At 50.1% G+C, this 49730-nt stretch carries 46 protein-coding genes and 1 tRNA gene (1 of these 47 running past the window's edge); 22 read left to right on the plus strand and 25 right to left on the minus strand.

The annotated features are described in order from the left end of the window. A protein-coding gene (locus AC1W8Y_RS12510; protein WP_482014865.1) for a sulfite exporter TauE/SafE family protein crosses the window boundary here: on the plus strand, window positions 1-748 show its 3' portion. The gene continues 44 nt to the left of window position 1, outside the view; the window shows 748 of its 792 coding nt (coding positions 45-792); the start codon falls outside the window, past its left edge; its stop codon occupies window positions 746-748. A gap of 103 nt (window positions 749-851) precedes the next feature. Here the strand turns inward: AC1W8Y_RS12510 and AC1W8Y_RS12515 are convergent, their stop codons facing one another. Next, entirely contained in the window at window positions 852-1826 is a 975-nt protein-coding gene (locus AC1W8Y_RS12515; RefSeq protein WP_482014819.1) for a glycine/sarcosine/betaine reductase selenoprotein B family protein, read from the minus strand. 136 nt (window positions 1827-1962) lie between these two features. Between AC1W8Y_RS12515 and AC1W8Y_RS12520 the strand changes: the two genes are divergently transcribed. The 6 genes from AC1W8Y_RS12520 (at window position 1963) to AC1W8Y_RS12545 (ending at window position 8856) form a co-directional block, all read left to right on the plus strand. Then, on the plus strand, window positions 1963-2991 hold the full coding sequence (locus AC1W8Y_RS12520; protein WP_482014820.1) for an L-idonate 5-dehydrogenase: 1029 nt from the start codon (window positions 1963-1965) through the stop codon (window positions 2989-2991). A gap of 75 nt (window positions 2992-3066) precedes the next feature. Further along, window positions 3067-4056: a sialic acid TRAP transporter substrate-binding protein SiaP gene (locus tag AC1W8Y_RS12525; protein WP_482014821.1), complete on the plus strand. Its 990-nt coding sequence runs from the start codon at window positions 3067-3069 to the stop codon at window positions 4054-4056. Window positions 4057-4058: 2 nt separating this feature from the next. Next, complete coding sequence (locus tag AC1W8Y_RS12530; protein WP_482014822.1) at window positions 4059-4637, plus strand: TRAP transporter small permease; 579 nt, start codon at window positions 4059-4061, stop codon at window positions 4635-4637. A 17-nt stretch (window positions 4638-4654) separates the two neighbouring features. Continuing rightward, window positions 4655-6061: a TRAP transporter large permease gene (locus tag AC1W8Y_RS12535; RefSeq protein ID WP_482014823.1), complete on the plus strand. Its 1407-nt coding sequence runs from the start codon at window positions 4655-4657 to the stop codon at window positions 6059-6061. 15 nt (window positions 6062-6076) lie between these two features. Beyond that, entirely contained in the window at window positions 6077-7288 is a 1212-nt protein-coding gene (gene manD / locus AC1W8Y_RS12540) for a D-mannonate dehydratase ManD (RefSeq protein ID WP_482014824.1), read from the plus strand. Window positions 7289-7293: 5 nt separating this feature from the next. After that, the gene (locus AC1W8Y_RS12545) at window positions 7294-8856 is read left to right on the plus strand and encodes a mannitol dehydrogenase family protein (protein ID WP_482014825.1); all 1563 of its coding nucleotides are present in this window, start codon (window positions 7294-7296) and stop codon (window positions 8854-8856) included. Window positions 8857-8870: 14 nt separating this feature from the next. Here AC1W8Y_RS12545 and phnE read toward each other — a convergent pair whose 3' ends face one another. From phnE to AC1W8Y_RS12570, 5 genes are read right to left on the minus strand one after another with little or no spacing between them, the layout of a single operon-like run. Continuing rightward, window positions 8871-9665: a phosphonate ABC transporter, permease protein PhnE gene (gene phnE, locus AC1W8Y_RS12550; RefSeq protein ID WP_482014826.1), complete on the minus strand. Its 795-nt coding sequence runs from the start codon at window positions 9663-9665 to the stop codon at window positions 8871-8873. Between the two features lie 37 nt (window positions 9666-9702). Beyond that, a complete protein-coding gene (locus AC1W8Y_RS12555) occupies window positions 9703-10458 on the minus strand; it encodes a PhnE/PtxC family ABC transporter permease (RefSeq protein WP_482014866.1) in 756 nt (251 codons plus the stop codon). Window positions 10459-10518: 60 nt separating this feature from the next. Then, window positions 10519-11352: a phosphonate ABC transporter ATP-binding protein gene (locus AC1W8Y_RS12560; RefSeq protein WP_482014827.1), complete on the minus strand. Its 834-nt coding sequence runs from the start codon at window positions 11350-11352 to the stop codon at window positions 10519-10521. A 49-nt stretch (window positions 11353-11401) separates the two neighbouring features. Then, entirely contained in the window at window positions 11402-12280 is an 879-nt protein-coding gene (locus AC1W8Y_RS12565; protein ID WP_482014828.1) for a putative selenate ABC transporter substrate-binding protein, read from the minus strand. A 56-nt stretch (window positions 12281-12336) separates the two neighbouring features. Continuing rightward, entirely contained in the window at window positions 12337-13467 is a 1131-nt protein-coding gene (locus AC1W8Y_RS12570; RefSeq protein ID WP_482014829.1) for an SUMF1/EgtB/PvdO family nonheme iron enzyme, read from the minus strand. Between the two features lie 21 nt (window positions 13468-13488). On the opposite strand from AC1W8Y_RS12570, the gene senB reads away from it, so the two are divergent. The 3 genes from senB to AC1W8Y_RS12585 all read left to right on the plus strand — a co-directional run bounded on the left by senB (window position 13489) and on the right by AC1W8Y_RS12585 (window position 16232). After that, window positions 13489-14496, plus strand: a complete 1008-nt coding sequence (gene senB, locus AC1W8Y_RS12575; RefSeq protein ID WP_482014830.1) for a selenoneine biosynthesis selenosugar synthase SenB — start codon at window positions 13489-13491, stop codon at window positions 14494-14496. Continuing rightward, on the plus strand, window positions 14493-15542 hold the full coding sequence (selD, locus tag AC1W8Y_RS12580) for a selenide, water dikinase SelD (RefSeq protein ID WP_482014831.1): 1050 nt from the start codon (window positions 14493-14495) through the stop codon (window positions 15540-15542). The genes senB and selD overlap by 4 nt, the downstream gene beginning before the upstream one ends. Window positions 15543-15653: 111 nt before the next feature. After that, a complete protein-coding gene (locus AC1W8Y_RS12585) occupies window positions 15654-16232 on the plus strand; it encodes a TMEM165/GDT1 family protein (RefSeq protein ID WP_482014832.1) in 579 nt (192 codons plus the stop codon). Window positions 16233-16277: 45 nt separating this feature from the next. Here the strand turns inward: AC1W8Y_RS12585 and AC1W8Y_RS12590 are convergent, their stop codons facing one another. The 3 genes from AC1W8Y_RS12590 to AC1W8Y_RS12600 form a co-directional block, all read right to left on the minus strand. After that, entirely contained in the window at window positions 16278-16571 is a 294-nt protein-coding gene (locus tag AC1W8Y_RS12590) for a hypothetical protein (protein WP_482014833.1), read from the minus strand. A 723-nt stretch (window positions 16572-17294) separates the two neighbouring features. Next, entirely contained in the window at window positions 17295-17630 is a 336-nt protein-coding gene (locus tag AC1W8Y_RS12595) for a helix-turn-helix domain-containing protein (RefSeq protein WP_482014834.1), read from the minus strand. Continuing rightward, window positions 17627-17992, minus strand: a complete 366-nt coding sequence (locus tag AC1W8Y_RS12600; RefSeq protein WP_482014835.1) for a type II toxin-antitoxin system RelE/ParE family toxin — start codon at window positions 17990-17992, stop codon at window positions 17627-17629. Before AC1W8Y_RS12600 ends, AC1W8Y_RS12595 begins: the two co-directional genes overlap by 4 nt. Window positions 17993-18175: 183 nt before the next feature. On the opposite strand from AC1W8Y_RS12600, the gene AC1W8Y_RS12605 reads away from it, so the two are divergent. The 5 genes from AC1W8Y_RS12605 to AC1W8Y_RS12625 are packed head-to-tail and all read left to right on the plus strand — an operon-like array spanning window position 18176 to window position 25790. Further along, complete coding sequence (locus tag AC1W8Y_RS12605) at window positions 18176-19714, plus strand: type I restriction-modification system subunit M (RefSeq protein ID WP_482014836.1); 1539 nt, start codon at window positions 18176-18178, stop codon at window positions 19712-19714. Further along, window positions 19711-20874, plus strand: a complete 1164-nt coding sequence (locus AC1W8Y_RS12610; protein WP_482014837.1) for a restriction endonuclease subunit S — start codon at window positions 19711-19713, stop codon at window positions 20872-20874. Before AC1W8Y_RS12605 ends, AC1W8Y_RS12610 begins: the two co-directional genes overlap by 4 nt. Then, window positions 20871-24257, plus strand: a complete 3387-nt coding sequence (locus tag AC1W8Y_RS12615) for a DEAD/DEAH box helicase family protein (RefSeq protein ID WP_482014838.1) — start codon at window positions 20871-20873, stop codon at window positions 24255-24257. Before AC1W8Y_RS12610 ends, AC1W8Y_RS12615 begins: the two co-directional genes overlap by 4 nt. Before the next feature lie 3 nt (window positions 24258-24260). Next, complete coding sequence (locus AC1W8Y_RS12620; RefSeq protein WP_482014839.1) at window positions 24261-24875, plus strand: DUF6988 family protein; 615 nt, start codon at window positions 24261-24263, stop codon at window positions 24873-24875. Window positions 24876-24887: 12 nt separating this feature from the next. Continuing rightward, window positions 24888-25790 carry a DUF5655 domain-containing protein gene (locus AC1W8Y_RS12625; protein ID WP_482014840.1) on the plus strand — a complete coding sequence of 301 codons (903 nt, stop codon included), beginning with the start codon at window positions 24888-24890 and terminating at the stop codon, window positions 25788-25790. A 2-nt stretch (window positions 25791-25792) separates the two neighbouring features. Here AC1W8Y_RS12625 and AC1W8Y_RS12630 read toward each other — a convergent pair whose 3' ends face one another. The 6 genes from AC1W8Y_RS12630 to AC1W8Y_RS12655 form a co-directional block, all read right to left on the minus strand. Next, window positions 25793-27142, minus strand: a complete 1350-nt coding sequence (locus AC1W8Y_RS12630; protein ID WP_482014841.1) for a hypothetical protein — start codon at window positions 27140-27142, stop codon at window positions 25793-25795. Between the two features lie 157 nt (window positions 27143-27299). After that, window positions 27300-27374: transfer RNA gene (locus AC1W8Y_RS12635), tRNA-Val, on the minus strand. A gap of 193 nt (window positions 27375-27567) precedes the next feature. Then, on the minus strand, window positions 27568-28848 hold the full coding sequence (locus AC1W8Y_RS12640; RefSeq protein WP_482014842.1) for an MFS transporter: 1281 nt from the start codon (window positions 28846-28848) through the stop codon (window positions 27568-27570). A gap of 158 nt (window positions 28849-29006) precedes the next feature. Beyond that, a complete protein-coding gene (gene dnaQ / locus AC1W8Y_RS12645; protein WP_482014843.1) occupies window positions 29007-29714 on the minus strand; it encodes a DNA polymerase III subunit epsilon in 708 nt (235 codons plus the stop codon). 9 nt (window positions 29715-29723) lie between these two features. Continuing rightward, window positions 29724-30212 carry a ribonuclease HI gene (gene rnhA / locus AC1W8Y_RS12650; RefSeq protein WP_482014844.1) on the minus strand — a complete coding sequence of 163 codons (489 nt, stop codon included), beginning with the start codon at window positions 30210-30212 and terminating at the stop codon, window positions 29724-29726. A gap of 6 nt (window positions 30213-30218) precedes the next feature. Further along, window positions 30219-30995 (minus strand): class I SAM-dependent methyltransferase, encoded by a 777-nt coding sequence (locus tag AC1W8Y_RS12655; protein ID WP_482014845.1) that lies wholly within the window; start codon window positions 30993-30995, stop codon window positions 30219-30221. A gap of 51 nt (window positions 30996-31046) precedes the next feature. Between AC1W8Y_RS12655 and gloB the strand changes: the two genes are divergently transcribed. The 3 genes from gloB to fabI are packed head-to-tail and all read left to right on the plus strand — an operon-like array spanning window position 31047 to window position 34048. Then, on the plus strand, window positions 31047-31865 hold the full coding sequence (gloB, locus tag AC1W8Y_RS12660; RefSeq protein WP_482014846.1) for a hydroxyacylglutathione hydrolase: 819 nt from the start codon (window positions 31047-31049) through the stop codon (window positions 31863-31865). Window positions 31866-31869: 4 nt separating this feature from the next. Then, on the plus strand, window positions 31870-33228 hold the full coding sequence (locus tag AC1W8Y_RS12665) for a transglycosylase SLT domain-containing protein (RefSeq protein WP_482014847.1): 1359 nt from the start codon (window positions 31870-31872) through the stop codon (window positions 33226-33228). A gap of 34 nt (window positions 33229-33262) precedes the next feature. Then, entirely contained in the window at window positions 33263-34048 is a 786-nt protein-coding gene (gene fabI, locus AC1W8Y_RS12670; RefSeq protein WP_482014848.1) for an enoyl-ACP reductase FabI, read from the plus strand. 20 nt (window positions 34049-34068) lie between these two features. Here fabI and AC1W8Y_RS12675 read toward each other — a convergent pair whose 3' ends face one another. From AC1W8Y_RS12675 to AC1W8Y_RS12705, 7 genes are all read right to left on the minus strand, one after another. After that, the gene (locus AC1W8Y_RS12675) at window positions 34069-34602 is read right to left on the minus strand and encodes a chromate transporter (RefSeq protein WP_482014849.1); all 534 of its coding nucleotides are present in this window, start codon (window positions 34600-34602) and stop codon (window positions 34069-34071) included. Further along, window positions 34602-35195, minus strand: coding sequence for a chromate transporter (locus AC1W8Y_RS12680; RefSeq protein WP_482014850.1), 594 nt, complete (start codon window positions 35193-35195; stop codon window positions 34602-34604). Before AC1W8Y_RS12680 ends, AC1W8Y_RS12675 begins: the two co-directional genes overlap by 1 nt. Next, window positions 35192-36034, minus strand: coding sequence for a hypothetical protein (locus AC1W8Y_RS12685; RefSeq protein WP_482014851.1), 843 nt, complete (start codon window positions 36032-36034; stop codon window positions 35192-35194). The genes AC1W8Y_RS12680 and AC1W8Y_RS12685 overlap by 4 nt, the downstream gene beginning before the upstream one ends. A gap of 72 nt (window positions 36035-36106) precedes the next feature. Further along, window positions 36107-36871 carry an SDR family oxidoreductase gene (locus AC1W8Y_RS12690; protein ID WP_482014852.1) on the minus strand — a complete coding sequence of 255 codons (765 nt, stop codon included), beginning with the start codon at window positions 36869-36871 and terminating at the stop codon, window positions 36107-36109. Between the two features lie 37 nt (window positions 36872-36908). Continuing rightward, window positions 36909-37715, minus strand: a complete 807-nt coding sequence (locus tag AC1W8Y_RS12695; RefSeq protein WP_482014853.1) for an enoyl-CoA hydratase — start codon at window positions 37713-37715, stop codon at window positions 36909-36911. 2 nt (window positions 37716-37717) lie between these two features. Then, window positions 37718-38893, minus strand: coding sequence for an acetyl-CoA C-acyltransferase (locus AC1W8Y_RS12700; protein WP_482014854.1), 1176 nt, complete (start codon window positions 38891-38893; stop codon window positions 37718-37720). Between the two features lie 9 nt (window positions 38894-38902). Beyond that, window positions 38903-41002: a 3-hydroxyacyl-CoA dehydrogenase NAD-binding domain-containing protein gene (locus tag AC1W8Y_RS12705; RefSeq protein WP_482014855.1), complete on the minus strand. Its 2100-nt coding sequence runs from the start codon at window positions 41000-41002 to the stop codon at window positions 38903-38905. 264 nt (window positions 41003-41266) lie between these two features. Between AC1W8Y_RS12705 and AC1W8Y_RS12710 the strand changes: the two genes are divergently transcribed. After that, entirely contained in the window at window positions 41267-41941 is a 675-nt protein-coding gene (locus tag AC1W8Y_RS12710; protein ID WP_482014856.1) for an outer membrane protein, read from the plus strand. Between the two features lie 48 nt (window positions 41942-41989). On the opposite strand, the gene AC1W8Y_RS12715 is transcribed toward AC1W8Y_RS12710, so the two are convergent. Beyond that, window positions 41990-43777 carry an acyl-CoA dehydrogenase C-terminal domain-containing protein gene (locus AC1W8Y_RS12715; protein WP_482014857.1) on the minus strand — a complete coding sequence of 596 codons (1788 nt, stop codon included), beginning with the start codon at window positions 43775-43777 and terminating at the stop codon, window positions 41990-41992. A gap of 16 nt (window positions 43778-43793) precedes the next feature. Further along, window positions 43794-44456 (minus strand): TetR/AcrR family transcriptional regulator, encoded by a 663-nt coding sequence (locus tag AC1W8Y_RS12720; RefSeq protein ID WP_482014858.1) that lies wholly within the window; start codon window positions 44454-44456, stop codon window positions 43794-43796. Between the two features lie 213 nt (window positions 44457-44669). On the opposite strand from AC1W8Y_RS12720, the gene AC1W8Y_RS12725 reads away from it, so the two are divergent. Next, the gene (locus AC1W8Y_RS12725) at window positions 44670-46376 is read left to right on the plus strand and encodes a long-chain-fatty-acid--CoA ligase (RefSeq protein ID WP_482014859.1); all 1707 of its coding nucleotides are present in this window, start codon (window positions 44670-44672) and stop codon (window positions 46374-46376) included. 111 nt (window positions 46377-46487) lie between these two features. After that, the gene (locus AC1W8Y_RS12730; RefSeq protein WP_482014860.1) at window positions 46488-47702 is read left to right on the plus strand and encodes an ABC transporter substrate-binding protein; all 1215 of its coding nucleotides are present in this window, start codon (window positions 46488-46490) and stop codon (window positions 47700-47702) included. A gap of 28 nt (window positions 47703-47730) precedes the next feature. Here the strand turns inward: AC1W8Y_RS12730 and AC1W8Y_RS12735 are convergent, their stop codons facing one another. After that, window positions 47731-48336: a pyridoxamine 5'-phosphate oxidase family protein gene (locus tag AC1W8Y_RS12735; protein ID WP_482014861.1), complete on the minus strand. Its 606-nt coding sequence runs from the start codon at window positions 48334-48336 to the stop codon at window positions 47731-47733. A 375-nt stretch (window positions 48337-48711) separates the two neighbouring features. Between AC1W8Y_RS12735 and AC1W8Y_RS12740 the strand changes: the two genes are divergently transcribed. Continuing rightward, a partial coding sequence (locus AC1W8Y_RS12740) for a tyrosine-type recombinase/integrase (RefSeq protein WP_482014862.1) occupies window positions 48712-49730 on the plus strand: 1019 nt, incomplete at its 3' end.

Raw genomic sequence — 49730 nt, forward strand, 5'->3', positions numbered from 1 at the left:
GACCGTCGGTCTCACCGGGGTGGGTGGCGGTTCGCTGATGACGCCTTTGCTGATTTTTTTCTTTGGCATCAAACCCTATCTGGCCGTTGGCACCGATTTGCTCTTTGCCGCATTCACCAAAGCGGGGGGCACGTTTAGTTTGTCACTGCGTGGCATGGTGCCTTGGCGACCTGTCGCATCACTTTGTGCGGGTAGCATTCCGGCGGCTCTCATCACGGTACTCATCTTGCACAAGGTAGGGCCGTCAACCCCAGAGGTACAACGCGTGATGACGTCGAGCCTGGGGATCGCACTGTTGTTGACAGCCTGTGCGATGTTCTACAAAGCGATTCGCGGCAAACAATTGCAGCCTGCAACCACCGCGGTCGATCTCATCGAGGCAGCAAAACCGCGCCATTGGCTCTTGCCTATTTTATTCGGTGCACTGATCGGCAGTCTCGTGACCCTCACCTCGGTGGGCGCTGGGGCAATCGGGGTGACCGTCTTGATGATTTTGTACCCCCGTTTACCCTTGGCAAGCATCATTGCGGCAGACATTGCCTACGCTGTCCCGCTGACCATGATCGCAGGTATCGGTCATGCGTCGCTAGGCTCAGTCGATGGATATCTGCTGGCGTCCCTGCTGGCAGGTTCTTTGCCCGGTATCTGGTTGGGTTCTCGCCTCGCTCACAAAGCACCAGATCGCCTCATCCGCGGGCTGATTTCGCTGATACTGGCGTGGGTGAGCACCAAGCTCGTATTTGCCTAAAACGTTAGCGGTTAAGTGCCTGCCAGGCAAAGCCCCCGGGGCGGGGCGACGTATCCTCAATTCTGATGCCTTCATTCCATTTCGCCATGCGCTCTGTCTTGCATTAGTCAATGAATGCCGACCCCGTCTGCTGCTGACGCAAACTTGCAGCAACTGCTTTGCCTCGATCGAACTCTTGTTTGAGGGCGATCAGCGCTTGCGGTGTGACACGTTCAATATTTGAGTAGTCCAACTTCCATTCGTGCGAGTCTGACCAACGAAGGGGAGACTGTACCGTCGTGCGGGCGCTGGGCGCTGCCTCAAGAACCCTCAGCGCAAGTGATAAAGTCAATCGTTGAGATGACGCATCATCAGGTCTGCCAGCCGCATTACCCAGGGGGAAATCGCTAAACAGCAATCTTGGCACCCCGCAGTACTCGACGATGTCCTTAGCGCAACCCATGATCACCGTGGGTATGCCGTTAGCTTCCAGATACCGTGCCACCAAGCTCAAGGTCTGATGGCACACAGGGCAATTGGGTATCAGCACAGCGGCCTCTACCCCGTCTTCTCGGCACCGCTTCAACACTTCTGGGGCATCAACGTCGAGGGTGTGACGTTGGCTACGATTGGTTGGCACCCCATAAAAATTTGGCGCCACACGACCAATGACTTTTTCTCGCGCCAACTCTCTGAGCATCGGCAGCGCGAACCAAGTATTGCTGTCTTTCATGCTGGTGTGCTTTCGATCAATCGCCACATGGGACACGCGAAGATCATGATCTTTTGTCGTGTCACCAGCATAGACGGTATAAAACTTGGCAGCCGCGTTGTAGGCCGCACCTGGCCCTTGATCCCCCTTACCGGCCTGATAGGGCGCCGCCGTCGTCACCAGCGCCACACAACTGTCTGTGAGTGCTTTGGCCAACGGAGTAAAAGGCACGTCAGCAAAGTGCGCCCATCGATAAGGATTGTCATAACCCAATCCCAGATACCAGTCACGCGTTCGCTGTAAGTAGCGAATGGGTTGATCATCTTCGCTGGCAAACCCTAGCCATTCGTCGGCCGTTGTCGCTTGGGATTTGGAGGTGTCTGTCATCCTAATGAGATCCAGTTTGCGTACGTGTCAGTCTAGCGCAAAAGATGGGCAGGGTAGTCCCTAATATCGAGGAATCTTTCTACCGGTTTAGTATCGAAATTGGTCAGACCAATTAGAACAATTTCAAGAGACATTCATGAGTATTGCCTGCACGCTCTTCGGTCCTCTGGACTTAAGAATGACGGATTATGAACTCACTCAGCCAAAGGAGGGTGAAGTGCTTGTCCGCCTTGGTGCGGGCGGCATCTGCGGCTCAGATCTTCATTACTACGAACACGGTCGTGCAGGCATATTTGCCATTCGAGCCCCTTTTGTGCCGGGGCATGAAGCATCCGGGACTGTGGCAGCCACGGGTGCCGGGGTAACCCGAGTGAGGGTCGGTGACAAGGTCGCCGTGAACCCGTCGCACCCTTGCGGCAGCTGCGACTATTGCAAAGCGGGCCGCGGCAACCTCTGCAATCACATGGTGTTTCTTGGCAGCGCGGCGATCTTCCCGCATTTGCCCGGATTGTTTCGCGAGCACTTTACCGTGGGTCAACAGCAACTCACACCGATCACCGAGTCAGAGATCTCTCTGGGTGAAATTGCCTGCGCTGAACCACTGTCGATTGGTCTCCATGCCATTCATCGTGCCGGGTCAGTCTTGGGCAAAACCGTTCTGATTACCGGTGGTGGCACGATTGGCTGTATGGCGACCATTGCCGCACGGATCGCAGGTGCTGCGAACATTATTGTCTGCGATGTGCACGACCGAGCGTTATCCATTGCCAAGCAAGTGGGTGCAGACCTGTGCATTCGATCCGACCTTATCCCCACCAGCGACCTCACCGATCTCGCCGATGTCTGTATCGAAGCGGCAGGTCATCCCTCTGCGGTCACGACCTGCTTGACCGCGGCAAAGCGTGGTGGGCGAATCGTGCAGGTTGGTACGCTGCCCCCCGAAATAGCATTCCCAGCCAATCAGATCATGTCACGCGAGCTCGACTATGTTGGTGCGTTTCGTGCGCTAGAAGCCTTTGACTGGGCCGTTGCGGTCATCCGTACCCGACGCGCTGACGTAAGACCAATCATCAGCGCGCAATTGCCATTAGCTCAATCTAAACGAGCCTTCGATTTGGCACTGGATCGACAACAGAGTACCAAAGTTCAGATCACGCTTGACTAGCCTCACCTAAAACCCAGACCCTCATACCTAATCACGAATCAAACCCTTGCCAGCCACTTCTTCAGGAGAAAAAACATGTCAGTCAAACCATTGAGAATTGCTTTCGCTGCGATGCTACTCGCGGGATCGACAATTGCTACCGTGTTACCCGCTCACGCTGACCCAATCAAACTTAAATGGGCGCATGTCTACGAGCCAAGCGAGCCGTTCCACACCTCATCGGTGTGGGCGGCAGAAGAAATTAAAAAGCGCTCAAACGGCAAATATCAAATTGACGTTTATCCTTCATCACAACTGGGCAAAGAAAACGATATCAATCAAGGCTTGTCGCTTGGCACCGTGGATATCATCATTTCTGGGTCGAGTTTCGCGGCCAAGTCGTTCCCACGCATTGGGGTGACGTATTACCCGTACACCTTTAGAGGCGTTGATCATCTGCTGGCGTATACCAAAAGCGATATCTACAAAGAGCTCAACAAAGGCTACGAAGACAAAACGGGCAACACGATCGTCGCCACCACCTATTACGGTGTTCGTCACACCACCAGCAATAAGCCAATCACGAGTTGCGCAGACATGAAGGGGCTGAAGATCCGGGTGCCAGACGTGCCCGCTTATCTGGCAATGCCAAGGGCTTGCGGCGCAAATACCTCACCCATTGCCTTTGCCGAAGTTTACCTCGCCCTGCAGAACGGCACAGTCGAAGCACAAGAAAACCCACTGACCACCATTGAGGCAAAAAAGTTTTACGAGGTACAAAAAAATATTGTGTTGACAGGTCATATTGTTGATCACCTGAACACCATCGTCTCAAGCAGCACCTGGAAGAAGTTAAGCGAAGCCGATAGAAAGATGTTCACGGAAGTGATGCAAGAGGCTGCCGCGAAAGCGTCTAAGGAGGTGGCCGCTCGCGAAAAAGAGCTCGTCGACATTTTCAAAGCAAAAGGGATCAACGTGGTTGCTGTCGATACCAACGACTTTCGCGACAACGTGCTGAAAAAGGTACCTTTCGAGCAGTACGGCTATAACAAAGCTGACTGGGACCGCATTCAGGCAGTGAAATAAAAATGACGACCGTTGAAACAACCAAAACTGGCCCTCACACGGTGAGTGCCAGCGAGATCGTTGCAAGCTTTGCTGAAGCAGATCATCACGAGGTCGATCTATCCGGCTACTCGGTAGAGGACTGGATTTGTCTGGCCTTCTTCTGGGTCATGACGGTCTTAGTTTGTGTGCAATTTTTCACACGCTACGTGATGAACGACTCGGTCGCCTGGACAGAAGAGCTAGCCGTTTACTGCCTAATGCCCGTTGTCTTTATTGGTGCAGCGGCTTGCGTTCGTAGAAGTCGTCACATTCAAGTCAATTTCATCTACCGATATCTGCCCGGCACCTTGGGCCGGGTGGTAGCCACGCTGACCGATATCATTTGTATCGTATTTTTTGGCTACGTCTCTTGGCTCTTTGCACGCTATGCGCTAGCCATGGATGGCGAACCAATGACCACCATTAGCTGGAGCAAGAGCCATGTCTATTGGATCGCGTTTGTTGGCATGTTCTTCATGGCAGTCCGGTCACTTCAGGTGAGCGTGCTGCATCTTCGACAGGGTTACTCGGCCCTTGAAAGACCTGAAGCATACGATTGAGTTCACTGGATACCTAAATGTTTATTTTGATTATTTCTTTTCTGGTTTTAATGGTGATTGGCTTGCCGGTGGCAGTTGCCATGGCAGGGTCGTCGCTACTGTACATTTTTGTTTCAGGATCAGTGCCGGACGTGGTTGTCGCTCAGCGAATGATTTCAGGGATCGAGTCGTTTCCGCTGCTCGCGGTGCCTTTCTTCATTCTTGCTGGCAACCTCATGAATATTGCCGGCATCACCGGACGAATTTATGACTTCGCCGTTGCGCTGGTCGGCTGGATGCGCGGCGGGCTCGGGCACGTCAATATTATCGGTTCAGTCATTTTTTCAGGCATGTCGGGCACTGCCATCGCTGATGCGGCCGGGCTCGGATCCATCGAAATCAAAGCGATGCAGGATCACGGTTACGACACAGAATTCGCGGTCGGTGTGACCGCTGCATCCGCCACACTCGGCCCCATCATCCCACCCTCGTTGCCCTTTGTTATCTACGGCATGATGGCAAACGTCTCGATTGGCGCCTTGTTCGTCGCAGGCATCGTCCCAGGCGTATTCATGACCGTTCTCATGATGTTGACTGTCGCCTACTTTGCTCGCAAGAACCATTGGGGCAGTGATGTTGCCTTTGACTGGAAGCGTCTGGGCGGTGCAACGCTAGAGATTTTGATTGTCCTTGCCTTCCCACTCGGTGTCTGGCTATTGGTTGGCAGCGGGGTATCCCCCAACATCGCTACCCTGGGTGCCTTTGTGCTCTTGCTGGCTCTTGATTGGAAATTCAATTTCTCTGCCGTCATGGCATTGATGACACCCGTTATTTTGATTGGCGGGATGACCATGGGCTGGTTTACGCCGACAGAAGCTGCCGTGGCGGCCGTGATCTGGGCTTTGTTTCTCGGCCTCGTGCGGTATCGATCCATGACGCTAAAGAGTCTGATCAAAGCCAGTTTTGACACGATCGAAACCACAGCTTCCGTTTTGTTTATCGTCACCGCTGCCTCTATCTTTGCGTGGCTGCTGACAACAACCCAGGCTGCGCAGGCTTTAACCAACTGGATTTTGTCGATTACGTCAGAAAAATGGGTCTTTTTGTTGTTGGCGAACTTGCTGATTCTGTTTGTCGGATGTTTTATCGACACGACGGCGGCCATCACGATTCTCGTCCCTATTCTGCTGCCGCTGGTGCTTAAACTGGGGATTGACCCGGTTCATTTCGGCTTGATCATGACCTTGAATCTCATGGTGGGTTTGCTACACCCCCCGCTGGGTATGGTGCTGTTTGTACTCGCCAGGATATCCAAGCTCTCTGTCGAACGCACCACGATTGCCATCTTGCCTTGGCTAATTCCCTTGATGCTTGCGCTGATCGCAATCACTTACATTCCGTCAATTACGCTGTGGTTACCACAGCACTTTGACATGATTAAGTAAGCTGGTAGCGCCGATATGAAAATCACTGCTGCGCGCGTCATCATCTGCAGCCCGGGCCGCAACTTCGTCACGTTGAAAATAGAAACGGACGAAGGTTTGACAGGCCTGGGGGACGCGACCCTGAACGGTCGAGAACTTGCCGTTGCCAGTTATCTGCAAGATCACGTCATCCCCTGTCTGATCGGACGCGACCCTCACCAGATCGAGGATATCTGGCAATATCTTTACAAGGGTGCTTATTGGCGCAGAGGCCCCGTCACCATGTCAGCCATCGCCGCAGTGGATACTGCGCTGTGGGATATCAAAGCAAAAGCGGCCAATATGCCGCTCTATCAACTACTCGGCGGCAAGAGTCGCAGCAAGATCATGGTCTACTGCCATGCCAACGGTCGCGACATTGAACAAACCGTCGACGAGGTGATTCGTCACGCCGAGTTGGGCTATACAGCGATTCGGGCACAAAGTGGCGTCCCTGGCTTAGAGAAGGTCTACGGCGTCGGCAAGGGATCCACCTTTTATGAACCGGCGGATGCTGACTTACCCTCAGAGCACGACTGGTCTACCGAGAAGTACTTGAAACACACGCCATTGTTGTTTGAGGCGGTTCGCAAGCACCTTGGCTGGGATCATCATTTGCTTCACGACGCCCACCACCGACTCACCCCTATCGAAGCAGCACGACTGGGCAAAGACCTGGAGCCCTACCGGCTTTTTTGGCTCGAAGACCCCACCCCTGCTGAGCATCAGGACGCGTTTAAGTTGATCAGAACCCACACAACGACCCCGCTGGCCGTGGGAGAAGTCTTCAATACCATCTGGGATTGCAAAGACCTGATCCAACAGCAATTGATTGACTACATCCGGACCACGATTGTCCATGCCGGTGGGATCACCCATCTCAGGCGAATCGCTGATCTGGCGGCACTCTATCAAATCAAGACCGGTTCGCATGGCGCCACGGATTTGTCGCCTGTCTGTATGGGTGCCGCCCTGCATTTTGATCTCTGGGTACCAAATTTTGGTATTCAGGAACACATGCCACACACCGCAGAGACCGACGCGGTTTTCCCACATGCCTACACGTTTGATCGCGGGTTCATGTACCCGGGTGATGTGCCGGGCCACGGGGTCGATATTGATGAACAACTCGCGGCGAAGTACCCCTACCAGCGAGCGTACCTGCCGGTCAATCGCTTACAACACGACGGCACGCTCACCAACTGGTAAGACGCATGACAGTGAACTTGCCACAGTTACAGCTACATCCACACCATCTGAGCCTGTTGCCCGACACGATCAAACGGTTTCACTACGATCGCGAGCAACTCAAAACAGGTATCGTTCATTTGGGGATAGGTGCTTTCATGCGCGCGCATCTCGCCCCGATCAATGACGCCTTTATTAACAGCCAAGCATTCGGTGTGGATAACCATCGGCAACTCGCGGGCGATGCCCTTGACTGGGGGATTGTTGGTGTATCACTGAGGCAAGCGGATACCCGCGATGCACTTGCCCCTCAGGCGGGCTTGTATACCCTTGCCCTACGAGACGCAGATGGCGAGGGCGAACCTAGGCAAGTTTTACACGTTATCGGTTGCGTCAAGCTGGTGCTGGTCGCGCCAGAGGATCCGCCAGCGGTCATTCATCAAATCGCCCACCCAGAGACCAGAATTGTCAGCCTAACCATTACTGAGAAGGGCTACTACCATCTGCCGTCGACCGGCGCGTTGCAAATCGACCATCCTGACGTTCAGCATGACCTTGCGCAACCCGAGTTGCCAAAGACCGCCATCGGATTCATCGTGCGAGGGTTGAAGCTGCGCAAAGAACAATCACGCAGCCCTGTGACGCTGATGTCGCTGGACAATCTGCCTTCAAATGGCCACCTGCTGAAAAACCTGATACTGTCCTTTGCGCAGCTCGTCGATCATGAACTCTGTGACTGGATCGAACAAACCTGTACCTTCCCTTGCTCAATGGTTGACAGGATTGTGCCTCGAACGACCCCGTCGGACAAAGCTCAAGTCTGTCAGTCTCTCGGGCAGCTTGATGCGTGGCCCGTCATGGCCGAACCTTTTCTCGATTGGGCCATTGAAGATAAATTTGCCGCCGGTCGTCCGGCTTGGATGGTCGGTGGCGCCCGGTTTGTTGAAACCGCGGCCCCTTGGGAAACGCTCAAACTGCGGATGGTCAATGGGGCGCACTCTTGTATCGCTTACTTAGGTGCCGTGGCTGGGTGGCAAACCATCGACACCGCACTTAAACAACCTGAGCTGCGTCGCTGCGTTGAATCCCTTTTACGTGATGAGGTTGAACCAACACTGTCTGGCCTGCCAGGCCTCGATGTCGTGACTTATCGAACCCGCTTGCTTGATCGCTTTGTTAATCCTGCCCTAGCACATCGTACGCAACAGGTCGCCATGGATGGCTCTCAGAAAATCCCTCAGCGCTGGCTTGGTACGCTAGCGGATCAAGTGAATCGCAAAGGGGATGTCAAATTACTGGCTTTGTGCCTCGCTGCCTGGCTACGCTATCTACAGGGATACGACGAAGCTGACAACCGCTACGACATCAATGACCCCTTGTCAGATCAACTCAAGGTGCAATTAGTCGTCGACGCCGCTCTTGATCGAGATAGACAAACGTGCCACACCCGTGCGCAGGCTTTGGTTCAGGTTGCCCCTGTGTTCGGTCAACATCGTCATTTACTCACTGACGATTTCGTCGAACAGATTGGTCACTTTCTGTATCTGCTAAATACTGAAGGTGTCGTGCAAACGCTTCGCTCTATTTGAGTGACGCGCTCGTGTCAAGCCATCTTGCGTCGAACCAACGCGCTCAGCAGATCAACCAGCAGCACCATGGCAATCATGACCAACAGGACAGAACTGGTTTCGGCCATTTTAAATAAGCTCAGGTAATAGGCAAGCATTTGCCCTAGGCCTCCGGCGCCGACAACCCCCAACACCGCCGCTGCACGAATGTTGTTTTCCCACCGATACAGACTGTAACTAACCAGTTGTGGCGCAACCTGAGGCAACTGAACATAAAAGAATATCTTTGCGGGGCTCACCCCCCTCACGCCCAACGCCCATGCACTTTCTTTGGGCGCATTCTCAAAGGCTTCTGCAAAGATTCGACCGAGCACGCCGGTGGTGTGAATAGCCAGCGCCAGCGTGCCTGACAGCGGCCCCAAACCCGCTGAAATCAACAATACGACAGCCCACATCAATTCTGGCACGCTTCGTAACGCACTTAAAAACCAATTTGCCATGTGTGACAGCAGATTAAAACGACTCGCCCTCCGGTGGCTTGCCGGGATGGCCAAGCAGAGCCCAAAGACCACGGCAATCAGGGTACCGACCACTGACATGGCAAAAGTTTCAAGCGCCGCCGGCATGAGCTTTCGCCAAAAAACAACTGACCAGTTTGGTCTCAACAGTTCATCTAAAAATTGGCGGATCACCGCTCGCGTGTTAGGTTTTAAAAAGGCACTGAGTTGCAGATCCAGGGTCACGAAACTTGCCACGACAAGCGCCACAAGCATGAGCAGAACGGTGACTGTTTTGAACACGGCAGTCTGAGGCAGTCTACGGTTGCTCATACCGGTTTTCACCCTCATCGATTGCTCGTTAGCCATCCTAAGCAAGGCCTCGACGCAACGAAACACTCAACCAATCGGCACATCTCACTAACAGTAAAAAAACCATCAAGATCGTGCAAACCTCGGCACCGTTAAACATTTTTAACGAGGCATCCATCATTTGACCTAAGCCGCCAGCCCCCACAAAGCCAAGCACCGCAGATGAGCGAATAGCGCACTCGAAACGATAGACGGTGTAACTAATCAGCTCATCCGAGTTTTGTGGCAACAAGGCGTAAAACAGGGCTTGTAGCCGTCCTGCCCCCTGCTGCAGTAACGCTTTGGTGGCGACTGTCTCACCGCTCTCAAAAATTTCGGCATACACCTTACCGAGCATCCCCGCGTAGGTCAGCCCAATCGCTAATACACCCGCTGTCGGCCCCAGGCCCACGACTCTGACAAAGATCAATGCCCAAATGAGCTCTGGGACGCTTCTCAAAAAAACCAATATAGCTCGCACCAACTCGCGTATGCACAGGGGTAACACATGCATCCGCCCAGACAGCGTAGAGATTGACAGCACCCTCACTGCGACGACGGTCAACGGGACGGCGACGATCAGCGCGAAGGTCATGCCTGCGGTTGCCATGGCGATCGTGCGCCACGTCTCACGTAAAACTTGGTGCAAAAACGAGGCAGACACGTCAGGTGGGAACATGCTGGCGAGAAACTGCCCAGTCTGCCGCAAACTCTCAGGATTGAATAAAGCCCAGACCCGAAATTCAGTCAGTTGCAACAGCGGCCAAAGAAGCATCAATCCCAGCAACAGGTATGACACTCGCCCTCGCCATGCCGGATCGATCAGACGAGCCACTTAACGGCAACCTACCCGACCACTCAGGTCAGAACCAAGCGCCTCGCTTGCCAAGTGAGCGTCGTCTAGGTCGGCAACAGGCCTTGACTGCTGATATAAATTGCTCAAAATATCAGGTGTCACTTGCGCAACCGGCAGATCAAAGTAAATCTGCCCTTTCGCCACCCCGACGATACGCGTGAAAAACTTCAACGCCATGTCCACATGATGCAGGGACACAACCAAGGTTGCGTGCTGCTGTTCAGCGGTCGTGCACAACGCAGCCAGGGCCTGCTCGCCGCGCTGCGGATCCAAGGCAGACAGGGGCTCATCCACCAAGAGCAGCTGCGCGCCAGACAAGAGCCCACGCGCGAGCCCGACGCGTTGTCGTTCTCCACCAGATAAGCGGTCAACCCGATCGAATATTTTTTCTGACAGATCAAACTGGCTCAAGGCTTGACGGGCCCCTTCGATATCGCTGGGATAACAGAGACTGACCAAACTACGGATCAGACCCCACTGTGGCAGTCGCCCAGCAAGGACCGATGTCACGACCCGTTGCCTTTGGACCAACGGTGCCACCTGCGGCGCTAAAAACAAACGACCTCTCAATCGCTGCAACTGACGGCGACTCAGCGCCCAGGGATCGACATCGTCGAGCAACAACCGACCACCGTTAGGTCGCTGCGCACAGGCAATCACATTCAGCAGTGAGGTCTTACCCGCCCCCGAAGGGCCGATCACAGCCAGTTTTTCACCCGCTTGAACGGTGAGAGAAAAGGCAGAGAGAATGTCGACCGGCCCGAACGATGAACGCTTGGCTGTCAATGCAATGTCTGTTAACTCGATTTTCATCGCGCTCGGGCAAGCCCTTGCCTGAAAACGATCGAACACAACAGCTGCATCATTTCAACAGACCGGCGTTCTGAGCGGCTGCCTCAATCCCCTGATAGTTAACAGCAGCGGTCGGGATAAACTTGCTTGCACGTTGCACCGTCAAGATCTCTTTGCCTTCGGGCTTGTCCATCGAGAGAGCTAAAAAAGCATCGGACAGCAATTGACGACGAGCCTCTGGCATCGCGCTGTTCACACTCCAGTTGTAGTCGAAAAATGCTGGCGTTGTATAGATAACCCTCACCTTGGTTGGATCGACTTTTTTATCCGCGACGAATTTCTCCCAGACCGAGATATTCAACGCGCCTGCGTCAACCTTACCTGAGGCAACTGCCGCGATCGTCGCATCGTGGGCGCCAGAAAAAGCAATCCGCTTTAAGTCAACATCAGGATTGATGCCTGCTGCTAGCAGATAGCTTCTAGGCATCAAGTGACCAGAGGTGCTCGACGGCGACCCGAAACTCAGGGTCTTGCCTTTCAAATCCTTCAATGACTGGATATCTGGGGATGAGGTAATAAAGACAGATTTGAATTGCGTATCTTCTTGACGTTGAATCAAAGGGATAATTTTGCCACCTGAACGCAGATTAGCCTGCACGAAAGTAAAACCACCAAACCAAGCCATATCGACTTGCTGGTTCACCAGGGCTTCAACGGACGCAGCGTAATCGGACACCGGAATGTATTGCACCGGCATACCCAACACTTTTTCAAGGTATTTCACCAGCGGCTCGGCTTTGCGCGCAAGTTCAGTCGGAGACTCATCTGGGATGGCTGTGATTTTAAAGACAGCTTGAGCCTGCGCTAGCCCAAGCAAGCTGCTCGCCAACAGTAACGCGCCGCCGAGCTTCACCAAACGTCTTTGTATCGATATGAGGAAAGTAGCCAAAACCTGAACGCCTGGTGGGAAAATTGATTGTAAAGATCTGCCCGATGGTAATCGAATTACAAGGCACAGGTTCTGAAACCCGCATAGATATCACGGCGATGAGCGGTGAAGAAATTGCGATACTGCACATGACGCAAAACATCATGCGTGGCCTTGGCAGCCCCTCGCAACACGTGGTGCGTCTCAAACCAAGGCTGTGAGTACTCTACATAAGGGTGTGGCACAAAGCCTTCGAAGGGCTTGAATACGTCTTGGGTCCACTCCCACACCTGGCCCCACTCAAAATTGCTTTGTACGCGAGCGGCATAATCCCACTCGGCTTCTGTGGGTAAACGACAGTTGGCCCAACGACAATAAGCGTTGGCCTCATGCCAAGAGAGATGCACGGCGGGGTCAGACATCCTCATCGGCGACCATTGCCCGAAGTATTGCACTTCAAATCCTGGTGACTTGGCACGAACATAGCGTGGTAGCGCAGCACCTGTCGCACGCACAAAATCCATATATTGCGCCCAACAAACCGCTCTCAAATCAATGTCAAAGGCGTCCAGTTTGACTGTTTCTCGATACAACTCGTTATCAAAACAAAAGCCAGGCGTTGTCGTGCCCATCGTCCATTCTGTGCCCGCCATACAAGCGCGCCCTGACGGAGCGTCTTGTTCACTGGTATCGTGTGCCCTTACCCAACCAGTCGCGAAGGGGATTTCTAGGGCTTGGGCCATGTAAGCACCTGCTTCTAAATGCATGGCCTCGTGCTGCAAGACCAGCCAATAGAAATACAAGGCAGGGCTGTGCTCGGTTTCGTGCTGCAACGCGTGAAGCGTCTGTTCAAAGGTGTCAGCTGCGTACAGTAGGCACACCTTCAGACTGGGCAGAGCCGCATCCCATCTGGCTTCGTGTGAGATCGTCGAACTATTGAACCAGCGATCTGCCAAGCTCAACAAAGACGGGTCATGGCTTTTGTTTAAATTGATAGCCAAGCCTCTGTGACGCTCAGGATTACGCCTGATCCAGTACTCTTGAAACCAGGCAATGTGTCCAAGTTCCCAGGTGGGGGGATTAAACCCTGCGTTGAAGGGGACATTGAGCTTGTTTGCTTCGCGGTAATATTCAATGGAAGTTAGCGTTTGCTGGCGAACCTCTTGCAGTGCAGTTGTCAGTGCTTGAATACCGGCTTGGCGCGTCAACTCGAATCCCTTGAAAACCCCATGACCTCTACCACGAAGTCACTCAACATCGTCATTGTAAGTCCTGCACTGGCAGATTCAAATAACGGAAACTGGCAAACCGCGAAACGCTATGCCCGTATTTTGTCAGCACGATATTCAGTCAAAATCGTATCGCATTGGGATGGCGACCCGCACGATGATGTGATGATTGCGTTGCATGCCAGACGCAGTCACGCGGCGCTGGTCGATTGGTATACGGCTCGCGGATCGCGCGGTCTTGTGCTGGTGCTGACCGGCACAGACGTTTATCGTGACATTCAATTTGACGCGCAAGCACAACAATCCCTGCTGTTGGCACAGCAACTTGTCGTCCTGCAACCAGCCGCCCTCGATGAATTGCCCACCGATCTGCGCTCAAAAACTGCCGTGCTATTTCAATCAACCAGCTCAAGAGTATGTGTGAAGAAAAGTGCAAAGTCCTTAAGCGTCGTGATGGTAGGACATTTGCGACCAGAAAAATCGCCTCAAACCTTGTTTAAGACGGCCGCACTGATTGGCGCCGACGACCAGATCAGGTTGAGGCATATTGGCGGCGCACACGACCACGCGCTGGCCGCACAAGCATACGAAACCGCCACTGCCTACTCGTGCTATCAATTTCTCGGTGAACTCAGCCATTTGCAAACACGTCGAGCCATTCAGCGTGCGCACCTCTTGGTACACACCAGCATCATCGAAGGTGGTGCTCACGTGGTGATGGAGGCCATTTGTAGTGGTGTACCCGTGATTGCCTCAGATATCCCCGGTAATCGCGGTATGTTGGGCGATCAGTATTCAGGCCTTTTTCCAGTCGGCGATGCCCATGCCCTTTATGCACTTTTAAAAAGGGCCAGACATGAGCCTGAGTTTTTACTCACCTTAGCTGCCCAGTGTGCCCAACGGCGTGGCCTGTTTTCAATCGATCGAGAATCGAAGGGATTGACTACAATCATCCATCGTTCGCTCTCGTCGACATCACTTTTTTCTAGCCTCCAGAGAACCACATGAACTCATTCGAACCGCGCCTTACTTCTCTGTCTCATGGGGGTGGTTGTGGCTGCAAAATCGCCCCAGCCGTGCTGGCCGATATTTTAAAAGACACGCTGCAGATGCCCATCCCCAAAGAGCTCATGGTGGGGATCGCGACGGCGGACGATGCCGCGGTTTATAAGCTCAATGATCAGCAAGCGCTGATTGCGACCACCGATTTTTTTATGCCCATTGTGGATGATCCTTACGAATTTGGTCGAATTGCTGCGACGAATGCCATCAGTGACGTTTACGCCATGGGTGGTACCCCCATCATGGCACTCGCACTGGTGGGGATGCCAATCAATGTCCTGTCAACGGCAACCATCGGCAAAATTCTTGAAGGAGGCGCTTCGGTTTGTCGCGCAGCATCCATACCAATCGCAGGCGGTCATACCATCGACTCTGTTGAGCCGATCTACGGTTTAGTGGTTTTAGGCTTAGTGCATCCAGATCGCGTCAAGCGAAACGACGGGGCTCGTGTAGGCGATGTGGTCATTCTGGGCAAACCGCTTGGCGTCGGGATCTTGTCCGCCGCCTTGAAGAAAGAAGCGCTTGATGCAACCGGCTACGCCTCTATGATCGCCAATGCGACCAAACTCAATACGCCCGGGCCTGCGTTGGCCGCGCTCACGGGGGTTCACGCCCTCACCGACGTGACTGGGTTTGGTTTGGCGGGCCATGCCCTTGAAATTGCGCGCGGTGCAGATCTAACCATGCATATCGATTGGACAGACGTACCGCTGCTGCCAAACGTCTCAGCGTTGATACAGGCTGGCATGGTGACCGGTGCTTCTGGCCGCAATTGGGATGGCTATGGCAGCGAGATCAAACTTGCAGCGAACCTTGATCCGACATGCCAAACACTACTCTCTGATCCACAAACCAGCGGTGGTTTACTCGTGTGCTGCGCCCCCGAGGCAGTTGCTGAGGTGATGGCTATTTTCGAGCAACACGGGTTTGAGCAGGCCGCGGTCATCGGTCGCATGGCTGAAGCTCAAGACGTCAGGCTGAAGGTTGACTAAATCTAGGGGTAATGAGTTCTCGCTGGTTATAATTTGTCTAACCTTCGAGGGTGGTCAAAGACGAGGGTGGTCAACGACTAGGGTGGTCAACGACCCAACTAAGGTAAGCACATGGCACTTGACGCACTTTTCGTCTCTACTGGTGTTGTCGCACTGGCTGAAATTGGCGATAAAACACAATTACTGGCCTTCATTCTGGCCGCACGATTCAAAAAGCCTGTTCCCATTGTTCTGGGTATTCTCGTGGCGACCATCATTAATCATGGCTTAGCGGGTGCTTTAGGGGCATGGATCACGACAGCGATCAATCCAGAGCTGCTTCGCTGGGTGCTGGGTGCTTCGTTTATTGGTATGGCGATCTGGACGTTAATCCCGGATAAGATTGACGAAGCAGAAACGACGAAGGGGTCGAAATATGGTGTTTTTGGCGCCACCCTCGTGACGTTTTTTTTGGCAGAGATGGGCGATAAGACTCAGATTGCGACGGTCGCACTTGCTGCCAGCTATGGCACGCCGCTGTGGGTCGTGATCGGCACCACGCTCGGGATGTTAATTGCCGATGTACCTGCCGTTTTTGTGGCGGACAAGTTCGCTGACAAAATACCGATGAAATTGGTTCACTCGATTGCCGCTGCTATTTTCGCGATTCTGGGCGTACTGACCTTGCTGCAGGTAGATCGGTTGTTTTGATTGTAAAAAATACAATTGGGTCGGTAAGGTCAGTACGTATGCGACTTAGGCCATAGGCACATACCGTGCCACATAGAATACGCCGGCAAACCCTGCAATGACGACCGTCGTCATCCAAACGATCATTCGCCAATTGTTTGAATCTATTTTGTGACAGACAATTTTTATTTCTTGATGAATGATATCGAGTAACTTGATTTCTAATTTATTGAGACTGTTTTGATGCTGAGCCGACGACTTAACCAAGTTGATCTCAAGGGACTTGACGTCAGCTTTAGTGGCTAGGTTCGGTAGAATCGTGTCGAAGCGGTTTTCAAGTGCTGTCATTCTGTTTTCCATGCAGTTTTCCAAAGGCTAATCAGTGACCTTGATAATATTCAAGTCAGTCCCTTCCCCAACACGTTACCGCAGGTATTTATCCATCAGCAATATTGCGGAAACAATTGCTTTCACTTCTCAATAGGCACAGCTCATCTGTGATGCGTCATACCAAACTACCTACGACAGGCGCTTGAACGGTAATCGTCTCCTAGGTTGGTATTAATGGGTGATTGCGGTTAGGCGAAAAAATTACACTTACTTACGTTTCTACGCTTGTTAATAGTTAATGCATTAACCATAATTCTCGAATATAAAACGGGAGTGAATGCCATGGAAACAAGAGTGCCTGCGTTAGAGAGCTTTGCCACGGAAACACGCGATCGCTTGGCGCGAATGGAAACTCGCATGGATATTTTTTTTGATACCTATGCTACTAAAGCGGATCTCCACAAGGAATTGCATGCTATGACATGGAGATTGCTTGGCGGCGCATCCGCTTTAGTTGGGATTGTTTATTGGCTAGTGCGACAGTCATCTTAGTTTGAGTGTCACTATCAGCCAGCCAAAGGTTGGTGGGCGGTACAAGTTTCGAACTTGTGACCCCTGCCGTGTGAAGGAAACACGTCACGCAATCGGGACTCAATCTTAGCTCAAATCAAACACTAACGACATCCCTTACGGGGCCGATGTTAGTGGTGGCTTGAAAACAAAGAGTACTTATTAGGACGTCAATTTACCGCCTCAAGCAGCAGCCAATATTAAGTGTCCAACGTCTGCTTTGGTCGGACGAAGCTTTATTTCAATGTCGTAGCCCAATCGTGTCAGACAGTCCATCAGTTTGCGCTCAGACAAATTAGTAAAGTCGCCGCGCATCATGTCTGAGACCTTTGGCTGGGAAATGCCCATCCGTTTGGCCGCCTCTTGTTGTGTCAGGTTACGGCTTTTCATGGCTTTTCTAATTTCGATCACCAAGCCGGTTTTGATCTTGAGCTTTTCAGCATCAGCCAGGCCAAGATCAGCAAATACATTGCCAGAACTACGATGCACTTCAACGCCGTCAACAAGTCGAGTTTTCATTTTCGCAACTCCTTTACATACGCTTCGGCAATTTTCAACCTAGCGTGAATGATGTCCATGTCTTCTTTCGGCGTGGCGATACCGCGCTTGCTTTTCTTTTGAAAGCAGTGAAGGACAAACACTGCCTCAGTAAATTTAACGGTGTAAACCGCGCGATAAGTGCCGCCAACATCGTCCTCTACTACCTCTAGCACCCCTGCACCACCAAAGCCTTTAAGTACTTTGGCTGCATCATGCTTGTCGCCCGATTGCGCTAGCGACAAGGCAAAGCCGAAAAGGCGCCGAACGTCAGCAGGTAAGTCCATTAAGTCTTTATGGCTGCTGCCAATCCATTCAAGCGGTTTTTCGTTTTTAGACGTCATTTAATATATATGAAGTGGTATAAAAAGTCAATAAATAAGACTGCCCTCGCGAGGAGTGAGGGAAACTAAATTAACCTTCAAATTATCCCATTATTGCTGTCTAAGATACTGTAAGATTATCTTCATACGTACTTCTACGATATTGATTTAATTGATAAAAATTGTTAAAGGCACTGGACATATATGTTGACAGGTGAATTGCGAAGCCAAGTTGATCGTGTGTGGGATAGCTTTTGGACTGGTGGCATTTCAAACCCATTAGAAGTACTGGAGCAAATTACCTATCTACTCTTTTTACGCAGGCTGGATGAGTTACAGACACTTGAAGAAAATAAGAGCGCAAGACTGGGCAAACCCATCGAGCGACAGATATTTCCAGCAGGCACTGATACTCGTGGATGCTCATACGAAAGAATGCGATGGAGCAGACTAAAGAACGCTGCACCACAAGAGATGTTCAATACAGTTAATGACCATGTATTTCCATTCTTACGTGAGATTGGTGGTGATGGCAGTACGTACAGCAAGCAGATGGAAGGCGCACGTTTCACCATCCCTACACCTGCCCTACTTGCAAAAGTTGTAGACCTGCTTGACCAGATACCGATGCAGGATAGAGACACAAAAGGCGATCTGTACGAATACATGCTGGGCAAGATCGCCAGTGCAGGACAAAACGGACAATTCCGTACCCCACGCCACATCATTAGCTTAATGGTTGCACTCACTGCGCCAACCCCAAAAGACACCATCTGCGACCCAGCAAGCGGTACATGTGGATTTTTGGTCGTTGCTGGTGAATATTTGCGTGATCATTACCCAGAGTTATTGGTAAATGTCGCAAGTAGCAAGCATTTCAACAACGACATGTTTTATGGATACGACTTTGACAACACCATGCTGCGAATTGGCAGCATGAACATGTTGTTGCATGGCGTTGAAAATCCAAACATCACATACAGAGATAGCTTGTCGCAGGATTATGCGATTGAAGAAGAAAAGTACAGTTTGATTTTGGCAAATCCACCATTTGCTGGCAACTTGGACTATGACGGAACTGCTAAAGACTTGTTGGCAGTTGTAAAGACTAAGAAAACAGAGCTGCTATTTCTCGCCCTATTTCTAAAACTGCTAAAGCCAGGTGGTCGTGCTGCAGTCATTGTGCCTGATGGTGTTTTATTTGGTAGTAGCAAGGCACACAAAGAGCTTCGTGAAATGATTGTTGAGCAGCAAAAGCTGGACGCAGTCATATCACTACCATCAGGTGTATTTAAACCTTACGCTGGTGTCAGTACAGCCATACTGATATTTACAAAGACCAACAGTGGTGGTACTGACAACGTATGGTTTTATGACATGCACTCTGATGGCTGGAGTTTGGATGACAAAAGACAACCACTACTTGATGATACCAAATTAGGAGTCAGTCCTGCATCCAAGCTGACTGCAGAAGAGCATACGAAGAATAATTTGCCAGACTTGCTAGCAAGATGGCTCCAACGTGATGGCAGTGAGCAGTCAAACGAACGAACTGCACAAAGTTTTACTGTACCAAAAGCAGAATTAGCTGCTAATGGCTACGACCTGAGCTTGAACAGATACAAACAAGTAGTGCACGAGCATGTTGAACATGTGCCACCCATGCAATTGATCGCTGAGCTTAAGCAATTAGAAACTGAAATACAGTCAGGACTTGCTGAGCTTGAGGAGTTACTTAAGTGACGTCAAATCATGCTCAACTAGGCGAAGTAGCTCAATTTATAAATGGAGCAGCCTTTAAGCCTGACGATTGGGGTAATGAAGGATTGCGAATTATTCGTATACAAAACCTAACAGATGAGTCCAAACCATATAACCTCACAAAACGTAAAGTAGATGATAAGTTAGTTGTAAGAAAAGGAGACTTATTGGTTTCGTGGTCAGCAACGCTAGGGGTCTTTGAGTGGCAAAGCGAAGAGGATGGTCTCCTAAATCAACACATATTCCGTGTGATACCCAATACCAAAGTTGTAGACAAACAATATTTAAAACATGTGCTTGTTAGTGCGCTAACTGATATGAGTCAACATTTACATGGCGCCACTATGAAGCATGTAAATCGTGGCGAGTTCTTGGCAACTAAAATTCCACTTCCACCACTAGCAGAGCAACAACGCATTGCAGCGATACTGGACAAAGCTGAAGAGATTAAACGCAAACGTGAGCAGGCTATTGCCAAGTTAGACGAACTTGCACATAGCACGTTCGTTGAGATGTTTGGCGATCCAGTTACAAACAGCAAAAATTGGGATCTTATAAAACTAGGTAATGCAGTTATTAAACTGGGCAGTGGCTCAACGCCAACGGGTGGCGATGCTTCTTATAAAGCTCAAGGGATATCATTAATTCGTAGCTTAAATGTGCATGACGGAGAGTTTGTATTTAAAAACCTTGCATATATTGATGAGGAACAAGCAGCTAAGCTAGCCAATGTTATGGTTGTAAAGGGGGATGTTCTGCTAAACATAACTGGCGCATCTGTTGCACGAGTTTGCAGAGTGCCTGACGATGTTTTACCAGCTCGCGTTAATCAACACGTAATGATTGTTAGACCAAACGAAACATTAAACCCTTTGTATTTGGAAAGATTGCTACTTTCATCGCAAATGAAAAATAAGTTGCTGCAAATTGGTGGATCTGGCGCAACTCGTGAGGCGATAACAAAAGCTCAAGCTGAGAAGCTAGATATTATTTGCCCACCAATTAAATTACAGAATGAATTTGCAAGAAATATTGAACGAATTTTGAACATCAAAGATAAAGAAATACAGTCAATAGATATAAATGTTGGCTTGCTTAGTTCACTACAAAATCAAGCATTCACAACAGGATTTAATGCATGAGTAACTTTGGCTTCCTGCAACAAGAATTCTTTGCCATACATGACAGCGCAAAGAAAGCAGAAAGTTATTTGAATACTGATGCACGTGCAGCCTGTTGGTATGCACGAATGACACTGGAACAGATTGTTGATTGGCTGTACAGGTATGACAAAAACTACAGCTGTTACGACATCAGCTTGGGCGCACGAGTACACGACCCCTGTTTTAAATTAAATGCTGGTGAAGCAATCTTTACCAAAGCCACAGTAGTAATTGGCATTGGTAACAGAGCTGCCCATGGCAAAGCTGCTAGAGCCACAGACGCCACAACAGCAGTCACAGAGCTGTTCCATATTAGTTACTGGCTGGCTCATACATACGGCGAGAAAGCACGACCCAGCCCTACGCTGCAATTTAATTTAGCCCTATTACCTCAAGCAACTCAACAAAGCGCAATAACGCTAGAGCAGCTGCGAGCGCATGAAACAGCAATCAAGCAGAAGGAAGCTGAAAACGCAGCGCTGAAACAGCAACTTGAAGGCTTAGCAGCAACACAACAAGAACTTGATGCGCTACGTGCTGAAGTCGCCAAAGCCAAGCAAGCCAACCAAGCACAGACAGATACGCACGACTACAACGAAGAACAGACACGTGACTACTTTATTGATCTGTTGCTTCAAGAAGCTGGCTGGACGTTAGATAAGCCAGAAGATACAGAATTTGAAGTAGTTGGCATGCCCAATAGCCAGAACAAAGGCTATGTTGATTATGTTTTGTGGGGTGATGATGGCAAGCCATTAGCTGTTGTTGAAGCTAAGCGAACTAAACGTGACGCACGTGTAGGACAGCAACAAGCCAAGCTATATGCTGATTGCTTGGAACAGATGTACAAGCGCAGACCAGTAATTTATTACACAAATGGATATGAGCACTGGTTTTGGGATGACTTGGCTGCTGCGCCACGCAGAGTACAGGGCTTTTATAAGAAAGATGAACTTGAGTTACTGATACAACGGCGCACCAGTCGTCAAACACTAGCAACAGAAAAGATTAATGACCACATAGTTGAACGCAGCTATCAGCATCAGGCCATTCGTTCCGTTACAGAAGCGATTGAGCAACACAATCAACGTCGCAGCTTGATTGTGATGGCAACTGGTTCTGGCAAGACTAGAACTGTTATTGCGCTGACAGAGCTGTTGATGCGCTGTAATTGGGCTAAACGCATCCTTTTTCTAGCTGATCGCATCAGCCTAGTTAAACAAGCATCACGAGAATTTCTCAAGCATCTGCCAGATGCAGGCATAGTGAATTTGCTTGATAGTGCAGATGGACAAGGGCGTGTGTATGTCAGCACCTACCCCACCATGCTGAACTTAATTAACGACACAGATCAGGAAACTAAACGCTTTGGCGTTGGACACTTTGATCTGGTAATTATTGATGAGGCACATCGCAGCATTTACGCCAAGTATGGTGCGATTTTTGATTACTTTGATAGCTACTTGGTAGGACTAACTGCAACGCCTAAAGACGAAGTTGATCACAACACCTACAAAATGTTTCAGCTGGAAAAAGGTGTCCCCACTTTTGCCTATGCACTAGAAGATGCAATTGCTGATAATTATCTAGTACCACCACAATCTGTAGCTGTTGACCTAAAGTTTCAACGTGAAGGCATTGACTACGACAGACTGAGTGAAGAAGAAAAGGAACAATGGGACGAACTTGACTGGGGTGAAGATGGCGCACCTGACAGCGTTGATCCTCCAGCACTGAATGCTTGGCTATTTAACAAAGACACAGTAGACAAAGCACTTGAGTACTTGATGACGCAAGGTGAGCGTGTTGCTAGTGGCGACAGGCTTGGAAAAACCATCATCTTTGCCAAGAATCAATTACATGCAGACTTTATAGCTGAACGCTTTGACATTAATTACCCTGCAGAGGCCGTAGGTGGCTTTGCACGTGTCATTACATACAAGCTTGGTTATGCACAGAGCTTAATTGATGAGTTTTCCGTTAAAGATAAGGCCCCACATATAGCCATCAGCGTAGACATGCTGGACACTGGCATTGACGTACCTGAAGTTGTGAACTTGGTATTTTTTAAGATCGTTCGCAGCAAGACCAAGTTCTGGCAAATGATTGGACGAGGTACAAGACTATGCAAAGACCTGTATGGTCCTGGACAAGATAAGAAGTTTTTTAAGATTATTGATTTTTGCCAAAACATTGAATACTTCAATCAGCAGATACCCAAAAGCTCTGGCAGCAGCAGTGAAAGTTTAGAAACACGATTATTTAAAACACGTTTGGAATTGATCCAAGCATTGGACACTCGTACAGATCATAAGGGCACGCCTGAGCAAAACGCTGAAGAAGGCGAATTACGTAATACAACTGCGAATCAGCTACATGCAATTGTTGCTGGCATGACGTTAGACAACATTATTGTTAGACCTAAGCGTCAGTATGTAGAGAAGTACGCAGACGCAGCTAGTTGGAAAACTATCAGTACAGTAGATGCTGCTGAAATTGCTGACCAACTTGCAGGGCTTCCAACGCAGTTACTAGATACTGAAGAAGAAGCCAAACGCTTTGACATGATGATCCTGCGTACACAGCTATGTGTATTGCAGGGTGATGTTGACTACGAGAAATACCAAAAAGTCATTAAATCTATTGCTGCTGCGCTAGAACTACAAGACAGTATTCCTGCCATACGCAACGAAATGGCATTGATACAAAGCTTAAACACGGAAGAGTGGTGGCTAGACGTAACTGTAGGAATGTTGGAACAGGTACGTAAACGTTTACGCTTGCTGATTAAGCTCTTGGAAAAGACTCAACGACCAATTGTCTACACAGACTTTGATGACGTGATTACTGGTGCGACAGAAGTTGACCTGTCCATTGTCACAACGGGCCTAGACTACGAACGTTTTAAAGCCAAGGCACGTGACTTTCTACGAACACATGAAGATCGCCTTGCTGTTTACAAGTTGCGTACCAACAAGGCAATTACTCCAACTGATCTGCAGGAGCTTGAAAAGATTTTGCTTGAACAGGCTGCTGGTGATACTGGACTGGTTGAGCAAGCAAAGAGCTCAACGGGTGGCCTTGGACTGTTCGTGCGATCGCTAGTTGGTTTGGAGCGTGGCGCTGCAATGGATGCTATGGCTGAATTTTTAAATGTAGCCAATGCCACTGCTAGCCAAATTGAATTTATCAAGCTGATTGTCAACTATTTGGCTGTTGATGGTGCGATTGATGCCAAGCGATTGTATGAAGCACCATTTACCAACGTAACATCAACTGGACCTGATGCCATCTTCCCTGCTGCGACTGTTACTCAGTTATTCAAGACTATTGAAGATATACGACTTAGAGCAGTTGCTTAATTCATGACGAAGAGAGAGCCAAACCCTTTAGCTGACAAAGCCTTTCAACTTCACGATTGGTTAGCTGTTCGTCTTGACGACTTACTCGTACCACAAGATAGACGAGTCCTGCTCGCTGTTTCTTGTTACGACCTAGTTTATGAGCATCAACTGGCAGTCGCTTGTTTAGTTCGCTCAGCAATTTATGGGTCAGCCTTTGCATTAGCTAGACCAATATTTGAGGCTTACGTTCGTGGAATATGGTTAAAAAAATGTGCTACTGATACCCAGCTTCAGCATTTTGTAGATGATAAAACAATCTATTTTGAAACAATCCTTACTGAAATTGAATTACTAGATGAATTTAAAAGCGGTGTTCTATCAACACTGAAGAAAGATGCTTGGGCTGCAATGAACAGTTATACACATGGGGGCATTCAGCAAGCAGGACGGCGCTTCAATGGTAACGTTATTGAGCCTAACTATACTGAAACTGAAATTACCAATGTTTTAAGAATTGCAGATGCATTTTCATTATTAGCATTTCAACAAGTTGCTGCTGAGGCAGGTCGCCTTGATCTTGCTGAAGAAGCAATTAGTAAATTGTCGTCTGTTATTGATAATTATCGCGACAAGTAAAGGGTGACTCTTATGGCAATTTTTGCGATCCAAGCTGACAAACTAAAGCATGTGAATGAAAAGCCCTTCAAGCTTGAGCGTGAGATTCAAGCCTTGTTTGAAGCTAATTTAAAACAAGTAATGGGCTTAACTTTAGTACGCAGCGAGTGTTCAATTAAGAATAAGCGTATTGATACACTTGCTTACGATGAACAGACGAACGCCTTCATTATTATTGAATACAAACGCGACAAGAGCGTTAGTGTAGTTGACCAAGGATTTACATACTTGAGCTTAATGCTTGAGAACAAAGCAGATTTTATTCTTGAGTACAACGAACAACTCAAACGCAACCTTAAGCGTGATGATATTGATTGGAGTCAAACAAGGGTAGCTTTTGTATCTCCATCATTTACAGACAATCAAATACAAGCAACCAACTTCAAAGATATTGCTATTGAGTTGTGGGAAGTGAAGCGTTTTGAAAACAATACGCTGCTTGTCACTGAAGTAAAAAAATCACGTTCAGCAGAAAGTATCAAACCTATTGCTCAGCAAAATAAAGAATTTAAACGCATTGCTGATGAAATTACGGTTTACACAGAAGATACACTTATCGCTCGTGGTTCTGCTGAAATGGCAGAACTTTATGACATATTTAGAAGTGCCATATTAAATTTATCAAACGATATTGAAGTTGTACCTTTGAAGTGGTACGTGGCATTTAAGAAGAGCAGCAATATCGTAGATATAAAAATTCAAAAACAACATCTAAAAGTTACGATCAATGCCAAGTGGGGAAAGATCAACGACAGCAAAGGTCTTGCAAGAGATGTTTCTCAAGTTGGACACAGTGGCAACGGTGACTATCAAATCCATGTAACGGACGATAAGGATTTGGAATACATAATGAGTTTGGTTAAACAAGTTTTGTAATTTTAGTCACCATCGTAAATCTTTCGCTTGCGTCGCCTGCTCTGCAGCATGTCAACGTTCATTTCACCACTTAGTGGCTTGGCATAAAACCTGTCAATCATTTCAACGCTTGTTCGTGCATTGCGTGCCAGTACAAGCGTGTTGATACTTTCGCCAAACAGCAGCCTGTACATGATTGCAGTATGACGCAAGGAATACAAAGTTCTTTCCTCGCCATCACTGCCCTTACCCAAGCCTGTATCCCACATCAACACTTCAAATTGACGCTGTAGCTGCTTGAGTGCGTAGTCTCGCTGCTGCTCGCCATACATGGGCATAAACACATAGTCGTTATCGCCAACGCTACCATGTTCAGTTTTGTGGTGCTCACGCAGCTTGACGTAAACGTCTACAGCTTTAGCCATTGTAATGATTGGATCCCCGTGGCCTTTAGTTGGTGGAATACGCAGGCGTAGATACTTACGCTCACTGTTGGCAATCACATCCACATGCTTGTGCTGCATAAACTTGATGTCAGTTGGGCGTATGTAGCTGTTGCACATGAACACAATTAAGCGTCGCATGTCCTCAGTCATGGCAACATTTCGCATCAACCTGCCTAACTTTGGCTCAGTGCTTGATGCCATTATGTATTGTGTCTGCGTCACGCCATTTATTTCATATTTGCGTACTTCAACCTTTTTGCCTACATAGCGTTGTGCTGCGTGCCATAGCTTGTTGTATTGCCAAGTTGTAAACCAACCTCGTGCCTTATCAACGACTGTGACTGTGGGAAACTCAGGCACAGCAGTAATTAGTCTGCGTCGTGCTGCGTAAACCATAACTTTACGCACAAGACGCATGTACGCACTGATAGTAGATGAACTAAGGTTTAGTCTGCTCAGTTCACCCAAGTACGTTTCCAACGTGTGATAGTCAACGCTTGGTAGGTCTTTGTATCTAAAAAATGGCAGGATACTTTTGTTGTAGCGATAGTTGAGATTGTCGTAGGTGGTCTTGGTTAACTCGCCACGATCAAGCTTGGCCTTTTCAGCCAACATCATTGCTTTGGTCACAATCTCAAAGTTAGCAGGCGACGATGTAATCATGCCTTGCCTAACATTGCGAGTCACTGTGTCGTAAAAGTCTTTTGCAAAAGCAATGGCTTCACGCTTGCCTTCTTTCTTTGTTGTCTTACGCAAGACCTTGCCGTTCGCGTAATAACGAACCCACCAAAAAGGGCTTGCTTGCAGCTTGTAAATGAATAGCTTGTCAGGGTAGCCACTGAGGCGATGCTTTTCTGTTGGCAACGTGCGATCACGTGTCTGCGTGGCAGAGGTTTTACGAGCAGATTTTAACGACCTAGTAGCCACAACTTACCTTGTCAGCAGCATTATTGCTTGCTATCAAGTTTTTACTACAAAAACCAAATAAAAAGTGTGTGGTACAGGTTTGTTTTGTAGTACAACCAAACTGTACTACGATTTTTTGTTCAAAAAAAACGTAAGTCATTGATTTTATTGAGTATTTTGGTGGGCGGTACAAGTTTCGAACTTGTGACCCCTGCCGTGTGAAGGCAGTGCTCTACCACTGAGCTAACCGCCCAATCTTGCTGCGCACTTGCTGTGGCAGGATTGGAATTTGCCATGACAGGCAAGGGGCACATTATACACAGTGCCGTCCGCACTAAGGCTCAAGCGATTAAGCCAGCTCTAAAAAATGCCCGCTTACCTCTTTGCCTCAAAAAAAGACCTGATAAATCAGGTCTTTTTCATGCCACTTGCGCCTTGATACGGCGTTATGGTTGAGCTGGCTTCAATCGCTTAGTCAACGCGACCAACACCGCACTGCAGGCGATGCTCGCTGCCAAGAAGTACAAGCCACCCGTCAGGCTACCCGTCATGTCTTTGATCCAGCCCACAATAAACGGGCTGACAAAACCTGACAAATTACCGATCGAGTTCACCATCGCGATACCGGCAGCGGCGGCCGTCCCGGTCAAGTAAGCGGTAGGCAGGCTCCATGACAACGCAATCGATGACAAGACGCCAACACACGCAATCGTGATGCCGATCAGTGAAAACGTAATATTGGTCGGATTCAGCGTACTCAACCAGAACCCGATGGCACCAATGAGCGAGAACACAATCAAATGCATGTGACGCTCACCCGTGCGATCAGAGTTTTTACCAACCAACACCATGGCAACCGCCGCCACGAAATATGGGATAGCAGAGAGCAAACCGTTGTTGAACACATCCGTCACACCAGCCGCTTTAATCAGATTAGGCAGCCAAAAACCGATACCGTAGAGCCCCATCACCATGAAAAAGTAGATGCCGCTGAATAGCCACACACGAACATCAGTGAAAATCTTGGCTAACGGCAAATGCACCTTGGTTTTCGCGTCCGAATCCAATTGAGATTGCAAGAAACGCTTTTCTTCGTCATCGAGCCACTTCGCCTTGGCGACAGAATCATCCAAATAAAGCAAGACAACCACACCAAGAACGATCGAAGGCAATCCTTCCAGCAAAAACAGCCATTGCCAGCCTGCAATGCCATAGTGCCCAGAGAATTTTTCCATGATCCAACCCGACAAGGGCCCGCCGACAACCCCCGAAAACGCAATGGCTGTCATGAACAACGCGGTGATACGACCGCGTCGCGCTTGCGGATACCAATAAGTCAGATAAAGAATGATGCCGGGGAAAAATCCAGCTTCAGCAATCCCCAACAAAAATCTCAAAATGTAATAACTGGTCTCACCACTGACAAACATCATGCAAGACGACAAGACGCCCCACGTCACCATAATGCGTGCGATCCAGACGCGTGGCCCCACTTTTTCAAGCAGAATATTGCTGGGTACTTCGAAAATAAAATAACCAATGAAGAAAATGCCTGCGCCCAATCCGTAGACCGTCTCGCTGAATTTCAGATCTGACAACATCTGTAATTTAGCGAAACCGACGTTTACGCGGTCAAGATAAGCAGCGAGGTAACAGATAAACAAGAAAGGGATCAGCCTGAGCGTGACCTTCTTGTAAGTGTTTTCGACGTGAATAGTGTCTGTCATGATGAATCCTTATGCACGACCGCGGCGCAACCGCAGTCAAGGCGCCATTATAGGTAGCGAGCAAGGGTTTATCAGGTCGTTCATGAGAGGGATTACCCTAGGGAAAGCAAGCAATGTCTTCTGCCAAGAAACACTTGCCCCAATCACCAGCAAGCGGATCAGGCGTCTAGCGTTCGCCAAAGACAGGCACCCTTGACAGACTTGTCTAGCGCATCCAAATAACTTTGATGGGCAGCTAACTCTTCAACAGTAGGCTCGATCACAGGCAGACTCACTCGCGCCCTGGGTTGCTGCTTCACTAATACGTTTTCGTTCGTACTTGAATCAAAAGGATCATCAAGTAAGCTGTCTTGACCCCGCGTCATGGCGAGCCAAACCTCAGCTAACAATTGCGAGTCGAGTAATGCGCCGTGCAAAGTTCGGTGGGCGTTAGAGATACCATACCGGTCACACAACGCATCGAGAGAGTTGCGCTTACCAGGATATAGCGCCTTGGCGAAGGCGAGCGAATCAGTAATATCGCTACAGTAATCCATGATCACGCCCCGATCGAGACGCTGAAGCTCGGCGTTTAAAAATCTCACATCGAACGGTGCGTTGTGAATGATCAGTTCAGCACCCTCAACGAAATCGAGAAAATCTTCGACGACGGCTTCAAACCGAGGCTTGTCTGCCAAAAACTCTGAGGTGATACCGTGAATTTCAAGCGCCTTTGCATCGCTATCTCGATCAGGTTTCACATAACGATGAAAGTGACGTCCCGTCAGACGACGATTGACCACCTCAATCGCAGCAATTTCAATGATGCGATCGCCATTGGCGGCATTTAAGCCAGTCGTTTCGGTATCGAGAATTATCCAACGCATACTGGCAGTTTAAACGGATTGTCTGCGGGCAAGCTCAACCCCATGGTTGGCGAGCTGATCTGCGCGTTCATTGCCCGGATCCCCCGCGTGGCCTTTGACCCAGTGCCAAGAGATCTTGTGATGCTGGACCAATTCATCAAGAATCACCCACAAGTCTGCATTTTTAACTGGCTTTTTATCTGCGGTGCGCCAGTTACGCTGCTTCCATCCGTGAATCCATTCCGTCATCCCTTTTTGTACGTATTGAGAATCCAGATGCAGGCGTACTTGGCTGGGTCGTTTCAAGGCACGAAGTCCCTCAATGACGGCCATCATTTCCATCCGGTTATTCGTCGTTAATCGCTCGCCACCGCATAAGGTCTTTTCATCTGCGCCACGACGCAGTAACACCCCCCAACCGCCCAGACCGGGGTTACCTTTGCAGGCGCCGTCGGTCCAAATCTCAATCACGTCGTCGTTTACATTCATCCGCTGACTTGCTGTCGTGCTTTCGTCCATGTGCAATTACCTAGCCTTCTGTTCTTGATTGATTGCTACGCCTGTGGCCTTCGCGGCCAACTTGCGCGTTTGTTTGCCGCCCCAAGAGGGCTTGATTAGCCTCATCCCTTCGACGCGCTTGACCGCTGAAACCACATAGACGGCGCCACAGACTGGCCACCACCGATCGCCGGCGTGCTCTATGAATGAAAAATGCTTTATCCAGCGCTCAGACATAAACGGGGGCGCATAACAACCAAAATATCCTCGATCGATGTCAAAAGAGAGCAGTTTTAACCAATCCTTCAAGCGCGGCAAGGATACCGCAGCTGTCTGAGAATAGGGCAACCATGGGCGCAAGTAAGGCAAACCGTGACGTAACCCCCACAAACTGAATGGGTTGAATCCAGAAATCACCACGCGACCTTCGGGCATCAGCACCCGTTCAACCTCGCGCAACACTTGGTGAGGCCGCGTGCTCAACTCAAGCCCATGCGAGAGCACGACCAGATCAATGCTTTGCGACTCGAACGGCAAAGCATCAGCCTCACAAAGCACCAGTTTTGATCTATTTGACGACAGATCGCCGAAGTTGGGCAACATGGGGGTTGTCCATATTTTATGTGGCATGCGGTTAGCCCGAAGCAGATCCAGATGCGGCATCCCAACTTGTAACGCGTGATAGCCAAAAATATCAGCAACCACGGCATCAACACGGGTTTGCTCCCAATTTTGCATATACCGACCTGGATCGGTTTGCAACCAGTCAGCAAGCTCTACAATGGCATGTTTTATTGATGACATCCGGGTCCTAAAACTTGGTTTTTAAATAATTCAAACGTCGAGGCAACTGCCATGAACCAACACCCTGATCAGCCTAAAGCACAGAGCACTTGCAGCACAATAACGCCGATCAAAGCGTTTGCTGATAACTATATCTGGCTGGTGTCCAACGGACAGCAGGCGCTTGTGGTCGACCCGGGTGATGCAACCCCCGTTTTGGCCGAACTCAAAAACCGCGGCCTTACCTTGACGAACATTCTACTCACCCACCACCACGACGATCATGTGGGTGGGGTAGAAGCGCTCGTCAAGGCGACCAAAGCTGTCGTTTACGGCCCCGCTACTGAAGCATTGCCGCATTGCGACCACTCGCTGGTCGAAGGCGATCCGGTGATTATCCCTGAGTTCGACTTGAACTTGAGCGTATTGGATATCCCTGGCCACACGGCGGGTCATATTGCCTATTATGGCCAGGTCAACGGTAAACGCTTAGTTTTCTGCGGCGACACCCTGTTTGTCGGCGGATGCGGCCGCATCTTTGAAGGGACGCCAACACAGATGTACGACTCGCTCGCTAAGTTAGCGGCCTTACCCGCTGACACCTTGGTGTACTGCACCCATGAGTACACGGCATCCAACCTGCGCTTTGCCGTTGCGGCCGAACCCGATAACCAGGTGTTATTAGATTGGCAGAAAAAAGTCAATGAACAGAGAAGTCTTGATATCCCGACAGTCCCCAGCACCGTCGGACATGAGTTGCTCACCAACCCTTTTCTCAGGTGTACCCAAAGTACTATCGTGCAACAAACGAGTCACTGGGCCAACAGCGTGCTCACCACGACCTTAGATGTTTTTACCCAACTGCGCGCCTGGAAAAACATCTTTCGCTAAGCCCATGAAAAATTTAAGACTTCTATTGGTCCTGCTGGTCGTCATCCTTGCAGGTTGCGCAAGCCCTTATTCTGAAAGCAATCCTCAGCGCTTTGTGGCCAGAGACACGTCTCGAACCATTGACCTGACCGTCCCCCCCCTCGACATCTGGGAACGCATCAGACGCGGTTTCGCTATCCCCAATTTAAACTCGCCGCTGGTCGACAAATGGACGGCGTATTACGCCTCACATCCTGAGGCGATGCAAAGAATGGCTGCGCGCGCGGGCAAGTATCTCTACTACATCGTCGACGAGATCAATCGCCGAGGCATGCCGACCGAATTGGCCTTGCTGCCCTTTGTCGAGAGCGGCTATAACGCTGGGGCTTATTCAAGGGCGAAGGCTGCCGGTCTCTGGCAATTTATTCCGAGCACTGGGACCAAGTTTCAGTTGAAACAGGATTGGTGGCGTGATCAACGCCGCGACCCAATTGCTTCAACCAATGCAGCGCTTGATTATCTCGATTTTCTGTTTGATTTTCAGGGCGACTGGTACCTGGCACTCGCCTCTTATAACTGGGGAGAAGGTTCAGTCAAAAAAGCCATCGACCGTAATTTAGCGGCTGGGCTATCCGGCAATTATGAGTCGCTGACGATGCCTGACGAAACGCGCAACTACGTGCCTAAACTACAAGCGATCAAGAACATCGTCGCTGACCCCGAAAAATACGCTGTACTGCTACCCCAAGTCGATAACGAACCCTATTTTGTGGCGGTGAAGAAAGCCACCCCCATGGACATTGAGGTCGCCGCGCAACTGGCGGAAATGCCAATCGACGAGTTCAAAGCACTTAACCCTTCACACAACACACCTGTGATGGTGGTGGATGAAGATTCACATTTGATTTTGCCTAAAAATAAAGTCGATATCTTCAACACCAATCTCGAACAATATAAAGGCGAACTATCGTCCTGGAAGATTTATCAAGCGTCGCAGGGGGAAACCTTTAGCGATATTGCGAGAAAATTCGGCGTTTCAGAAACTCGTATTCGCGAGGTCAACAATATCCCGACGTCTACTCGCAGCGCCAGCAATCAATCTTTGCAAATCCCGGGGCCTTCTGGCAAAGGGATAGAACTTGCTCCTTTCGCAGACTCGAGCCCACCTCGCCTTGCAGGCAAATATAATGCCACTACCGCCAGCAACGCTAAGAAGAACGACCATAAAGTAAAAATCTATGTTGTGCGCACGGGTGACACCTTGCCAGCGATTGCCAAAAAGCACGACACGACCGTCGCCGCTCTGCGTTCATTAAACAATATAAAAAATGATACCGTTAAGGTTGGCACGAAATTGCGCCTACCGAGTAATAGCACGCATTAAAAATACATTGATTGAATAGAAAACAAGGATTGATATGGGCTTTTTAACTGGCAAAAAACTGTTGATCACCGGCGTTCTATCGAACCGGTCAATCGCCTACGGTATCGCAAGAGCCTGTCATCAACAAGGTGCTGAGTTAGCCTTCACCTATGTTGGTGATCGATTCAAGGATAGAGTGGTTGAGTTTGCGAATGACTTTGGCAGTGATATCGTCCTGCCCTGTGATGTCGCTGAAGACAGCCAGATAGAAGCGACCTTTACTGACTTAGCCAAACGCTGGGACGGCTTGGATGGCTTGGTGCACTCGATCGGTTTCGCCCCGCGCGAAGCAATTGCGGGGGATTTTCTTGAAGGGCTATCGCGCGAAAGTTTCCGCATCGCACATGATATTTCAGCCTACAGTTTTCCGGCTTTGGCCAAAGCGGCACTACCGATGATGAAGGGTCGCCAGGCTGCGGTCTTGACGCTCACGTATTTAGGGGCAGAAAAAGTCGTCCCCAATTACAACACCATGGGTTTGGCCAAAGCATCACTGGAAGCCAGTGTTCGTTACCTCGCCACCAGCCTTGGGCCTTTAGGCATTCGAGCGAATGGGATTTCGGCTGGCCCGATCAAAACACTCGCGGCGAGCGGTATCAAGGATTTTTCTAGCATCTTGAAATTTGTCGAAGCGCACGCACCACTGCGTCGCAATGTCACGATCGAAGACGTGGGCAATGTTGCCGCTTTCTTACTGTCAGACCTTGCCGCGGGTGTCACTGGTGAGATCACTCACGTTGACTCTGGCTTCTCAACCGTGACGCCCGGGATGGGCGAATAAGTCAGCACTTGAGCCGAGCGTCAGTGCAGGCCCGTGTAATGAATCAGCACGGCGCCTGACACCCCTGCACCAAGAATCATGAATACCGGATTAAATCTGGTGAACATGATGACGACAAAAGAGATCAGTGCCAAACTGATGGAGACAGGTCCTACCAGTGATGTCTTGGCGACTGCATAGACCCCTGAAGACATGAGGCCGATAGAGATCGGCTCTAACCCATTTTGAACAGACCGCCGCCAAGGCGTTTCACCGATTCGTGTCCATAAACGTCCCACGAATAAACACAAAAGACTCGATGGGAGGAAAAAAGCCAACAACACCACGGCTGCCCCAATCAATCCGGCCAGGTGCAATCCAAATACAAGCACCATGAGCATATTGGGGCCTGGCGCTAGCTGACCAAGACTATAGACATGCACGAAGGCCGTGTCTGTGATGTTGAACTGCTCATGCAACATGGTCTGCATTTCTGGCAAGACAGCAGTACCGCCTCCGACGGCGAGCAGAGAGAGCATCCCAAACGTCAAAGCAAGTTGAATCAAAATGCTCATCACGATTTAGGTCGATATAAAAACAAGGCAATCGGCGCCATGATCAGCATGACCCAAATGAGCGACAATTTCACCAGGCTCATCAAGATAAAGGTCCCACCGATGATGGCAAGCGGTTTGAGGTGTTTGAAGTGATCAGCGCCAATCTTGTAGGTGACCGAGCCTAACATGCCGGTCGCCGCAGCGGCGATAGCCACCAAAAGCAGATTGGCTAGTGGGTGATCTGCGCCCTCTGTATAAACGTACCCTGCCACGAGAACGAACAGGGCGCCTGGCAGGATGAGCCCCCCTGCTGCGGCCATCGCGCCCAGAAGCCCTCGTAATCTATCACCAGCAATCAACGCCATGTTGACTGAAATCAGACCAGGCGTCGTCTGACTGATTGCCAACGTTGCCATAAATTCGTCGTCACTTAACCATTTGCGCTTATCGACCAACAGGATACGTTCATACGCAATGATGCCGCCACCAAAACTCACCGCACCGATCACTAAAAACTCACGAAATAAGGCCCAGAGTGACGGCACTTGTTGGGTCTGCCTCTTGACCGAGTCAGACTTAGATGCGACTAGCGTGCGCTCTGCTTCGCTCATTTAACCTCACCGTAAACCAGATCTGTCTTGGTCGAGCCGATCTGTAGCCACGCATCAAAGGCACGCTGAAGGTCTTTGAAAAACTGATCTGCACGCTGATGCGCTTTGCTGTCTTTGCGGTTGTCATCGGTAACGCGGTATGAGAACGCCAGTTCGCCGATAATCGGTTCTCCCACACTTCTCATCCAGATCGCCACATCACAGTGAGCCTGCACCCCGCGACCAAATACCAGTGTCCCTAAGGGCAGGCAAGCTTCCAGAATTTTATTGGTTCGCCCGCCAACGATACGAATCGGCGTCGCTTTCGAGCCACCCAGACGAGCCAGTTCAGGGAAAAACCTCACTGCACTGGGCAAGTTCTTTTTAAACACCGCGTCAATTGGCACCGTATCAAGCACTGCATTGTTTGAGAAAATGGATCGCGCAGAACCCACTTCAACGCCCAGCAGTATCTCTTCTTTAAATCGCAGTCTTGCTTTATGTGCTGCACTGGGCGATGGATTAAAAGCCAAGGCCGCTGCAACACTATCTGCACGACATTTGAACGTGACTTCACACCAATCGTCGACCCAGACATTTTGTCTTGATTCACGCACTCGCAGGATCAGATTATGTTGACGAAGATCTTCACCTGGGGTGTCATAGAAAATGACATTCCGCAGGCCGGTATTGGCATTATCCAAGTGATAAAAAGGGATTTTGCTTTTTGCACAAAGGACGTCAAGTTGGGCCGCGAGTTGCGTGATTCGGCTGCGCCGGTCAAGACCTTTGGGTTTTAACAAGAGCTTGAATTCGCGATTGGTTACCCTTTTATCGAGTTTGTATTTTTCTTCTTTCATTGAATTTCTCTGTAAAGTGTAAGGCAGCCGTGTCTAACGCCGACTCGCTCGCGAGTCGACGCCAAACCATCATCAGATGGTATTGCCGCCATCTACCACCAAGCTCTGTCCCGTGATGAAAGACGCTGCTTGAGAGGCCAGAAAAACAGCGGCGCCAGCGATCTCGTCAGGCTCACCGATGCGGCGCAGGGGGATGGTTTCTTCACGGTGGCGCAATGTGGCTTCATCTTCCCAAAGCGCACGCGCAAAATCTGTCTTGATCAATCCGGGGGCAATACAGTTCACCCGAACGTTGTGCGGGCCAAACTCTACGGCCATATTGCGTGCAAGTTGCATATCAGCGGCTTTGCTGACGCAATAAGCGCCAATGACAGAAGAACCTCTTAGCCCACCAATCGAAGAAACGATGGTGATCGACCCCGACCGACGCGCCATCATCTCGGGTGCAACCATATTGATCAACCAGTGATTGGCAACAATATTGTTATCAAGAATCTTGCGAAATTGATCATCCGAAATCCCGGCTTGTGGACCATAATAGGGATTGCTGGCAGCGTTACAAACCAGAATGTCGATTTTGCCAAACTGCTTTTGTGCTGCGAGCACTAAGTTTTGCAAGTCAGTCTTTGAAGAGATGTTTGCTGCGACTGCGATTGCCGACCCCGCACCATGACGTTGATTGATGACATCCACGACTTCTTGGCAGGCATCCACCTTACGCGATGACACAACTACTTTTGCACCGTGTTCAGCCATTCTTTCTGCGATCGCGCGACCAATACCTCTTGATGATCCTGTCACCACAGCCACTTGTCCAGTAAGGTCAAATAATGTCAACGTTGTCTCCTTGTCGTGATGCAAAGGTGCGTTTGGCTCAGGCCAGCCACCTTGGCTCTCGTTTATTTACAAAAGCATCAATCCCTTCAGCACTATCAGGCAAGGTCATATTTTCGACCATGGCCTGCGCCGCCAACGAATACGCTGCTGAAATGTCCAGTTCAATTTGTTGATAGAACGTGTGCTTACCTAAAGCAACAACAGCCGCACTTTTGCTTTTGATGATGTCGGCCAGTTGTTGTACCTCAGCCGCTAGCTTCTCAAGCGGCACAACGTCATTGATCAGCCCCCAGTCACGTGCTTGAACAGCATCAATGGTGTCACCGGTCAATAGCATGCGCAGGGCATTCTTGCGGCTTACCTGACGCGAGACTGCAACGGCAGGTGTCGAACAAAACAGGCCGATATTGACCCCCGGCAAGGCAAAGCGCGTCCCCTGCGCTGCAATGGCAAGATCGCAGGTCGCGGTCAATTGACAGCCCGCGGCAGTCGCAATCCCGTGCACTTGCGCGATGACAACCTGAGGGCTTGAGCGGATTGTCTGCATCAGTACATTGCATTGATTGAAAAGGGATCGCAACGCCGATGGGTCGAGGTCGGCCCTCATTTCTTTCAAGTCGTGACCCGCGCAAAACCCCTTGCCAGCGCCCTTCAGAACGATCACTTTGACAGATCGATCGGCTGACAGATCTGTCAGCGTTTGGATAAGCGCTTGCATCATCCCCATCGACAGCGGGTTATATTGCTCGCCACGATTCAGGGTGAGCGTGGCTACCCCTTCGCGATCGCTTCGCAAAACGAACGCGTGAAGATCAGCGTCCGGTGCAGGCTGCAACGTCGTCACGCTCAAAAGACTTCGAATACGCCAGCAGCCCCCATGCCGCCACCGATACACATCGTCACGCAGACACGTTTTGCGCCACGACGCTTACCTTCGATCAGAGCATGGCCGGTCAAACGTTGCCCACTGACGCCATAAGGATGGCCAACGGCGATCGCCCCCCCATTCACGTTGAGCAACTCGGCAGGAATTCCTAATTTGTCGCGGCAATAGAGTACCTGTACAGCAAAGGCCTCGTTCAACTCCCACAGGTCGATATCTTTCACGGTCAGACCTAAGCGTTTCAATACTTTAGGCACCGCGTAGACTGGCCCGATGCCCATTTCATCCGGTTCGCAACCAGCGACTGCAAATCCAAGAAATCGCCCAAGGGGATTGAGGTTGCGCTGGGTGGCAAGTGCTTCACTCATGATCACGCAGGCACCTGCGCCGTCAGAAAACTGGCTGGCATTACCTGCTGAGACAACGCCGCCAGGGATAGCAGGTTTGATCCCAGAAATCCCCTCTTTGGTTGTCCCTTCACGCAGCCCTTCATCGGCACTGACCGTCACCTGACGAGTTGTCATGCCCATGACCTTATCCATCACCCCCGCTTGCACGGTAATCGGCGCAATCTCGTCATTAAACTTACCCGCAGCTTGTGCCGCACAAGCCTTTTGCTGACTTGCTGCACCGTACTCGTCCATCACGTCACGATTGATGTTGTAACGCTTTGCCACCTGCTCTGCGGTTTGCAGCATGTTCCAATAGATCTCAGGCTTTTTGGCAAGCAAGGCCAGATCGTTGATCATGTGGCGATTCATCTCTTGTTGTACACAAGAAATACTCTCCACACCGCCAGCGACATAGACGTCGCCTTCGCCCGCAATCACTCGTTGAGAAGCAAGGGCAATCGTTTGCAAACCCGAAGAACAGAACCGATTGACAGTCATACCGGCGACATTCACCGGGCAGTCAGCCATCAGCGCGATTTGACGAGCAATATTGGCGCCTGTTGCGCCTTCAGGGTTTGCGCAACCCATGATGACGTCATCAACTTCTGCGGCGTCAATACCGGCACGTTCAATCGCGTGTTTAACCGCGTGACCGCCCAGCGTTGCACCGTGGGTCATGTTGAACGCACCGCGCCAGCTTTTGGCCAGTGGGGTACGGGCAGTAGAAACAATAACAGCGTTGGTCATGATGAATCCTTAATTGAAAGATTTGCCTTCGGCGACCAGTCGCGCAAGCAGTGGGGCGGGTTGCCAGAATGTCATGTCGTCATTCGGGTTCTGTGCAAAACGGTTCATCGCTTGCACCACGTTAAATAGCCCGAATTGGTCGGCGTACAACATGGGGCCGCCTCGGTAAACCGGAAAACCATAACCCGTGGTGTAAACAATATCGATGTCGCTTGCGCGGGCGGCTATCCCTTCTTCCAAAATATGTGCAGCTTCATTCACCATCGAAAAGATCAGGCGCTGCACAATCTCATCGTCAGAAATCTTGCGAGGGGTGATACCAGCATCGGTGCGATACTTGGCAATCATTGCTTCGACTTCTTTGTTGGGGATGGCGTCGCGCTTGCCCTCTTGGTAGTCGTACCAGCCCTTGCCTACTTTCTGCCCATAGCGTCCTTGCTCACAAAGCAAGTCAGCGATTTTGCTGTATTTCATGTTGGGCTTTTCTTGATAGCGTCGCTTTCGAATCGCCCAACCGATGTCGTTGCCCGCCAGGTCACCCATTCTAAAGGGCCCCATCGCACATCCGAATTTCTCAATGGCTTTGTCGACCTGCTGTGGCGTACAACCTTCTTCGATTAAAAAGCCTGCTTGACGCACATATTGCTCGATCATCCGGTTGCCGATAAACCCATCGCACACGCCAGAGACGACAGCCGTCTTCTTAATCCGCTTAGCCACATCCATCACCGTCGCCATGACATCCTTACCGGTCGCGGCACCGCGCACGACCTCCAGTAGCTTCATGACATTTGCAGGGCTAAAGAAGTGCATCCCGACAACATCTTGCGCACGCTTGGTGAAATGAGCGATCGCGTTTACATCAAGTGTCGACGTATTCGAGGCAAGGATCGCCCCCGGTCTCATCACAGCATCCAATTTTTTAAACACCTGCTCTTTCACACCGATTTCTTCAAAGACGGCTTCGATGACCAAATCGACATCTTTGATATCGTCATAGTTCAACGTCGGGGTGAGCAAACTCATTCTGTGCTGCAAGACGTCTTCTTTGAGCTTGCCCTTTTTGACTTGAGCCTGATAATTCTTTTGAATCGTCGCAAGACCTCGATCCAGCGCCTGTTGCTGAGTTTCAAGAATCTTGACCGGGATGCCCGCATTTAAAAAGTTCATGCTGATACCACCGCCCATGGTACCGGCACCAATGACCGCGACCGTTTTGATGTCGCGCTTGGGCGTATCTGCTGGCACGTCATCGATCTTCGACGCCGCTCGTTGAGCAAAAAACAGATGTCTCAATGCCCGCGATTCGGGTGTCGATACCAAATAAAGAAAGCCTTCGCGTTCAACGCGCAAACCCTCTTCAAACTTCATCTTGGTCGCTGCTTGCACGGCATCAATGCACTTGGCTGGCGAGGGATAATTCTTCGCTACGCCAGCAATCATGTTGCGGGCAAATTGAAAATAGGCATCGCCTTGCGGATGCGCACAAGGCAAATCACGCACGCGTGGCAGGGGACGAACCGTCGCTATTTCTCGCGCAAACGCCATACTCTCATCCAGCAGAGACGACGCACTTGTCGCCACTTTGTCAAAGAGCTTTTGACCCTGCAACATCGCGAGCTTCTCGCTCTTGACCGGTTCGCCACTGACAATCATATTCAGGGCGGGTTCAACACCCAGCACGCGGGGCAAACGTTGCGTACCCCCTGCGCCTGGCAGTATGCCGAGTTTGACTTCTGGCAAAGCGATATCAGCACCAGGGGCGGCGATACGATAATGGCACCCGAGCGCCAGCTCTAACCCGCCGCCCATGGCAATCGAATGAACGGCAGCGACAATTGGTTTGCTGCAATTTTCAACCAGACTGATCACACTGCTTAAGTGAGGCTCTTGCGTGGCCTTGGGCGTGCCAAACTCGCGAATGTCTGCACCACCAGAAAACGCCTTGCCGTGACCCGTTAAAACGATGGCTTTGACCGCCGCATTTGCGACCGCCTCTTGCACGCCATCGGCAATTGCTTGACGAGTAGATAACCCGAGGCCGTTGACCGGCGGATTATTCAGGGTAATCACAGCGATATCGCCATGAACCTCATAATGTGCACTCATGCAGTCTCCTTGTTCAAAATTTTTATAACAGCCAATTCTGTTTTCTCATATTGCCAATATAAAACAATATTGTTCTCGCCACGGATGATGGCTTGCACACGTTCAATGTTTGTTAGGGTTTATCTCTAGCGACAAGAGCGGGAAAACGATGATTGCCGACAGTAAGGCATCTCTCTAAAGTTGTTTCCAATTCGACAGTCATTTTTTTCTGTATCAGAAAAATGTTGCAGTTTAAAAAAATAATTTAATCCGTGGAGAGATCAAATGAAAACGACGAAATTATTGTCAAGCATCATTGCAACTGGCGCGCTGACTCTGGGTGCAAACGCCGCGTTTGCACAATCAGAAGCATGGCAGGGGCTTTTCGCTCAAGCGGGTGTAGGTGGTGCCGTTTTCACGCCAAGTTTTTCTGGCGGGTTGTACGGAGGGGCCTACCCCTATTCGGCTTCGAAGAATGACATCAACACCATGGTCGGTGCAGTCGCCGTCGGTTATACCTTTGCCCTGTCAGGTCCATGGACGCTGGGGATAGGCGCTGGCATGCTACCGGGTACCAGTTCAGCTGCTAGCTATTCGGTGGCTGTCACCACACCCTTTGGGACCAGTACTTCTGCAGGCCGGTACAGTGTCAGCAATACGTACACCATCACGTTGCAACCGGGCTACGCCATCGATAAAGAAAAGCTCGTTTATCTAAAGGCAGGCTACACCGGTGCGACGACGAATACGAGTTCGGATTCTTTCGGAGACGCTCATTCGACCTTGAGTGGCTATGTTTTGGGGATAGGGTACAAACAAATCATTACCGGCGGACTGTTTGGTTACGCTGAGTTCAACTACGCAAAATACGGCAACATCAACGTGCCTTACTCAACGCTTAGTGGCACGCTGAACGCCTCTGCCATCGAAGGCCAAATCGGTCTCGGATGGAGATTCTAAACCGATCTCAGTCGTCGAGAGGCAAGTTGTTATCGAGGTTGACAGCGTTCAAAACAACTCGGCGGGCAGTGCCATGAGTGTTTTTGAACCTGTGCTCACCGTTGCCATGAGCTGTGCGGTCTCGGGAAGTAGTTTGGCGAAGTAAAAGCGAGCTGTCCCGAGCTTGGCTTGATAAAACGGATCATCACTATCTTTATTCGCCCAGGCAACCTCTGCCATTCTTGCAAAGAAATAGGCATACACCAGATGGCCCACCAGCCTCAGGTATGGCACGGCTGCCGCACCGACTTCGTCGCGATTCATCATCGCCTTCATCCCAATCTCTTTGGTGATTTTCTCAACCTTTGAGGCCAGCTCTGCCAGAGGGTCAATAAACTCTGCCATCTCCTTTCGAACGCCAGCTGAGCCGATGAACGCTTCAACGATTTTGCCGAACTTGCGCAATTTCGACCCCATGTCGCCAAGCACCTTACGGCCCAATAAATCCAGCGACTGGATAGTATTGGTGCCCTCGTAGATCATATTGATTCGTGCGTCTCGCACGTATTGTTCCATTCCCCATTCAGTGATGTAGCCATGTCCGCCAAAGACCTGCAGACCTTCGTTGGTCGCTGCAAAGGCGTTATCAGTCAAGAATGCCTTCACAATCGGCGTCAGTAAGGTCACCAGGTCGGCAGTATCTTGTCTAACACTTTCATCCGGATGGTTAAGCTCTGTGTCGATCATCAGGGCGATCCAATACGAGAACGCGCGAGCGCCCTCTGCGTACGCTCGTTGAGTTAAGAGCATTCTGCGCACGTCAGGATGGACAATAATGGGGTCAGCCGCTTTTTCGGGCACTTTGGTACCCGTCAAACTACGCATCTGCAATCGGTCTTTAGCGTACGCCACTGAGTTTTGATAGGCAACTTCGGTCAAACCGAGCCCCTGCATACCGACCCCCAGGCGTGCGGCATTCATCATGACAAACATCGCGTTGAGACCTTTATGCGGCTCACCCACCAGAGATCCCATTGCACCGTCAAAATTCATTACACAAGTCGCATTACCGTGTATGCCCATTTTGTGTTCTAGAGAACCGCAAGACACCTTATTTTGATCACCCAGCGCACCGCCGCTGCTCACCAATCGTTTGGGTACAACAAACAGCGAAATGCCTTTGGTGCCTTCTGGGGCGTCTGGCAGCCTTGCTAACACCAAATGAACGATATTTTCAGTGAGATCATGCTCACCGCTAGAGATGAAGATCTTGGTTCCCGAAATGGCATAAGAACCATCGATTAGCGGTTCAGCTCGCGTTTTTAGTATGCCAAGATCGGTGCCGCAGTGCGGTTCAGTCAAGCACATCGTGCCCGTCCACTGACCCGAGACGAGCTTATCAAGATACGTGGCCTTCTGTTCAGGCGTGCCATGTGCGTGAAGACATTCGTAGGCACCGTGAGACAGTAGTGGGTACATCGTCCACGCCTGATTCGCCGAATTGAGCATCTCACACAACACCGTATTGAGCAATTTCGGTAAGCCCTGCCCGCCATAAGCTGGATCACACGCAAGGGAAGGCCACCCCCCTGCCACGTATTGTTCGTAAGCTTCTTTAAATCCAGTAGGCGTTTTGACAGAGCCGTCATCCCCTCGCACGCAACCTTCCTTGTCCCCCACCTGATTCAAAGGGAAGGCGACTTCACTCGAAAACTTACCGGCTTCTTCGATGATCTGATTAATCATGGCTCGATCGATATCCTGATAGGCCGGCAAATCAGAAAAGGTGTCAGTGACATTCAATAACTCGTGAATGACAAAATGGATATCTCGTAGTGGGGGGGAATAGGTCGGCATGACGACGGGAATCCTTTTATGGGTCGATACGGTTGTTTTTGGTTGCTGGTTTTTTGATTTGATGGCTGGCAATGATGCTTTTAAGCAGTTTGTTTGCCATCGCCAGGCTTTCAGTATTTTCAAGAAACCGACAATCGTGATGAGCACCCAGCACAGTGCTATAGACCTGAAACAGTAACTGGTCTGCGTTAACGGTTCTCTTCAGATGGCCTTCGGCAACGGATTCTTTAATTGCTCGCAAGAGTGCGGCACGCCACGTATCGACGCTTTTTTTTAGTTCATTGCGCACAATGCCGGGGCGGTCGTCGAACTCGACAGCACCGGCGATAAAAAAGCAGCTCAATGAGCCTATCCCCGTGCTCATTTTTAGCCACGCGGTGACCATTTGCAACAACCGCGGCAATCCCTTTGGTTTCAACAGTGCGGGTAGAAATACCGCCGATTCAAACCGGCGTGTGTATTCACGCACGACGTCCACCTGCAACTCTTCACGTGATCCAAAGTGCGCAAACACACCGCTTTTGCTCATGTTGACCCTCTCTGCAAGATGGCCAATGGTGATCCCTTCAAGCCCAGAGTTACTCGCAATTTCTAAAGCGGCCTGAACAATCAGCGCTTTTGTCATCGACCCCTTCTTCTGTTCAGTCGATACTGTTTGATTGATGATTTGTTCAAGCATGGGCAAACTCTGGGGCGAAAGGGGCTTCGAAAGGGGCTTCATAAAAATAATACGATCGTTCGTATATATTATGCTGAGACGTCGCGCCGCTCAACAAGGGAAAACCCGCTCTACCGAATGTGATCAATTAGTGATGTGATTGCCTCCATACTCGTAGGCGGACGAACTGCCCTTTTTCAGTGCTCTAACACTCCTTGCTCACCACCCATAGCGATGAATGCTCAAAAACCTTGGCTCAAAAGCTACCCTGACGGCGTCCCTCATGATCTGGGTGCACTGCCGTACAACTCTCTAACAGATATGTTTGAAGAGTCATTTAGTCGACATCACAACCGTCAAGCTTGCGAATACTTGGGCAAGTTTTTCACCTACCAAGACCTCGATCATTTCTCAAGGCATTTTGCTGCCTACCTGCAGAGCCTAGGCCTTGCTAAAGGCTCACGGGTCGCCATCATGCTGCCTAATATCGTGCAGTTTCAGGTCGCCATGCTGGGGATCTTGCGTGCCGGCTACATCGTGGTCAATATCAACCCTCTCTATACCGCGAGAGAACTTCAACAGCAGCTCACCGATAGCGGCACCTCAGCGCTAGTGATCTTAGAAAACTTCGCTCATGTCTATCAACAAATCGCCACCCAAGTCTCTCTACAGAAGGTCGTCGTCACTGGTCTTGGCGATCTTCTGGGATTAAAGGGGGTGGTGGTTAATTTCATGGTTCGTCATGTCAAAAAGGTCGTGCCGAAATGGGCTGTCGTGCACGAGACATTCACTCATGCGCTAGCAATCGGCGCCAAGGCGTCGTTCACCAAACCTAACATCTCGAGCGATGACATTGCATTTTTGCAGTACACCGGCGGGACAACCGGGATCGCCAAAGGGGCCACCCTGCTGCACAGAAACATCATCGCTAACGTCATTCAGACAGAGCTATGGCTCGAGCCATCCATGCGCCATAAGCAGATTGATCAGCTCGTATTCTTGTGTGCCTTGCCCCTGTATCACATCTTCGCGCTGACAGCGTGCGCCCTCTTCGGGATGCGCAAGGGTGGGTTGTTGATCTTGGTTCCGAATCCTCGCGACATGAGTGGCTTTGTTAAATTGCTCGCCACCCATCCTGGGATTCACATTTTCCCCGGAGTGAACACGTTATTTAACGCGCTGCTTCACCGCCCCGAGTTTGCAACCGTAAAGCTGCCCAACCTGCTCGTCACGATTGGGGGGGGCATGGCCGTTCAAAAAGGGGTTGCTGAAAGGTGGCAAGCAATGACCGGCGTGCCTATCGTAGAAGGCTACGGATTGTCAGAGACATCGCCCGTGGCGTGCGTCACCAGTACGCTCATTACAGAATTCTCTGGGACCATCGGTTTACCAGTGACTGGCACTGAGGTCGCTATTTTGAATGACGATGGGATAGAAGTGCCCTTTGGCAGTTCAGGGGAAATCTGCATTCGCGGGCCGCAAGTGATGGCGGGTTACTGGAACAAACCTGAAGAAACGAAACTCGTCATGACCCAAGACGGCTTCTTCAAATCAGGTGATATTGGCATCATGGATGAAGCCGGTTACACCAAAATTGTTGATCGCAAGAAGGACATGATCATCGTGTCTGGCTTCAACGTCTTCCCGAACGAGCTTGAAGAAGTCATCGCTAGAATGCCAGGCGTCTTAGAGTGCGCGGTGATTGGCGTGGCCGATGACAAGAGCGGCGAAGCAGTCGTGGCGTTTGTCGTGAAAGAAGACCTCGCGCTGACCGAAGCACAAATTTTTGAGTATTGCAAAAGGGAACTGACGAATTACAAGCGCCCGAAATTTATTTTATTTAGGGATGAGCTTCCTAAAACCAACGTCGGAAAAATATTGCGACGAGAACTCAGAGACAGCATCGCACATCAGAAGCTGACGGTGTCACCCATGCCGTAATACGCAACCACTACTTGCATGCGTACAAGTCAGTATTGACACCTCTCAACGGGGCGGCTAAACAGTCTATAAGGCAATCTTAAATTGCCTACTCATCGGAGGAGGACGAAAATGACAAAAAAACTATCAGTATTCTCAACCCTATTAATTAGCCTGACTGGCCTGGCGAGCGTTGGTCAAGCGCTGGCAGACAAACAATATGATGTCGGCGCCAGCGATACTGAAATCGTTATTGGGCACTTTGGACCTTACTCTGGGCCTGCATCCGCCTACGGGGCGATCGGTAAAACAGAGACTGCCTATTTCGAGAAGATCAACGCTGAGGGTGGTATCAACGGACGAAAGATCAAGTTCATCAGCTACGACGACGCTTATTCCCCCCCTAAGAGTGTTGAGCAAACTCGCAAGCTCATCGAGCAAGACAAGGTGCTGTTTATTTTTCAAAGCCTGGGCACTGCACAAAATAGTGCAGTTCAGAAATACATGAACAGCAAGGCAACCCCCCAACTGTTCATTTCAACCGGTGCCACTAAGTTTGGTGACCCCAAGAATTTTCCGTGGACGATGGGTTGGCAGCCTCCCTACGCTGCAGAAGCTCGCATTTATGCTCAGCATATCCTCGAGACAAAGCCGGATGCAAAGATCGCCATTCTCATGCAAAACGATGATTACGGCAAAGACTACCTGCGGGGATTTGAAGAAGGCTTAGGCGACAAAGCACAAAAAATGATTATTGCCAAGGTCACTTACGAATCGACAGATCCGACCGTAGACAGTCAAATGATTCAGCTCAAGTCATCGGGTGCTGATGTGTTTTTCAATATCACAACCCCCAAGTTCGCCGCGCAAGCCATTAAAAAGGCAGCTGAAATCGGCTGGAAACCCACGCAATACCTCAACTCAATTTCAAACTCAGTCGGTTCTGTGATGAATCCGGCGGGTGCAGAAAATGGGGTGGGTATCATCACCGCGTTGTATCAAAAGGATCCAACCGATCCTCAATGGTTCGACACCCAAGGCTATAAGGATTGGCTCGAGTTCATGAAAAAATACAACCCGCAGGGTGACATCAAAGACATCAATACTGTCTTTGGCTACAACGCCGCTCAAACGATGGTCCAGGTGCTAAAACAATGTGGCGATAACCTCACCCGAGCAAACGTCATGAAACAAGCCGCGAGCCTCAACGACTTGCAACTCCCCATGCTGTTGCCTGGCGTGAATATTCAAACGGGGCCCGATGACTTTTTCCCGATCGAGCGTGAATCCTTAGCGCGCTGGGACGGCAAAGGCTGGATACTGTTCGGCAAACTTTACGGGCATTGATCGACAGCTACGCTTGGCGTATTGGGTTTCAAAGCTCTGCGCGATATCTAGCCAACATCGCTTCCTGAGTCTCTAATGGCCCAGTGCTGTTGGTTTGCTTTTGAATGATTTCATTCATGGTGGGCATCTGCGACCGGTCGACGCGTGCGTCGGCCAACCAGAGCTTTGATCGCATGAACGCCTTAGGGCAATGTAGGTAAACGTCTTCGATTTGCACTCGAATAACGGTTTTAGGTGAACGCTCAAAGCCAGAGAAGCGAGCGAGCAATAACGGGTCGTTGCTGATCATCGCCTTACCATTAATTCTAAGCGTCTCATCGAACCCAGGGATCATAAAGAGCAAACCGATCCTGCCCGTGTCAATGATGTTCTGCAAGGAATCTAATCGATTATTCCCCGATGAATCCGGGATCAATAGCGTTTCGTGATCAAGCACCTGCACAAACCCTGGCATGCCGCCGCGCGGTGACGCATCACATTCGTGCTGTTTATTGGTGGTGGACATCACAAAAAACGGAGATAACAGCAGATACTGCTGCGAGTACTCGTCCAGCGCTGACATTTGTTTCTGCAGCGCTCGTTCTTTAGCCGCTGGGTACACTTGTCGCAGCTGTTCTCGACGGGTGATGTTCATGTTACCGCTCCATTGTCTGGCTCATTCAAAGCCCCTGCGGCTGTTTCGCCTCAGCAGGACGTTTTAGACGCAACGTTCAGGCACCTGGACGGTAATATAAGCGCTAAAAAACAAAAAGTCTCAGGGCGTTTATCCTCTGAGACCTTTGTTTTTACTTGGTGGGTCGGGCGAGACTCGAACTCGCGACCAACGGATTAAAAGTCTGCAAAAACCCGTATTTATTGGTGTTGAATTACATTGCTCGAAAACAATAAAACCTAGTAAATATGCGGCTTTCAGACGGAGTACACAAATCCGATGGTTGCTTAATGTTGATTGATATTCTATGATTCGGGTTACACAGGGGTTACACGGCGGTTACACGGATACTCAATCATGGCAAAAATTAGCTTCACCGCTGGACGGGTTCAAGACTTCAAATGTCCCCCAGAAAAGCAGCAAGCATTTATTTGGGATTCAGTTACTGAAGGCTTGGGCTTGCGTGCAACCTCTGGACGCAAGAACTACGTATTTCAGGGAAAACTTGCAGGGCAGGCGATCAGAATAAAAATCGGCGGCCTTGACCGTTACACCATTGACGATGCACGAAAAGAAGCCAGACGATTAAAAACGCTGATTGATGAAGGCCGTGACCCGCGAACCGTTAAGGCTCAAAATATCGCTGTCGAAGTTGCCAAACGCGAACAAGCCAAACAAAAACAAGCCCCAGCCCTCGACGCTTGGAATGAGTACATCAAAGCCCGTACACCCAAATGGAGTGAACGCCACAAAGCCGACCATGAGAGCATGGCAAGGCTTGGGGGCGAGAAAGTAACCAGAGGTCGCCGCAACAATCCAGAGGGAATCACAGAGGCCGGAATACTGCGCCCCCTGCTGGTGTTGCCACTGTCTGCCATCACACGCGATGCAGTAGCCGAATGGTTAGAGCCTGAGGCCATCAAGCGCCCTACTCGAACCCGTCTAGCAATATCGCTACTGTCCACCTTTTTAACTTGGTGCAGTGACCGCCCACAATATCGCGACCAAATAAACCTTGATGCCTGTAAGCGCATGAAGCAAGACTTACCCAAGGCTCAGACGAAAGATGATTGTTTGCAGCGAGAGCAACTGAAACTTTGGTTTGAGTATGTGCGTCGAATTGAAAACCCGACTCACGCTGCTTACCTTCAGTGCCTATTGTTAACTGGTGCCCGTCGAAACGAGTTAGCCTCGCTGTGTTGGGATGATGTAGATTTTCCGTGGAACAGCATCACCATTCGCGATAAGGTCGAAGGCGAGCGCACGATACCGTTAACGCCTTATGTTGCCAGCCTGATGCAAGCACTCAAGCGCCTAAATGAAACGCCCCCGAACGTGACGCAAATTAACCGTCTACAGGCCAAGGGCGAAAAGTG

This window comes from Jezberella sp. (assembly GCF_964834465.1).

Excerpts from the sequence above, each read along its gene's own strand:
- AC1W8Y_RS12515 (WP_482014819.1), bottom strand. The coding sequence starts at position 1,826 with ATGACAGACACCTCCAAATCCCAAGCGACAACGGCCGACGAATGGCTA.
- AC1W8Y_RS12520 (WP_482014820.1), top strand. The coding sequence starts at position 1,963 with ATGAGTATTGCCTGCACGCTCTTCGGTCCTCTGGACTTAAGAATGACG.
- AC1W8Y_RS12525 (WP_482014821.1), top strand. The coding sequence starts at position 3,067 with ATGTCAGTCAAACCATTGAGAATTGCTTTCGCTGCGATGCTACTCGCG.
- AC1W8Y_RS12530 (WP_482014822.1), top strand. The coding sequence starts at position 4,059 with ATGACGACCGTTGAAACAACCAAAACTGGCCCTCACACGGTGAGTGCC.
- AC1W8Y_RS12535 (WP_482014823.1), top strand. The coding sequence starts at position 4,655 with ATGTTTATTTTGATTATTTCTTTTCTGGTTTTAATGGTGATTGGCTTG.
- manD (WP_482014824.1), top strand. The coding sequence starts at position 6,077 with ATGAAAATCACTGCTGCGCGCGTCATCATCTGCAGCCCGGGCCGCAAC.
- AC1W8Y_RS12545 (WP_482014825.1), top strand. The coding sequence starts at position 7,294 with ATGACAGTGAACTTGCCACAGTTACAGCTACATCCACACCATCTGAGC.
- phnE (WP_482014826.1), bottom strand. The coding sequence starts at position 9,665 with ATGAGCAACCGTAGACTGCCTCAGACTGCCGTGTTCAAAACAGTCACC.
- AC1W8Y_RS12555 (WP_482014866.1), bottom strand. The coding sequence starts at position 10,458 with ATGCTTCTTTGGCCGCTGTTGCAACTGACTGAATTTCGGGTCTGGGCT.
- AC1W8Y_RS12560 (WP_482014827.1), bottom strand. The coding sequence starts at position 11,352 with ATGAAAATCGAGTTAACAGACATTGCATTGACAGCCAAGCGTTCATCG.
- senB (WP_482014830.1), top strand. The coding sequence starts at position 13,489 with ATGACCTCTACCACGAAGTCACTCAACATCGTCATTGTAAGTCCTGCA.
- selD (WP_482014831.1), top strand. The coding sequence starts at position 14,493 with ATGAACTCATTCGAACCGCGCCTTACTTCTCTGTCTCATGGGGGTGGT.
- AC1W8Y_RS12585 (WP_482014832.1), top strand. The coding sequence starts at position 15,654 with ATGGCACTTGACGCACTTTTCGTCTCTACTGGTGTTGTCGCACTGGCT.
- AC1W8Y_RS12590 (WP_482014833.1), bottom strand. The coding sequence starts at position 16,571 with ATGGAAAACAGAATGACAGCACTTGAAAACCGCTTCGACACGATTCTA.
- AC1W8Y_RS12595 (WP_482014834.1), bottom strand. The coding sequence starts at position 17,630 with ATGAAAACTCGACTTGTTGACGGCGTTGAAGTGCATCGTAGTTCTGGC.
- AC1W8Y_RS12600 (WP_482014835.1), bottom strand. The coding sequence starts at position 17,992 with ATGACGTCTAAAAACGAAAAACCGCTTGAATGGATTGGCAGCAGCCAT.
- AC1W8Y_RS12605 (WP_482014836.1), top strand. The coding sequence starts at position 18,176 with ATGTTGACAGGTGAATTGCGAAGCCAAGTTGATCGTGTGTGGGATAGC.
- AC1W8Y_RS12615 (WP_482014838.1), top strand. The coding sequence starts at position 20,871 with ATGAGTAACTTTGGCTTCCTGCAACAAGAATTCTTTGCCATACATGAC.
- AC1W8Y_RS12620 (WP_482014839.1), top strand. The coding sequence starts at position 24,261 with ATGACGAAGAGAGAGCCAAACCCTTTAGCTGACAAAGCCTTTCAACTT.
- AC1W8Y_RS12625 (WP_482014840.1), top strand. The coding sequence starts at position 24,888 with ATGGCAATTTTTGCGATCCAAGCTGACAAACTAAAGCATGTGAATGAA.
- AC1W8Y_RS12640 (WP_482014842.1), bottom strand. The coding sequence starts at position 28,848 with ATGACAGACACTATTCACGTCGAAAACACTTACAAGAAGGTCACGCTC.
- dnaQ (WP_482014843.1), bottom strand. The coding sequence starts at position 29,714 with ATGCGTTGGATAATTCTCGATACCGAAACGACTGGCTTAAATGCCGCC.
- rnhA (WP_482014844.1), bottom strand. The coding sequence starts at position 30,212 with ATGGACGAAAGCACGACAGCAAGTCAGCGGATGAATGTAAACGACGAC.
- AC1W8Y_RS12655 (WP_482014845.1), bottom strand. The coding sequence starts at position 30,995 with ATGTCATCAATAAAACATGCCATTGTAGAGCTTGCTGACTGGTTGCAA.
- gloB (WP_482014846.1), top strand. The coding sequence starts at position 31,047 with ATGAACCAACACCCTGATCAGCCTAAAGCACAGAGCACTTGCAGCACA.
- AC1W8Y_RS12665 (WP_482014847.1), top strand. The coding sequence starts at position 31,870 with ATGAAAAATTTAAGACTTCTATTGGTCCTGCTGGTCGTCATCCTTGCA.
- fabI (WP_482014848.1), top strand. The coding sequence starts at position 33,263 with ATGGGCTTTTTAACTGGCAAAAAACTGTTGATCACCGGCGTTCTATCG.
- AC1W8Y_RS12675 (WP_482014849.1), bottom strand. The coding sequence starts at position 34,602 with ATGAGCATTTTGATTCAACTTGCTTTGACGTTTGGGATGCTCTCTCTG.
- AC1W8Y_RS12680 (WP_482014850.1), bottom strand. The coding sequence starts at position 35,195 with ATGAGCGAAGCAGAGCGCACGCTAGTCGCATCTAAGTCTGACTCGGTC.
- AC1W8Y_RS12685 (WP_482014851.1), bottom strand. The coding sequence starts at position 36,034 with ATGAAAGAAGAAAAATACAAACTCGATAAAAGGGTAACCAATCGCGAA.
- AC1W8Y_RS12700 (WP_482014854.1), bottom strand. The coding sequence starts at position 38,893 with ATGACCAACGCTGTTATTGTTTCTACTGCCCGTACCCCACTGGCCAAA.
- AC1W8Y_RS12705 (WP_482014855.1), bottom strand. The coding sequence starts at position 41,002 with ATGAGTGCACATTATGAGGTTCATGGCGATATCGCTGTGATTACCCTG.
- AC1W8Y_RS12710 (WP_482014856.1), top strand. The coding sequence starts at position 41,267 with ATGAAAACGACGAAATTATTGTCAAGCATCATTGCAACTGGCGCGCTG.
- AC1W8Y_RS12715 (WP_482014857.1), bottom strand. The coding sequence starts at position 43,777 with ATGCCGACCTATTCCCCCCCACTACGAGATATCCATTTTGTCATTCAC.
- AC1W8Y_RS12720 (WP_482014858.1), bottom strand. The coding sequence starts at position 44,456 with ATGCTTGAACAAATCATCAATCAAACAGTATCGACTGAACAGAAGAAG.
- AC1W8Y_RS12725 (WP_482014859.1), top strand. The coding sequence starts at position 44,670 with ATGAATGCTCAAAAACCTTGGCTCAAAAGCTACCCTGACGGCGTCCCT.
- AC1W8Y_RS12730 (WP_482014860.1), top strand. The coding sequence starts at position 46,488 with ATGACAAAAAAACTATCAGTATTCTCAACCCTATTAATTAGCCTGACT.
- AC1W8Y_RS12735 (WP_482014861.1), bottom strand. The coding sequence starts at position 48,336 with ATGAACATCACCCGTCGAGAACAGCTGCGACAAGTGTACCCAGCGGCT.